The organism is Enterococcus sp. DIV1682a (assembly GCF_051711005.1).
Lineage (GTDB): Bacteria > Bacillota > Bacilli > Lactobacillales > Enterococcaceae > Enterococcus_B > Enterococcus_B hirae.
This window is the reverse complement of record NZ_JBIOLT010000001.1, coordinates 2,538,187-2,595,857: the sequence shown is the minus strand read 5'-3', so window position 1 is coordinate 2,595,857 and position 57,671 is coordinate 2,538,187. Positions and strand designations below refer to the sequence as shown.

General features: G+C 37.0%; 44 protein-coding genes (2 of these 44 only partly in view). 35 read left to right on the top strand and 9 right to left on the bottom strand.

The features are described from left to right. The 3 genes from IGJ23_RS11835 to IGJ23_RS11825 form a co-directional block, all read left to right on the top strand. Positions 1–338: the final stretch of an MIP/aquaporin family protein gene (locus IGJ23_RS11835; RefSeq protein WP_010720960.1), read on the top strand. Its footprint begins 379 nt before the window's first position; the window shows 338 of its 717 coding nt (coding positions 380–717); the start codon falls outside the window, past its left edge; its stop codon occupies positions 336–338. A 509-nt stretch (positions 339–847) separates the two neighbouring features. Beyond that, a complete protein-coding gene (locus IGJ23_RS11830; protein ID WP_438775008.1) occupies positions 848–2,746 on the top strand; it encodes an endonuclease MutS2 in 1,899 nt (632 codons plus the stop codon). A 203-nt stretch (positions 2,747–2,949) separates the two neighbouring features. Beyond that, entirely contained in the window at positions 2,950–3,498 is a 549-nt protein-coding gene (locus IGJ23_RS11825) for a CDP-alcohol phosphatidyltransferase family protein (protein WP_010720958.1), read from the top strand. Between the two features lie 141 nt (positions 3,499–3,639). On the opposite strand, the gene IGJ23_RS11820 is transcribed toward IGJ23_RS11825, so the two are convergent. Further along, the gene (locus IGJ23_RS11820) at positions 3,640–3,951 is read right to left on the bottom strand and encodes a DsrE family protein (RefSeq protein WP_010720957.1); all 312 of its coding nucleotides are present in this window, start codon (positions 3,949–3,951) and stop codon (positions 3,640–3,642) included. Between the two features lie 12 nt (positions 3,952–3,963). Further along, positions 3,964–4,224, bottom strand: coding sequence for a metal-sensitive transcriptional regulator (locus IGJ23_RS11815; protein ID WP_010737033.1), 261 nt, complete (start codon positions 4,222–4,224; stop codon positions 3,964–3,966). Between the two features lie 170 nt (positions 4,225–4,394). Here IGJ23_RS11815 and IGJ23_RS11810 point away from each other — a divergent pair, with 170 nt between their 5' ends. From IGJ23_RS11810 to IGJ23_RS11785, 6 genes are all read left to right on the top strand, one after another. Beyond that, positions 4,395–4,706, top strand: a complete 312-nt coding sequence (locus IGJ23_RS11810) for a rhodanese-like domain-containing protein (RefSeq protein ID WP_063627589.1) — start codon at positions 4,395–4,397, stop codon at positions 4,704–4,706. Then, positions 4,707–6,362, top strand: coding sequence for an FAD-dependent oxidoreductase (locus IGJ23_RS11805; protein ID WP_438775007.1), 1,656 nt, complete (start codon positions 4,707–4,709; stop codon positions 6,360–6,362). A gap of 75 nt (positions 6,363–6,437) precedes the next feature. Next, a complete protein-coding gene (locus IGJ23_RS11800; RefSeq protein WP_438775006.1) occupies positions 6,438–8,573 on the top strand; it encodes a HelD family protein in 2,136 nt (711 codons plus the stop codon). A gap of 293 nt (positions 8,574–8,866) precedes the next feature. Beyond that, complete coding sequence (locus IGJ23_RS11795) at positions 8,867–9,376, top strand: hypothetical protein (protein ID WP_053766223.1); 510 nt, start codon at positions 8,867–8,869, stop codon at positions 9,374–9,376. Further along, positions 9,376–10,680 (top strand): glycosyltransferase family 2 protein, encoded by a 1,305-nt coding sequence (locus IGJ23_RS11790; protein WP_063627586.1) that lies wholly within the window; start codon positions 9,376–9,378, stop codon positions 10,678–10,680. Before IGJ23_RS11795 ends, IGJ23_RS11790 begins: the two co-directional genes overlap by 1 nt. A 189-nt stretch (positions 10,681–10,869) precedes the next feature. Then, entirely contained in the window at positions 10,870–12,741 is a 1,872-nt protein-coding gene (locus IGJ23_RS11785; protein ID WP_438775005.1) for a glycosyltransferase, read from the top strand. A 64-nt stretch (positions 12,742–12,805) separates the two neighbouring features. On the opposite strand, the gene IGJ23_RS11780 is transcribed toward IGJ23_RS11785, so the two are convergent. After that, positions 12,806–13,684, bottom strand: coding sequence for a cation diffusion facilitator family transporter (locus tag IGJ23_RS11780; protein ID WP_438775004.1), 879 nt, complete (start codon positions 13,682–13,684; stop codon positions 12,806–12,808). 294 nt (positions 13,685–13,978) lie between these two features. Here IGJ23_RS11780 and IGJ23_RS11775 point away from each other — a divergent pair, with 294 nt between their 5' ends. Continuing rightward, complete coding sequence (locus IGJ23_RS11775) at positions 13,979–15,436, top strand: NAD-dependent succinate-semialdehyde dehydrogenase (protein ID WP_010737042.1); 1,458 nt, start codon at positions 13,979–13,981, stop codon at positions 15,434–15,436. Positions 15,437–15,511: 75 nt separating this feature from the next. Here IGJ23_RS11775 and IGJ23_RS11770 read toward each other — a convergent pair whose 3' ends face one another. Together IGJ23_RS11770 and IGJ23_RS11765 are read right to left on the bottom strand one after the other, a co-directional pair. Beyond that, the gene (locus IGJ23_RS11770; protein WP_002317103.1) at positions 15,512–16,468 is read right to left on the bottom strand and encodes a glycosyltransferase family 2 protein; all 957 of its coding nucleotides are present in this window, start codon (positions 16,466–16,468) and stop codon (positions 15,512–15,514) included. Positions 16,469–16,639: 171 nt separating this feature from the next. Further along, on the bottom strand, positions 16,640–16,993 hold the full coding sequence (locus IGJ23_RS11765; RefSeq protein WP_002317104.1) for a PepSY domain-containing protein: 354 nt from the start codon (positions 16,991–16,993) through the stop codon (positions 16,640–16,642). Between the two features lie 198 nt (positions 16,994–17,191). On the opposite strand from IGJ23_RS11765, the gene pepA reads away from it, so the two are divergent. From pepA to ytpR, 4 genes are all read left to right on the top strand, one after another. Then, positions 17,192–18,271 (top strand): glutamyl aminopeptidase, encoded by a 1,080-nt coding sequence (gene pepA, locus IGJ23_RS11760; protein WP_010720947.1) that lies wholly within the window; start codon positions 17,192–17,194, stop codon positions 18,269–18,271. A gap of 536 nt (positions 18,272–18,807) precedes the next feature. After that, positions 18,808–19,128 (top strand): thioredoxin family protein, encoded by a 321-nt coding sequence (locus tag IGJ23_RS11755; RefSeq protein ID WP_002317106.1) that lies wholly within the window; start codon positions 18,808–18,810, stop codon positions 19,126–19,128. A 29-nt stretch (positions 19,129–19,157) separates the two neighbouring features. Beyond that, positions 19,158–19,625, top strand: coding sequence for a universal stress protein (locus IGJ23_RS11750; RefSeq protein WP_438775003.1), 468 nt, complete (start codon positions 19,158–19,160; stop codon positions 19,623–19,625). 308 nt (positions 19,626–19,933) lie between these two features. Next, positions 19,934–20,539 carry a YtpR family tRNA-binding protein gene (ytpR, locus tag IGJ23_RS11745; protein ID WP_010737044.1) on the top strand — a complete coding sequence of 202 codons (606 nt, stop codon included), beginning with the start codon at positions 19,934–19,936 and terminating at the stop codon, positions 20,537–20,539. Between the two features lie 57 nt (positions 20,540–20,596). Here ytpR and IGJ23_RS11740 read toward each other — a convergent pair whose 3' ends face one another. Then, positions 20,597–21,883 carry a S1C family serine protease gene (locus IGJ23_RS11740; RefSeq protein WP_010737045.1) on the bottom strand — a complete coding sequence of 429 codons (1,287 nt, stop codon included), beginning with the start codon at positions 21,881–21,883 and terminating at the stop codon, positions 20,597–20,599. A gap of 452 nt (positions 21,884–22,335) precedes the next feature. Between IGJ23_RS11740 and rlmH the strand changes: the two genes are divergently transcribed. The 16 genes from rlmH to IGJ23_RS11660 all read left to right on the top strand — a co-directional run bounded on the left by rlmH (position 22,336) and on the right by IGJ23_RS11660 (position 44,964). Then, positions 22,336–22,815 (top strand): 23S rRNA (pseudouridine(1915)-N(3))-methyltransferase RlmH, encoded by a 480-nt coding sequence (gene rlmH, locus IGJ23_RS11735; RefSeq protein ID WP_002317110.1) that lies wholly within the window; start codon positions 22,336–22,338, stop codon positions 22,813–22,815. 98 nt (positions 22,816–22,913) lie between these two features. Then, positions 22,914–24,179 (top strand): PD-(D/E)XK nuclease family protein, encoded by a 1,266-nt coding sequence (locus IGJ23_RS11730; RefSeq protein WP_438775002.1) that lies wholly within the window; start codon positions 22,914–22,916, stop codon positions 24,177–24,179. A 1,067-nt stretch (positions 24,180–25,246) separates the two neighbouring features. After that, positions 25,247–26,263 carry a hypothetical protein gene (locus tag IGJ23_RS11725; protein ID WP_438775001.1) on the top strand — a complete coding sequence of 339 codons (1,017 nt, stop codon included), beginning with the start codon at positions 25,247–25,249 and terminating at the stop codon, positions 26,261–26,263. A 1-nt stretch (position 26,264) separates the two neighbouring features. Then, on the top strand, positions 26,265–28,217 hold the full coding sequence (locus IGJ23_RS11720; protein ID WP_438775000.1) for an McrB family protein: 1,953 nt from the start codon (positions 26,265–26,267) through the stop codon (positions 28,215–28,217). Beyond that, entirely contained in the window at positions 28,201–29,952 is a 1,752-nt protein-coding gene (locus tag IGJ23_RS11715) for a DUF2357 domain-containing protein (RefSeq protein WP_438774999.1), read from the top strand. Before IGJ23_RS11720 ends, IGJ23_RS11715 begins: the two co-directional genes overlap by 17 nt. Positions 29,953–30,765: 813 nt before the next feature. After that, positions 30,766–32,415: a hypothetical protein gene (locus IGJ23_RS11710; RefSeq protein WP_438774997.1), complete on the top strand. Its 1,650-nt coding sequence runs from the start codon at positions 30,766–30,768 to the stop codon at positions 32,413–32,415. Between the two features lie 565 nt (positions 32,416–32,980). After that, positions 32,981–33,676 (top strand): DUF4767 domain-containing protein, encoded by a 696-nt coding sequence (locus IGJ23_RS11705; RefSeq protein ID WP_438774996.1) that lies wholly within the window; start codon positions 32,981–32,983, stop codon positions 33,674–33,676. 307 nt (positions 33,677–33,983) lie between these two features. Further along, positions 33,984–35,624 (top strand): hypothetical protein, encoded by a 1,641-nt coding sequence (locus tag IGJ23_RS11700; RefSeq protein ID WP_438774995.1) that lies wholly within the window; start codon positions 33,984–33,986, stop codon positions 35,622–35,624. Between the two features lie 454 nt (positions 35,625–36,078). After that, positions 36,079–36,822, top strand: a complete 744-nt coding sequence (locus IGJ23_RS11695; protein ID WP_438774994.1) for a hypothetical protein — start codon at positions 36,079–36,081, stop codon at positions 36,820–36,822. A 361-nt stretch (positions 36,823–37,183) separates the two neighbouring features. Then, positions 37,184–37,501, top strand: coding sequence for a PTS sugar transporter subunit IIB (locus tag IGJ23_RS11690; protein ID WP_196763502.1), 318 nt, complete (start codon positions 37,184–37,186; stop codon positions 37,499–37,501). A 6-nt stretch (positions 37,502–37,507) separates the two neighbouring features. Further along, positions 37,508–38,791: a PTS sugar transporter subunit IIC gene (locus tag IGJ23_RS11685; RefSeq protein WP_218619969.1), complete on the top strand. Its 1,284-nt coding sequence runs from the start codon at positions 37,508–37,510 to the stop codon at positions 38,789–38,791. A gap of 14 nt (positions 38,792–38,805) precedes the next feature. Continuing rightward, entirely contained in the window at positions 38,806–39,153 is a 348-nt protein-coding gene (locus tag IGJ23_RS11680) for a PTS lactose/cellobiose transporter subunit IIA (protein WP_010720932.1), read from the top strand. A gap of 10 nt (positions 39,154–39,163) precedes the next feature. After that, positions 39,164–40,609 (top strand): glycoside hydrolase family 1 protein, encoded by a 1,446-nt coding sequence (locus IGJ23_RS11675; RefSeq protein WP_438774993.1) that lies wholly within the window; start codon positions 39,164–39,166, stop codon positions 40,607–40,609. 114 nt (positions 40,610–40,723) lie between these two features. Next, positions 40,724–42,622 (top strand): BglG family transcription antiterminator, encoded by a 1,899-nt coding sequence (locus tag IGJ23_RS11670; protein ID WP_438774992.1) that lies wholly within the window; start codon positions 40,724–40,726, stop codon positions 42,620–42,622. A 337-nt stretch (positions 42,623–42,959) separates the two neighbouring features. Further along, a complete protein-coding gene (locus tag IGJ23_RS11665; RefSeq protein WP_010720928.1) occupies positions 42,960–43,898 on the top strand; it encodes a 2-dehydropantoate 2-reductase in 939 nt (312 codons plus the stop codon). 13 nt (positions 43,899–43,911) lie between these two features. Beyond that, complete coding sequence (locus IGJ23_RS11660) at positions 43,912–44,964, top strand: PTS sugar transporter subunit IIC (RefSeq protein WP_010720927.1); 1,053 nt, start codon at positions 43,912–43,914, stop codon at positions 44,962–44,964. A gap of 165 nt (positions 44,965–45,129) precedes the next feature. Here IGJ23_RS11660 and IGJ23_RS11655 read toward each other — a convergent pair whose 3' ends face one another. After that, positions 45,130–46,713 (bottom strand): PucR family transcriptional regulator, encoded by a 1,584-nt coding sequence (locus IGJ23_RS11655; RefSeq protein ID WP_010720926.1) that lies wholly within the window; start codon positions 46,711–46,713, stop codon positions 45,130–45,132. A gap of 120 nt (positions 46,714–46,833) precedes the next feature. Between IGJ23_RS11655 and fdrA the strand changes: the two genes are divergently transcribed. The 4 genes from fdrA (at position 46,834) to IGJ23_RS11635 (ending at position 53,386) form a co-directional block, all read left to right on the top strand. Next, positions 46,834–49,845, top strand: a complete 3,012-nt coding sequence (fdrA, locus tag IGJ23_RS11650) for an acyl-CoA synthetase FdrA (RefSeq protein ID WP_438774991.1) — start codon at positions 46,834–46,836, stop codon at positions 49,843–49,845. Beyond that, positions 49,838–50,671 (top strand): DUF2877 domain-containing protein, encoded by an 834-nt coding sequence (locus tag IGJ23_RS11645; RefSeq protein ID WP_438774990.1) that lies wholly within the window; start codon positions 49,838–49,840, stop codon positions 50,669–50,671. The genes fdrA and IGJ23_RS11645 overlap by 8 nt, the downstream gene beginning before the upstream one ends. Before the next feature lie 10 nt (positions 50,672–50,681). Beyond that, positions 50,682–51,926, top strand: a complete 1,245-nt coding sequence (locus IGJ23_RS11640) for an MFS transporter (RefSeq protein WP_438774989.1) — start codon at positions 50,682–50,684, stop codon at positions 51,924–51,926. Positions 51,927–52,174: 248 nt separating this feature from the next. Continuing rightward, complete coding sequence (locus tag IGJ23_RS11635; protein ID WP_240273652.1) at positions 52,175–53,386, top strand: dicarboxylate/amino acid:cation symporter; 1,212 nt, start codon at positions 52,175–52,177, stop codon at positions 53,384–53,386. Positions 53,387–53,567: 181 nt separating this feature from the next. Here IGJ23_RS11635 and IGJ23_RS11630 read toward each other — a convergent pair whose 3' ends face one another. Both IGJ23_RS11630 and IGJ23_RS11625 read right to left on the bottom strand, forming a co-directional pair. Further along, positions 53,568–55,781, bottom strand: coding sequence for a GH92 family glycosyl hydrolase (locus IGJ23_RS11630; protein ID WP_438775078.1), 2,214 nt, complete (start codon positions 55,779–55,781; stop codon positions 53,568–53,570). Further along, on the bottom strand, positions 55,729–56,775 hold the full coding sequence (locus tag IGJ23_RS11625) for a GntR family transcriptional regulator (RefSeq protein WP_010720919.1): 1,047 nt from the start codon (positions 56,773–56,775) through the stop codon (positions 55,729–55,731). The genes IGJ23_RS11630 and IGJ23_RS11625 overlap by 53 nt, the downstream gene beginning before the upstream one ends. A gap of 154 nt (positions 56,776–56,929) precedes the next feature. Here IGJ23_RS11625 and IGJ23_RS11620 point away from each other — a divergent pair, with 154 nt between their 5' ends. Further along, positions 56,930–57,671 carry the 5' portion of a glycoside hydrolase family 125 protein gene (locus IGJ23_RS11620; RefSeq protein ID WP_438774988.1) on the top strand. The gene runs 560 nt beyond the window's last position, so the window shows 742 of its 1,302 coding nt (coding positions 1–742); it begins with the start codon at positions 56,930–56,932; its stop codon lies beyond the right edge, outside the window.

Sequence of the window (57,671 nt, the reverse complement as noted above, 5' to 3'; positions counted from 1 at the left end):
CAGGTCCTGCCATTCGAAATTATCCAGCGAACTTTATCACCGAGTTGATCGGTACCTTCGTTTTAGTACTAGGATTATTAGCGTTTGGACAAAACTCATTTGCCGATGGTACGAATGTCTTTGCTGTCGGAGGTTTGATCTTAGCAATCGGTCTTTCCCTAGGTGGACCAACTGGCTATGCGATCAACCCAGCTCGTGACCTAGGTCCACGTCTGACCCATGCGATTCTACCAATTGCAAACAAAGGAAACTCAGACTGGGGCTATTCATGGATACCAGTAGTAGCGCCAATGGTCGGAGCTGTCGTGGCTGTGGGCATGTACATGTTGATGGTATAAAAAGGCGGTAAAGTGTGTTATTCCTTAATAAATAATATAGAAAACGGTAAAATAGGTCTTCTATTTTACCGTTTTTTAGCACTTGACAAAGAGCAGCGTTTTAAAAATGGGTTATTGAAGATCGCAAAATCAACGGGCGCTTTGCTGACAACCAGAAAATTTTTTTAGATTTGTTCATGGGTCTTGATTGAACTAACCAGAATGAAAAAAGGGCTTTCGTTATTGATTGACAGTGACAGCTAAACTTGCTATAGTGAATTTGAAAATAAATAAAACCTAGATGAATGAGGTATTTTGATGAGTGTAGCAGGTATCTAACGTAGTAAGTTGAATAGCCAATAGAGCCGTAAGCTTATTTGGCATGCTTATAGATGATACCTGTCATTTCATAACCAACAATTCTATTAATGAGGGATGGGGCGCGTCTTATTTGAGATGTTCCTCATCTTTTTATTTTTCCTAGGTCTTATTTATTTTAGGACAGGTATCTCTTCAAAAAAGGAGAGAATATGAAACAAACAATCGATAAATTACAATTTAATCAAATCAAAGAAGAAGTGAAAAAACGAGCTATTGGACAATATAGCAAAAAGCGTATCGAAGAAATGACCCCGCAAACTAATCTACAGACAGTCAAAAATCGCCAAGAAGAAACAAAAGAAGCGCGACAAATCTTAGAAAGTCAGCAACACGTTCCCTTTATGGGATTGACACGGATTGATGCGTTGACTTCCCAAGTGAAAAAAGGCTTTTTACTGACACCAACTGAATTGATCGAGTATGCAGACTTTTTAAGAAGTAGTCGAATGATCCGTCGTTTTTTTGAAAAAAATCAATATCAAACACCCTTGTTGCATGTGTATAGTAAGAATATGCCTGATTTGTCGATGGTCGAAGAGTTGATCTATCAACAAATCAAGAACCAAAAAGTGAGTGATGAAGCCTCACGAAATTTACGGAAAGTACGAAAACAATTACAATTAACAGAAAAAGAAATCCAGGATCGTCTTTTAAAGTTTCTAAGACATCCGCATAACAAAGAAATGATCCAAGAAGCAATGATTGTTCAAAAAGGCGATCACTATACGATCCCAATCAAAGCTAGTTATAAAAACAAAGTGCCAGGCACGATTATTGAACAGTCAAATAAAGGAACGACCGTCTTTATCGAACCAACGGCTGTGGAAAAAGCGAGTATGAATTATCAATTGTTAAAAGCAGAAGAAATAGCAGAAGAATATCAAGTTTTAGCTTATTTGACTGGTGCTTTAGCAGAACAAGAACAAGCAATCGATTTGATTATCGAAACGATTACTAGATTAGATATCATTTTCGCCAGAGGGAAGTATAGTCGAGAAATCCATGGTGTGACACCACGGATCAATCAATCAGAATACATCAAGATCAAACAAGGAAGGCATCCACTGATCCAAGGGAAGGCTGTTCCGTTAGACTTTGAACTTGGTAATGACTATCGAGGATTAGTGATCACTGGAGCGAATGCAGGTGGTAAGACTGTCGTATTAAAGACAGTGGGGTTATTGACGTTGATGGCGATGTTTGGTTTACAGGTTCCGGCAGCCGAAGGAACAGAGCTAGCTGTTTTCGATGAGATTTTTGTGGATATTGGCGATCAGCAAACGATCGAGAATGCGTTAAGTACGTTTTCTGGTCATATGCAAAATATTGCCGAGATGTTACGCAAGGTGAGTAGAAATACCCTTGTATTACTTGATGAGATCGGCAGTGGCACAGAACCTAATGAAGGGGCGGCGCTAGCAGTTGCTATCATGGAAGCCATGTATGAACAAGGGGCACTGATCGTTGCAACTACTCATTATGGCGAAATCAAAAAATTTGCGAATGATCATGAAGATTTTATTCCAGCCGCAATGGCATTTGATAAAGAAGCATTGAAACCTAAATACCTTCTTCAAGTGGGGGAAACAGGAGAAAGCCAAGCGCTATGGATCGCTCAAAAAATGAACATGTCGCAAACCTTAATCGAACAAGTCCAATATTATATCCAGCATAAAGCTTATCGGACAACCAAAAAAGTGTTTCAGACAACGAAAGTAAACGTGCCTAGGACGAAGACACAAGTGCAGCAATTTTCGAAAGGGGATCGGGTATATTCTGCGGTCCACCAACAAGAAGCCTTAGTTTATGAAGATACAGCAGAAGAAACGGTTACGATTTTCTTGGATAAAGAGTTAATCAACGTCCCACGAAAACGTCTCACGTTAAAGATGTCAGCAGAAAAGTTATATCCAGTCGGTTATGAATTAGACCATTTGTTTACAGACTTTCAAACTAGAAAATGGCAAAGAGATCTAGCACGAGGATCGAAAAAAGCGCATAAAAAATTAGCCAAAGAAGCTAAAGAACGACGAGAAAAAAGAGACTAGGGGTTAAATGAAGACATTGTTTTAAAGAGGAATAGCCAATAGCTCTCGTCTTTTTTCGACAGTCGTTCCAGTAGTTTTTATGATCCAAGTATGTGAATAGCTAAATTGGAGTGTTACTCATAACTTTAGACAACGGGAAAAAATTGGCACTTGTACCGATTTAGGTTAAAATGGAACAAAGTTTATTTAGGGAGATGTCATGGATGAAACTGACTTCGAATTGGCGAAAAGAAATAGGAACGATCCCTAATCTTTTATCAATTTTTCGTGTGGTTCTTTTGCCGTTTTATTTTTACTTTGTTTTAGAGCAATCGTTTATGCTTGCCGGTATCTTGATTGCTCTATCAGGAATCACTGACTTTTTAGATGGATTTATTGCTCGTAAGTTCAACCAAATCACGGAATTGGGGAAATTATTAGATCCAGTGGCAGACAAGTTGACGCAACTGGTCTTGATCCTTTCCATGGCTTGGTATCGACCGATGATTTGGTGGATATTCGGTTTATTTCTGATCAAAGAAGGGTTCATGTTTTTTGCTGGTATCATTGGATTGAGAAAAAATGTGAAATTAGATGGGGCAAAATGGTATGGGAAATTAGCAACTGCGGTCATTTACGCAGGCATGGTGCTTTTACTGTTGTTTCCCGATCTTTCGGCGGTCTGGGTCAATTGGATCTTTGGATTGATCACTTATAGCTTGCTTCAATCCTTCATTTTGTATATCCGTGAATATCATAAACTATTGAATTAAGAGAGTAATGTCTCAAATACAAATAAAAGAACTCAAACCAAGGAAGTGGTTTGAGTTCTTTTACTTGATGAGGGGATGGATTTCCGCTCATTGTTTTAAATTCTGTAGGAGAACCTTGCTTAACTCTCGAAGCTAGTAGTCTTAAGGTTTGATATAAGCATAGCCTTTTTCTTGTAATTCAATGAGGTCTAAAATACCAGCTGGTACCACGATGACTTTTTCAGGCAAGGATTCTGTACTGATATGATTGCCACGTAGCGCATTCGCACAAGCGTGGAAGGTAACCCCTAAAGCAAGAAATTCTTCATTTGCTGGATCAAGGTAGCCGGTGATGCCTTCACCGTTGACACTAACCACAATCGTCGTTTCAGGAGCGATTTTCAATAGGTTCTTGACGTTATTCATCGTTTCATGCCACTTTCTCGTTTCATCGATATGAAAAACAACTTTCATTTGAGCCTCTCCTTATTTTTTGATGATCAAGTTGATCGCTTGTTCCATTTTTTTGGCTTGCTCTTCTGCGCTGTTTTCTGGATGCTCCAAACAGTCTTTTAAGTTTTCTGCCACGATCATTCCCATGACACGATCAATGCTAGAACGAACGGCACTTAATTGTGTGATAATTGCCATACAGTCTTTCTCTTCTTCAATCATCTTTTGGATGCCGCGAATTTGTCCTTCTGTTCGTTTTAGTCGATTGATGATGTTCTTGTCATTGATTTCCATTTGAAAACCTCCTTTATGCTTCTAGTGAGATGATACCCTATGTAGGTATATTTTGTAAATAATTATGACGATTTAAAAAAACTAGAATTTGAATAGTTGACAATTCTCTCTTTTTTGTGTTGAATATACCCCATAAGGTATTTACAAAAATAAAAAAGGTGGAAATCAAGATGTCACTATTTCAAACAGTAAAATCAATCTCAACAGCGGAATTAAAAGAAAAATTGAATGGTTCTATTCAGTTGCTCGATGTAAGAACACCAGCGGAATACCAAGGGGGGCATATCAGACAAGCGAAAAATATTCCACTTCAACGTATTCTAAGTTTCAAAGGAAAACAAGAAGCGCCTGTCTATGTCATCTGTCAATCGGGAATGCGGAGCAAACAAGCTACGAAAGAGTTGAAGAAAATGGGGTATGATGTTATCAATGTACGTGGTGGAATGAATCAATGGTTTGAACCAACAGTAGGAGGGAAATAAATGAAAATTGTTATTGTCGGCGGGGTAGCAGGGGGGATGTCTGCTGCTACTAGATTACGTCGTTTAAAAGAAGATGCTGAAATCGTCGTGTTTGAAAAAGGACCGTATGTCTCATTTGCCAATTGCGGGTTACCTTATTATCTCTCTGGTGAGATCAGTGAGAGAGAGAATCTTTTGGTACAAACACCAGAATCATTGGCTGCTCGTTTTCAATTAGATGTGCGTCCCAATCATGAAGTCACAGCCGTTTATCCAGATGAAAAGAAAGTTGAAGTTTTATCTGACGGGAAAAAATGGCAGGAGAGTTATGATGTATTGCTTCTTTCCCCAGGGGCAAAACCAGTCAGACCAGCTATTTCAGGATTAGCAGAAGCCAAAAATGTTTATACTGTTAGAAATGTACCGGATATTGATTTGGTAATGACTGCTCTTGAAGAACAACCCAAAAAAGCTGTCGTAGTAGGGGCAGGCTTTATCGGATTGGAAATGGCAGAGAATTTAAAAAAACGTGGACTGGCAGTTTCAATTGTAGAACTGGCACCACATGTCCTGCCTTCTTTAGATGAAGAAATGGCGGTGCATATCCAAAATGAACTCATTAAACAAGGCGTCCATGTCCAAACAAAACGTTCTGTCACTGCTTTTGAACATGGTGGCAAGCAGTTACGCTTGGATGATGGCACAACGATCGATTCTGATTTAACGATCCTCTCAGTAGGCGTTCAGCCAGACAGTACATTGGCAAAAATGGCTGGACTTGAAACAGGGCTGCGTGGGGGGATCGTAGTCAATGAATACTACCAAACAAGTGATCCTTCCATCTATGCGGTGGGAGATGCCATCGTTGTCAAACAACAAATTACAGGTGCCGATGCGTTGATTTCTCTTGCTTCTCCTGCTAACCGTCAAGGGCGACAAGCAGCAGATAATATAGCGGGAATCGTTCGTAACAATCGAGGAAGTCTTGGTACGTCAATTGTGCGGGTCTTTGACCTTGCTGCCGCTTCTACTGGATTAACAGAAAGAATGGCCCAACAAGCCAACTTACCTTTCTCAGTAGTCCATGTTTCTGGGAAAGACCATGCTAGTTACTATCCTAAAGCTACAGATATTTTGTTAAAACTGATCTTTCATCCTAAGACAGGTGAAATCTATGGCGCACAAGGAGTCGGTGCCAAAGGTGTTGATAAACGAATCGATAGTTTAGCCACAGCCATCAAAGGACAACTAACGATTTTTGATTTACCGGAATTAGAATTTACCTATGCGCCACCTTTTGGTTCTGCGAAAGATCCAGTGAATATGTTGGGATATGTGGCCATGAATGTCGCAGAAGGGCTAAGCGAGACGATCCAATGGCATGAATTGCCAGAAGCACTTGCACAAGGAAAAATTTTACTCGATGTTCGTAATGAAGGCGAGTTGCAAAACGGTGCTTTTAAAGATGCGCTGAATATTCCTTTAAATGATTTACGCTGTCGATTGGCGGAATTAGACCATGAGAAAGAATACATTGTCAGCTGTCATAGTGGACTACGTAGTTACTTAGCAGAACGTATCTTGAAACAAGCAGGCTTTAAGGTGCAAAATCTCGATGGCGCCTTTGCTTTGTATCACGCTGTTCGTCCAGAAGACTTGATTTATCCAGAAAAATAGAGCTTTGCCTTGCATTCTTAGTAAAATGGCGCTAGACTGGTTAGTTCTACTACTTCGAATCAAAGGAGAATGTGTATGGTCAACACACGAAATTTAGAAGAAGCCTATCTAGCGTCAGTTTATCGGCAATTACTAGAAAAGCAGGAAGAGTATCAGCAACTATTACAAGAAACCAGTGCGTACGGACGGGATTCTTTACAAACGATGTCCGAAGATATTCGGCTCAATTTTGATAGTTATTTAGACAATCTTGATACGTATTCACTGATTGAGATGAAAAATCGCGAAATCGATCAATTGAATCTCAAGATCCAATCAGCTAATGAGACTTTGAAAAAAATCGAACGGCTATTGATGAGTCCCTATTTTGGGAAGATCGAAATTGATTTTTTAGAGGAAGAAGCACAAGGGAAAAACAGTCACGAAGCTTTTTATATTGGGACGGCTAACTTTACTAATGATGAGGATGAAACCTTGGTTTATGATTGGCGTTCGCCGATTGCTTCTCTTTTCTATAACAATGATTTAGGTCAGTCTTCTTATTTAGTGAATCAAAACCAAATTGAGGTAATGATCCATGAACGACGTCAATTTATCATCAAAAAAGATCAATTGCTCCACTTTTTTGACACCTCGGTAGCAATCCAAGACGATGTCTTACTTGATGCTTTAGAACAAAGTGAGACGTCAGAGATGAAGGCAATCACGGCTACGATCCAATCCGAACAAAATACGATCATCCGAGACACTACAAGCCAAAATATCTTAGTCAATGGCGTGGCAGGCAGTGGGAAAACCTCAACGATCATGCAGCGAATTGCTTATTTGCTTTATCAATACCGAAACCAACTTTCTGCGGATGATTTGCTGATTTTGTCACCGAACCATCAATTTATTGATTATATCGGTAAGGTATTACCTTCGTTAGGTGAAAAAAATCCGTTGAATGTCACGATGCTTCAGTTGGTGGATCAACTTTTTTTAGGGAATGTTGAGTCAGAAAAAGCTTATTTTCATCGGATTACGCAGACGGATGTGGATGACCAGACAGCAGTTCTCAGAAGTCAGGCATTTATGAAGCAGATCGAGCAAGCGACTTCCTTGTTTACTGAACAGGCTGATTGCTTTTTAGCCATCAAAAAGAAGGAAAAAATCGTGATCTCAAAAGAAGTGATCAAAAAAATCTATGATAGCACGCCCGATTACCCGAATCTAAGAGAAAAACTTCAAGCGACTAAAGACCGATTGTTGCGCTACTGGGAAAAGCAATTGCTGAAACAAGCAGGTAGTGACGCCATTAAAGATCAATTATTATCCTTACCAGAAGAGATGCAACAAAAGTATTTCCAACAGTTGATCACCGATGAATCGCCAGAGAAATTAGTCAGTTATGGCAAACAATTGCTTCAAAGAAAATATCGAACAGTAACGAAACAAATCAAACAGATGGCGTGGGTCGATGAACAATTTTTATTTGAGGAGATTTATCAAAGTTACACTGGGAATAAGTATCAGCGAACAACTCCTTGTACATTAGATGAAGCCGTCGCACGTTTGCATGTACGCCATCTGCTGATCGAAAAAATCACCCAAGTCAAAAAGTTCGTGTTGATCGATGAGGTGCAAGACTATACGAGTGCGCAACTTTTGCTCTTGTTAAACGTCTTCCCCAACGCTCGCTTTACACTCGTAGGAGATGAAAATCAGGGGATTTTTAATTCCACGACTTCTTTTGAAGCAATTGAAAGCTATTTTTCAACGGCTGGACGATCTGTAACGAGATATGATTTATTGAATAGTTATCGTTCAAGCGGGGCAATCACGACTCTCTTTACCCAATATTCAGGGGAAAAAGAAAAGATCGCTATTGTTCCCGTTCGTCCTTATGGGGAAGAGCCGGAATTTGTGACTGCAGCGACTTTCGATCAGTGGCTCAGTCAGGTCAATGAACGACAACAGCACACGGGTGAACAATTAACAGTCATTACATTGGAAGAACAGCAAGCCGCAATGATACAACAAAAAGTAGAGCGGAACAATCAGCTGAACATCCAAGTACGCCCATTGAGTCTTTCTAAAGGACTCGAATTTGATCACGTACTGATTTATCTAACAGCTGAACCGAATACCCCACGTGAAAGAAGGCAAATGTACACGGCTATATCTCGAGCAATGAAAACTGTCGTTATTTCTTTGGTAACAGATCAATAGAGAAAAAACAAGTTATCTTTAGTGAGACTCGCTAAGATAACTTGTTTTATATTTTTATTATTTTAGTTATTTTAATTTATTAAGAAAACCTTAACGTCAAGATCAAATCTCATACATATTTCAAGAAACAAGCTACTATTAAATAAACAAATTTAAATAAATACAATAAAAGTAAAGTATAAGTAAGGTCTAGTTGGTCATTTTGATGAATTGTTCGTCTAGCTGTCATCATCAAAAAATGTAAAGGTTTTTATAAAAGGGGACTAAATTTATTTTTTAAAGGTGGGAGAAAAATGAATACTCGAATAAAACGTGAAGAAGTAGCAACTCTTTTGATTAAGGATAAGTTTTTTGCCAAAGGAAATCGACGGTTAAAAATCAAGCAATGGATTGTTGCGATTCTAGGATGGTGTGGCGTGATTTTTCCATTTGTTTGGGTAACTATTTCGTTTCGGGCTTCAATGAAAGGGAGAGGATTACAATGGCATTCGTTTCCGGAAGAACGAAAAACGTTTTCTTTTTTGTTGCTATTTTTAGCGGTTGCTTTTTTAGGCTTTGTTCTTTTATTCTTATTCATGACTCGTTGGAATAATCGTCGTTACCAAACGATGCTAAGAAGTGAAAAAATGTATGATGAAGAAAAATTAGAAAAGCGTCGAGATATTTTAGAAACGGAATTCAGCATGCGCTTTGGTCCTAAGGAAGAGCGTGAGGCAGTATGCTATTACGTAGTATCAGAAGAGCAAAATCTTGAAAAAGATTTGATCGAAAACCTCTACAAAAACGAGGGGGTCGAACTCTAATGGTCAGAGTCATTCATACAGGTAATGAACTACTGGATTTTGTAGCTACGATCATTTATTTTATCCTTGTTTCTTACCCAATCCTTGGCAGTTTTGCATGGTTTATTGGGGTATTATGCTATTCGTTTTTATTTAAATATAAGCACATTGATTGGGCGGAGATTCCGACAGAGGTCGAACCGTTTATCACGATCATGGTACCGGCCCACAATGAAGAAGTGGTGATTGAAGACACAATCGATTATTTAATGACAAAAATCAATTATGGGAATTATGAAGTGTTAGTGACAGATGATGGTTCAACGGACGAAACCCCGGCAATATTAGCTCGTTTACAAAAAAAATACCCCAAATTACGAGTGATCCGCATTGATAAAAATAAGGGGAAAGCTCACGCATTTGATATTGGGATGGCTTTTGCCAAAGGTCGGTTGATCTTAAGCAATGATGCGGATACGGTACCTGAACCAGATGCTTTGTCAAATTATGTGAATTACTTTATTCGCCCTGGTGGTAGAAATATCTCTGCTGTTACTGCCAATATGGACGTGAAAAATCGTACGTCTTTACTTGGAAAATCCCAGACTGTTGAATTTTCGAGCATCGTAGGGATCATCAAACGAACACAAGCAGGTGTACTTGGCGGTCTTTATGCGTACAGTGGGGCAAATACTATGTATCGAAAAGACGCATTGATCGATGTTGGCGGCTTTCGTCAAGATCGGGCGACAGAAGATATCAGTATTGCGTGGGATCATCAGCTGAATGGTTGGATCTCAGTGTTTGCCCCAACGATCATTTTTTTTATGGAAGTCCCAGTAAGTTTGCCGATGCTTTATCGTCAGAGAAAACGTTGGGCAAAAGGGGGGACGGAAGTCTGGTTGACGAATTTTAAAAAAGTCCTCTTCCATCCTTTTGAAAATATCGGCAGGACGTTCATGTTTATTGATCAAACTTTTAGTATTATTTGGTCGTTGTTCTTTTGTATTTCATTTTTCGTTTTTATTATTTTAATGGGTATTTATCTTTATCAAGGAAATTTTGAACAAATCTATCGGACATTGACGATTAGTTTTCTGTTTGTTTGCTTCGAAATGATCTCAGGCATCCTTCAACTGATTGCATCTTTGGTGGTAGACGATCAAGGAAGAAAATTGAAATATATGTTATTTGCCCCATTGTATATGTTGTTATTCTGGATGGTCAATGCGATCACTATCATGACGACCTTTATCCCAGCAATCAAAACGATTTTAGGATACGGAAGTGGCACATGGAAAAGTCCAGAACGAAAAAGTGAATGATGCAACTGAAAAGGACTAGCAAACAAGTGACTGTAGCAGAAGACGAAAGTCGTCTTTTACTACAGTTTTTTTGGTGCATAACTAAATGATTTAAAAAAAAACAGCTAAATGATTCAGAGAAACCGTTTACTAACTGTTTTTTATAATAACCATTATAATGTTTAATATAAACATAAAGGAGGAGATAATGTGGAATTGTACTATCTGACGGGGTTGTTTTTAATAATTATATTGTTGTATTTGTTGGCAAAAAAATATGATTTTGTCAAACAACTTTTTTCAAAGATCACGATTACTTTTTTAGTTGTTTATTTGATATGGCGCTTGTTTTATACCATACCAATAGATAGTTCTGTTTCTTTAATATTTGGGATCATTCTTTACATTGCAGAATTTATCGGGTTATTTGTCTACGGTTTTTTTATTTACCTATTTTCGAATAAATTGTCAAATGAACATCTCTATGAGGCCTATGACGAGAGTTTTCAACCAAGTGTTGCGGCGTTTATTTGTACGTATAACGAAAATAGTAAATTAGTGATCGCCACGGCTTTGGCTGTCAAAGCGTTACGATATCCCAATAAAAAAATATATATTTGCGATGACGGTCATCGTGAGGAATTAAAAGAGATGGCAGAACGTTTTTCCATCGGTTATTTATCACGAGAGGGCAATGAGCATGCGAAAGCTGGCAACATCAACTATGCACTCTCACAAACGACTAGTGACCTCGTACTACTATTGGATGCAGATTTTATTGTCAAAAAAAATATCATTTTTGAAGCCGTTAATTATTTCAAAAATCCTAAAATGGCACTCGTTCAATATCCTCAAACCTTCTATAATAAAGATCCATTTCAGCTTTTAAGAAATTCCTTTTATAATGAGCAAGAATTATTTATGCGCTTTTTGGAGCCAGCTCTTTCTCGAGAAAATGCCCTGATCCATATCGGGACAAATGCAATTATTAGAAGAAGTGCTTTAGAAGAAATCGGTGGGGTTCCAACGAATAGTATTACAGAAGACATGGCGACAGGGATGTTGTTACAAAATGCCGGTTACGAGACCCTCTTTATCAACAAGGCTTATGCATTGGGAATTACCCCTTATACAGCGAAAGAACTAGCTTCCCAACGCTCGCGTTGGGCACAAGGTACGAAGCAGATTTTTGACCACTTCAAGCCACGAAAGTTAAAAGGGTTGTCATTGATGCAAAAATTATGTTATTACAACTCTTATTTGTATTGGTTTACTTCTTTCCAAAAAATTATTTTTTTATTAGCTCCTACGCTGTTTATGGTTTTTGATATTTTTATTGTAAGAAGTAACAACCATCAATTGTTACTATTCTTTTTACCGCCGTTTGTTATGATCACCTTATCCTTTAGGTTATACGTGCCTAAAATAAGAAATCTGACGAGTTCTCACATTTATGATTGCTTTGTGGCACCGATCCACACAGGAGCATTATTAAAAGAATTTTTCAAACCACAAAAGAAATTCAACGTAACGAAAAAAGAAATTGTCGGGAGTAACGCATTTGATTGGCGTACGGTGTTACCGCATATCGTTCTTTTTTGCTGGATTCTTTTTGCTTGTATCATTGCTCTTTACCGATTGATTCGTGGGGAAGGCTATGAATTTGGTTATATTGTTACGTTAGTATGGTCAGTCTATAATCTTTATGGCTTGTTTTATGCCATCACGATCGGTAAAAACCGAGATATTGAAAGTGACAGTGAAGCATTAAGTATTACAGTCAATCGTCAGTTATCCTATGATTCGAAAATTTTTGAGATGTATCAAATGAGTTTTAATGGCTTTCGGATCAGAACGGGTGGGGAATCATTCATTCCGGGAGAAAACTATATGTTTGTTGATCAACAACAAGGGTTGCAGATTACTTCAGTGTGTCGAGAAACACAGGAAGCTTACACCACTTTCTCATTTGAAGATTTGACCCCACAATCAGCGGAAGAACTAGCGAGTTATTATAGTGACCAGCTGAATGCTGCCAAACAACTAGAATTTGATATGGAAGATGATTTAGTAGAAAGCTAAAAAAGAAGAATCACTCGCTTTTCAAAAAAGGCGAATGATTCTTTTTTCATTTTTTATCAGCTATTCAAGACTTCTCCACAGGCTCGACATGTACATCTGTTTCGTGGACTTGGAATTGTTCAAATAAAGTGTGTTCGATCAAATCAGAAATATCATGACTTTCTTTGACAGTCAAATTAGGGTCCATGGTAACAGTGATATCTACATAAGTATTTGAACCATAAGTACGCCCTTTGATACTCTTCACGCTTTGGACTGCCGGGATGTTATTGACTGCTTGTTTGTAGCGCTCTAATTTTTGTTGATCAAAGCCATCAGATAAAGAAAAGGAGCTTTCTCTAAAGATATCAATCGCTGTTTTTAAAATCAATAAACCCACGACGATTGCAGCGGCACTATCCAACCAACCCAAATTGAAGGAGGCCGCAAACACTGCCACGGCTGTACCGATACTTGTCCACGCGTCACTAAGATTGTCTTTCGCAGCAGCTAATAAACCAGGACTGTTGACTTTTGTGGCTAGTTTTTTATTAAAGAGATAAACCCCGTACATGATCAGCGCTGAGACAATCCCAACAATGGCTGCGGTCATATCGGGTGATTCCATTTTTTTGTCAGTAATCGAGAGAATCGAAGAGTACAAGACTTCCAGACCAACCAATAACATAATAAACGAAGTGATTAAACTCGCAATATTTTCGGCTTTCCAGTGACCATAGCGATGTTCAGTGTCTGCAGGTTTGCGTGAGATTCTCAAACCAATCAATACAGCAACTGAAGCTAGGATATCCGTAAAATTGTTTAAGCCATCGGCTCTTAACGCTTCAGAATTTGCGAGATTCCCGATAGTCAACTTCAGTATCGAGACTACGATATAAGCGACAATACTGATGATTGCACCTAATTCTGCTTGTTTCAATTCTTTATATCTGTCTTTGTTCACACATTTTCACTCCAACATAAAGTATTTTATTATCTTATAATATTTTCGAATAAAATCATTAAAAGTGTGGAAAATATAATGGTTTTGGATAGGCGAAATTTGGAACTATCCCGAACTTAACTGAATCGATAGGAGCAGCGAATCAAAAGGGATCAGCTATGATGGCACCTGCAGTAGATTCAGAAATCAGCTAAAAACAAAAAGCAGGAAAGTCATCTGATGCGTATGCTTTGAGCTTTAAATTTAACCGTGTTAGGGTAGATTTGTACCGAATAAGAAGGAGGAAAGAGACACATGGCAAAAAGAGATTTACCAAAAGTCGAAACTCGTCTTTATATCAATGGCAAATGGCAGACAGGAACAGAAGGTACCTTCGAGGTGATCAACCCTGCAACAGGTGAAACCTTAGCGAATGTTCAAAAAGGTGGAGAAAGTGAAACCCACGAAGCAATCAAAGCCGCTAAGAAAGCATTTGAAGAGTGGTCAAAAACTTCTCCTGCTCAACGGGCAAAATTAATGAACAAGATGGCAGATCTAGTGGAAGAAGACAGTGAACGTTTAGCTACGATCATGACGATGGAACAAGGAAAGCCACTCAAACAAGCTGCTTCAGAAATCAACACGAATGTTGAAAATTTGCGGTGGAATGCTGCCGAAGGGCAAAGAATCTTAGGCGAGATCATTCCTTCTCCGGCAACCAATGAATGGCAAGTACGTAAAGAACCAGTTGGAGTAGTAGGTGCAATCACTCCTTGGAACTTTCCATCCAATATGATTATCCGTAAGATATCTCCAGCAATCGCGGCTGGCTGCACGGTTATCTTAAAACCAGCAAAAGCGACACCGCTTTCTGCATTGGCGTTAATGGAGCTTTTTGATCAAGCTGGCTTTCCTCCAGGAGTCGTCAATATCGTGACTGGAGACTCCTCAACGATCGGTAAAATTCTAACCGAATCAGAAGACGTGCAAAAAATCACTTTCACTGGTTCGACAGAAGTAGGACAAATCTTAAATAAACAAGCAGCATCAACGTTGAAAAAAGTTTCCATGGAACTAGGCGGACATGCGCCGTTGATTATTTTTCCAGATGCAGATTTAGAATTAGCAACGGATCAATTGATCAAAACAAAATTCATCAATAACGGACAAGTATGTACGTCGCCTAATCGAATTTTTCTTCATGAAGCAATCAAAGAAGAAGCTACGAAATTGATCGTCGAAAAAATCAAACAAGTATCCGTTGGTAATGGCTTAGATGATCCAACGACAGGACCTTTGATCAATCAAGAAGGTGTAGAAAAGGTAGAAGAACAAATCAAAGATGCCGTAGATAAAGGAGCCAAGATTTTAGCAGGTGGGCAACGACTGACAGAAGGCGAGTATGCGCATGGCTATTTCTTTGAACCCACTGTTTTGGATGGTGTCACGAAGGAAATGGACATCTTTTATCAAGAAACCTTTGGACCAGTCATTCCGTTGATTGCTTTTAAGGAAGAAGAGGAAGTGATCAAAGACGCCAATGATACCATCTTTGGGTTAGCTTCTTACTTCTTCGCAACGAATATCCATACGATCGCGAATGTTAGCCAAAAACTCCAATATGGGATGGTCGGTGTCAATGATACAGCTATTTCAAATTCAGCTACGCCATTTGGAGGGGTCAAGCATTCAGGCTTTGGTCGGGAAAATGGAACTTACGGTGTGGAAGAATATGTAGTAGCGAAGTTTGTGACGATTCGGACAGCTAAATAACTAGCGTATCAAAAAGCAAAAAAATAACCAAAGAAGCTAGATTCTTCCCAGCTAGTTTCTTTGGTTATTTCTACGTTATTTCTGTTGTTCTTGCTTTCGACATTCATGATAGACATGATAGAGATTTAGTTCATATTCTTTTTTGGCATTCGTTACAACAGTATCTAAAATCAACCCAGTAACTAATGAAAGTAAGGCAAGGATCATCAATCCGGTACTTAAAATAGCAGAAGGTACCCGTGTGATAAAGTGAGTCAGCATATACTCTCGGATCACTGGGACGCCGGCAAATAAGCCGAATACAAAAAAGAAAAAGGTCCAGATGCCAAAAAACATCAATGGTTTGTAGTCTTTCCACATTTTAACGATCATCATGATCACTTTGAATCCATCAGAAAATGTATTCAGTTTCGATTCACTGCCTTCTGGACGATCTCGGTAATCGATCGGCAATTCGACCAATTTGAATTTTTTGTCTAAGGCATGGATCGTCAGCTCAGTTTCGATTTGGAATCCGGAACTCATAATCGGGAAACTTTTGACAAAAATACGATTAAATCCTCGATAGCCTGTCATGACGTCTCGTATTTTTGTTTTATATAATCGTGTGATTGTGTTTTTCACTAAATTGTTCCCAAAATCATGAAACGGACGTTTGTTTTCGTCAAAGTAAGTCCCATTTGAAAGTCGGTCACCAATTACCATATCCGCTTCACCTGAGCGAAGTTTATCCAGTAATCCATGCACCGCTTCGGCAGGATAGGTATCATCACCATCAACCATGAGATAGTAATCTGCATCAATATCAAAAAACATTTGCCGAATGACATTTCCTTTCCCTTGTCTTGGTTCTTTTTTGACGATTGCCCCACACGCCACGGCAAGTTCATAGGTGGTATCAGTCGAATTGTTGTCATATACGTAAATCTCTGCTTCCGGTAATTCTCGTCTAAAGTCTGCAATGACTGTTGAAATCGTCGCTTCTTCATTATAACAAGGAATCAGAACAGCAATTTTCTCTTGTTGTTCCATTTTTCACTCTCCTTAAATCATAGAAAACAAAATCTCTATTAAGAATACTGTATCAAATTCTTAAATGCTAGTACCTAGAGAGAATTTTCACTTCTTTTTGTTTCTATTGTAAAAAGCCCCGTATAAAACCACTATTTTTATGTTAATGGTGATGGCTGAGGCTTCGCTTTATTAAATCAATTCATTCTTTTTTCTTGAAATCTCTAACACGGTGCCGGTATACGCATCCGCTAAAAATTCGTAGCAAATGATTTCGCCGTCTTCCAGGCGGGAAATCCCTCCACGATAAGCTTTGGAATGGATCGCAAATTTTCTAGTCGGTTCTTTTTCAAATGAGATCCAAGACCCCTCGATGGAGCCTTCTTTTAAGAATGATTCTTTGACTTGTTCTAAGACTTGATCGGCTGATAACGTTTTCTTACGTTGATACAAAACCATTGAAGTGATGCCACTGATTAAACCAAGTCCGATACCTATAGCAAGACCGTTTTTAAAATTATTTGACTCACATTCTTCAGAATACATACGTCTTACCTCCTTCTTTGTCCAAAAAGATTATCTTCATTTATTCTACCATACTCTGTGTTTTTCTTAGAAATAAATAACCGCTATCAATTAAAATAAGCTATAATAAATGTGAGTGATTGACTAAGAGCAATACAAATTAGTCAGTCAACTATAAATTTGAGAGGAGCATAGTCTGAATCTTAGGCGAACTTTATTATGGATGAAAAAACATTTCAACGAATCAAAGAGTTAACAGAACTTCAAGGAACAAGTGGTTTTGAACAAGACATTCGTGCGTATATGGAAGCGCACATGGAACCCTTAGTGGACGAATTACAACTAGATGGTTTAGGTGGAATCTTTGGCTTACGCCAACATGAAGAGGCAGATGCCCCACGTGTGATGGTTGCGGCTCATATGGATGAAGTAGGATTTATGCTAACCCAAATCCAGGACAACGGTTTATTCAAAGTTGTACCTTTAGGTGGCTGGAATCCGTATGTGGTTTCTGCTCAACGCTACACATTGAAGACTTCTTCTGGCAAAAATTACCCATGTATTTCTTCTTCTGTTCCACCACATTTATTACGTGGAACAAGCGGCCAAAAATCAGTGGAAGTGACAGATATCTTATTTGATGCTGGTTTTGAATCGCGTGAAGAAGCAATGAGCTTTGGCGTATTGCCAGGCGATACGATCGTACCATTCGCTGAAACCATCAAAACGGCTAATGGCAAAAATATCATCAGTAAATCATGGGATAACCGCTATGGTTGTACAATGGTGTTAGAAGCGTTAGAAGCGCTGCAAAATGAAAAACTAGGTCATACATTGATCGCAGGAGCAAACGTGCAAGAAGAAGTTGGCTTACGTGGATCAAAAGCTTCTGTCAACAAATTCAAACCTGATCTATTCTTTGCAGTCGATTGCTCAGCAGCAGACGATACGGTAACGAAAAAAGGGACATTCGGACATCTAGGTGAAGGAACCTTGATGCGTATCCAAGACCCAGGATTGATCATGTTACCACGCTTGCGTGAATACTTATTAGACGTGGCTGAAACAAACAACATTCCTTACCAATACTTTGTCTCAAAAGGCGGCACAGATGCAGGTGCGGCACATACACAAAACGAAGGAATCCCAAGTACGGTGATCGGAGTCGTAGGACGCTACATTCATACACATCAAACAATGTTTAGCATTCGTGACTTTGAAGCAGCAAGAGAGATGTTGATCCAAACATTAAAAGGATTAGACAAATCGACTGTCAATACGATCGTTTACGGAAAATAAGAATACATCCTTTAAACGAAGTGAAACGAGAACCATGGATCGTGGAACAGAGATAAGCGAAGGATAGTATAAATAGTTAAGAAGAGGCTGTGAAAGAAGCGTTTAGCTCCGAGCGAATAAGAGAGGATTTTTTAAAATAGCTCCTCATATTTTAGAAAATCATCGCTTATTGTTGAGGAGTTGCTTCTTGAACGCCGTGAATCAGAGGTCGTGAAAACATCGGGTAGCTCTGATGACAATAAGAAAGAATTTTTTGAAACAGCTTCTCATGTGTTGAAAAATTCAGGCTTATTTCAAGGAGCTGATGTTTGAACACCGTTTATACGTTTTTAGAGATACTAGAAGAGACTGAGACAAGTTTTGTTCCGGTCTCTTCTTGTTTTGTCGTCAGTCAGTAAATACGGGGGAAATCGGTGAATCGTTTTTTTGGTTGATGCATCTGAATTTTTTGAATACAAAAGTGAGGACTGGTTAGGAGTTGGTGACTTTTAAAGAAAGGTGTATAATTTAAATATAAGAAGAAAAGAGGGACAGCAATGATTATTCCAGAAAACTTAGAAGAATTAGCAGGTTACGTTGAAAAAGGGAACAGTGTCTTTTTCTTTACCGCAGATTGGTGTGGCGATTGTCGCTTTATCAAGCCTCAAATGCCAGAAATAGAAAATGATTTTGCCGCATGGCGTTTTATTGAAGTCGATCGTGACAAATACATAGATGTAGCCGCTGAGTGGAACATTTTTGGAATCCCAAGTTTTGTAGTGATCAAAGACGGTAAAGAATTAGGTCGTCTAGTGAATAAAGATCGGAAAACAAAACAAGAAATCGAGGATTTTTTAAATCGTGTGACGAACGGCTAACATCTGGATATTTGTTAGGAGGGATCAGGATGGAACAAGAATATAAAAATATTTTGGTCGGGATCGATGGAAGTGAGCAAGCACTTTCTGCCTTTAAAAAAGCAGTTGAGGTTGCTCGAAGAAACGATGGAACCGTCTATGTAGCAAATGTGATCGACCAACAATTTTATAATTTCATGGGCTATGTCCCAATAGATCAAACGCTAGTTGACCAACAAACAGAAGCAGCGAAACAAATGATCGAAGACTGCAAAGCATATGGAAAAACAGTTGACTATCAAAAAATCGAAGGAATCGTCGCTTATGGTTCTGTTAGAGAATCAATGGCAGTCAACTTACCAAAAAAATATGCGATCGATTTGATCATGGTCGGTCAATCAGGATTAAATGCGGTTGAACGATTTATGACAGGTAGTGTTTCCAGCTATGTCATCCGCCGAGCACCATGTGATGTCTTGATTGTCTTTGATGAAGTGGAGAACAACACCGACAATTAAATACGTTAACTAAGAGATAGTGATAGGCCTAGCTCTGAGAAATAAGCCGGAGAATCCAAAAATAGTTCCTCCTATTTTTGGGATTCTCCGGCAAATTTTCTGATAGAGCGACTTTTTGCATGCTGTTTACTCGTTTTTAGAATGAAGGGCAAGATATCTTTCACAGGCTCGTTGCTATTGAAAATTCTTGCAATTCCATAAATAAGAAAATAGTTGTTCGCACTTTTTTTGAAGAATGAAAAAAAGCATGCACAAAAACTTTTTTTTTGTTAAGATAAATGTCAGCAAAGGATAATGGAGGAAAAAACATGATTTTTGCTTATAATAAAGCGCACGTGGGAGATACCTTGATGGTCATCGTCTCAAATGACAACGGAACCGAAAATACGGTCATCCGTAAATGGAATGTTGCTCAGATCAAAGATGAAACAGGACAAATCGTTGGCTGGAATTTTTTCCATATCTCCGACCATCTTACGATCGAAGGTAACGGACAAGTCAAACTAACAGAAGAACAAATTGCACAGTTGAACCGCTTGATCAAAGAAGCTGGTTTTGAAGAAACTCTAACAGAAGAAAATGAACCAAAAATCGTTGTTGGCTACGTCAAAACTTGCGTACCACATCCTGATTCTGATCACTTATCGATCACTGAAACACAAGTAGGAAAAGAGGAAGTCTTACAAATCGTTTGTGGCGCTCCGAACATCGAAGCAGGACAAAAAGTCGTTGTTGCCAAACCAGGAGCTATGATGCCTGATGGAATGATGATTTGGCCAGGAACATTACGTGGGGTTGAAAGTCACGGAATGATTTGTTCGGCGAAAGAATTACAATTACCAGATGCACCCAAAGAAAAAGGGATCCTTGTTTTACCAGAAGATGCAGTGATTGGCGAAGCATTTCCAAAATAAGCAAAAAACAGCACAGTTGCCGAGCAACCGTGCTGTTTTTGTATAGGAAATTAGTTATTAGTTACCAGAGTTCTCTGATTGGCTTTGTTTTAATGCAGATTGATCAATTGTTAATTGAATCGTTGTTGTTTTCTTTTCTTTTCCGCGATAGTAAGTGACCTTCACTGAATCGCCGACTTTTTTCTGATACAAGACAGATTGTAATTCTACACCAGAAGAAACATCAGTATCATCGATTTTTGTAATGACATCATATTGTTTCAAGCCAGCTTTTTCTGCAGGTGTCGCCGGTTGAACGCTGGTAACAATCACACCATTTGTCACAGACTCAGGAATTTTCAAGATTTGTTCTTGTTGTTGGGTTGAAACGGCTGAAAGGTCAACCATTGTGATCCCTAGAGCAGGACGGGTTACTTTTCCATCTTTTTCAAGTTGGTTGATAATATTTACTACATCGTTACTTGGGATCGCAAAGCCCATTCCTTCCACGCTTACACCTGATGAAGAAGCAGAAGTACTTGCAATTTTACTTGAATTGATCCCGATCACTTGACCTTCAATATTAACTAATGGACCACCAGAATTACCAGGATTAATCGCAGCATCTGTTTGGATCGCATTGATATTGACCGTTTGATTTGACTCGTTCGTGCTGGTTACTTGGCGATTCAATGAAGAGATAATCCCCGAAGTCACAGAGTTGGCATATTCAGAACCTAGAGGAGAACCAATTGCGATCGCCGGTTCACCCACTTTCAATGAATTAGAGTCACCAAATGAAGCAACTTTGTTCACTTTATCTGCACTGATTTTCAAAACGGCTAAGTCAGAATAAGCATCCGTCCCGACTAATTCAGCTTTGACTTTTGTTCCATCTTTTAATAAAACTTCTAATCCTTGTTGTCCTTCCACTACGTGATTATTCGTTACGATATAAGCGGAATTACCACTTTTTTTGTAGATGACACCACTACCTTCACTAGAAGCCTCTAGATTGCTATCATCAGAACTTTCTTGTTGTTGTTGGCCAAATAGTTGACCGAAGCCGTTGGTCCCTTGATTTTGGCTTTGAAGATTGATAACAGATACCACCGCATCTTGGACTTTATCGACCGCATTCGTAATATCTGAATCGACATTGACTTTGACATTCTCAACGACAGTTTCGCCCGCTGAATTTTGATGACCACCCGAATTTGACGCTGCGTTTCCAGAACCCATGACAGCATAAAAAATACCAGCCGTTACCAAGCCCCCAATAATTCCACCGACTAAGCCTAGACCCAGCTTACGCCAGATTCCATTATTCTTTTTCATTTTTGGTGTCACATCTTTTCTCTCCATGTGATCTGCCTCCATTTATCATTTTCTTCTATCTCTAAGTATAGACTTATTTGTTAAGATTAGTCTACTTGGAGACTATGAACTTTTTATGAAAAACTTTAGGAAAAATCATTGCGTTCAGATGAAAAAACAAGAAAAAAGTTTTCCACAAATCCTGTGTAGAAATCAGCGGAAAACTCGCAGAAAAACAATACCCTTTTTTATCCACAAGATGTGGACAACGTGGATAAATTAGTGCAAAACATACGTTTGCTTAAGAAATACTTATAAAATAAGCCAAAATCATCGTCTTTTCTGTGGATAAACCTGTGGATGATGTGTATAACTATGTGGGAATCTTTAAATAAATAAAAAATAACTCGCTTTTTCTTTTAGTAAACATTTCGTTATAATAGAAAAGAAGGAAATACGAACAACGAACAATGAAGAAGACAAATGAAGGAGTAAAGCAATTGAATATCAAAATCATTTCAGTCGGTAAACTAAAAGAGAAATACTTGATCCAAGGAATCAATGAATACGTCAAAAGGCTGCAAGCATACGCTAAAATCGAACGAATCGAAGTCCCCGATGAAAAAGCACCTGAGAACTTGAGTGAAGCTCAAATGCGCCAAGTCAAAGAAAAAGAAGGCGAACGGATCTTGAGCAAAATCAAAGAACAAGAATACGTCTACGCACTAGCAATCGAAGGGAAAAATCCAACCAGTGAAGCTTTCGCCAAAGAAATCGACCAACTAGGAATCCAAGGGAAAAGCCAGATCACTTTTGTCATCGGTGGCTCACTCGGCTTAAGTGAAGCCGTCATGAAACGCAGCAACGCCCAAATCTCATTTGGTAAAATGACCTACCCCCACCAACTCATGCGCTTGATCCTCGTCGAACAAATCTACCGCGCTTTTCGAATCAATGCGGGTGCGCCTTATCATAAGTGAGGAGATTTCTAAAAGAAAAATATACTGTTAAAAAGATAATGCAGACATAGAAGCAAATACGTAAAATTTTAGTTAGAATAATTGTAAGGAGAAAAAATATGATAGATGAGAAAAAGTGTTTAAAAAATTTATTGGAGGACATGGATAATATTGAAGAAAGTCTATCTAAATGGACCGGAAAAACAAACATATTTCAGATTCTTAACCTATCTAAAAATGAAATAAGACATAGTAATTTTTTAGCTTTTTTATTTGCTCCAAATGAATCCCACAATTTATCTGATGATTTTTTTAAAATGTTTTTGAAAAGGTATATAGATTCTAATGACGATAACAAAGTCGCTATTAATTATTTTGATGCATTACTTAATAGCTATGAAGATTTAATTGCTTATAGGGAAAATAATAATATTGATATTTTATTGGTATCGGAAAAAAATAGAATAGTGGTGTGTATCGAAAATAAAATTCTGTCTTCAGAGTCTAGAGGACAACTTAATAAATACCAAAGATACGTAGAACGCAATTATTCTAATTATAAAAAAATTTTTGTTTTTTTAACGCCAGATGGAATTGAACCAACAAATCCAAGTTGGGGCATAATTACTTACAATGACATCGTTGAAATACTGGAGCAATTAATGCAGAAGAATAGTATGGAAAAGAAAGTACATTATTTGATAAAAGACTATGTTGATATTTTAAGGAGAAATGTCGGAATGGATAATGAAATCAAAGAAATCGTTAGAAAAATTTATCAACAACATAAAGAAGCATTGGATCTAATATTTGAAAATATACCAGATAATTTAAGTTTAATGAGTGAATTATACATTGAAGCTTTGGAACAGCTTGCTAAAGAAAATGAAATAATTTTTGATCCTAAGTATAGCGGAAAATCTATAGTGAGATTCCAAACACCAGAATTCACTGATTTATTTCCAGATTTACCTTCGAATTGGCCAGGGGGATGGAATAACCACCAAATATATGCTTTCGAAATATTAAATAAAGGAGGAAATAGTATCGGAAAGATAAAGCTCGTATTTACTGGTAAGATTCCAGAAGAAAATAAAAAAATTGTTGAAGAACTAATGTTAACGACAGGGGTAAAAAAGAAGAAAGAAAATTGGGAATGGTGGAATGTTGCCGAATGGAAAATTAACAATGTGAATGCTAGATTTATTGAAGAACTTTATACAAAGATAGAAAATGAAGGAAGGGATCAGGTTGTAAAAGAAATCAGGAAATCACTTGAAAAAAGTTTAAAGGATATAAAAGGAAAAGCCAGTGAATTCGAAAAGATAAAAAATAATTTGTATATAGAGGAGGTTGAGCCAAAAGTGTTTAGTATCAAGAAATAAGAAGTAATTTCCGAAGATGCTACTTTTGACTCACCGTTTATTCGTTTTTAATGATATTAGAAGAGACTAAGAAAAATTTTGTCTCAGTCTTGGTCTCATTATCTTTGTAAAATTGCAAGCTTAGAGTTATTTACGTTACTTTCAAATATATTCAGGTCAGTGAAATTAACGCAAATTTCATCAAGTAAGTTACTTATAATTACTGTAATTCCTTCTATTTGTGTAAGCGTATTTATTTGATTCAGAGCATTGTTTTCCAAGATCAATCCAAAAAAAGAATCAATCTTGATTTATTCGGTTTAGATTGATTTTTGCTGAATTTATTTCAATTTTAATTCACCAACAGTGCTTGTTGAAGACCCAATTAATAGTAAGTTCTGTGTAACTCCTTAGAAATATCATTCACTTATGATATGAAGCGCCTTATTATAAGTGAGGAGATTCTAAAAAGGAATAAGCTATTATATGAATGATGTAAGGTATATAAGTAATAGATATGGTAAAATAAATTGATTTTCATATTCAAAATTTTTCTGATAAAAAGACTAATATCCTTCAAAATGAAGGCATTATTATATGTGAGAAGCTTATTTAAATACGATTGTTATTACAAAAAAAGATTTGTACTAAAACATGAGTATTAATAGATGAACTAGAAGCATCCCTTGACAATGCATATGTTAATAAACTAAAAGAAAATATTCAAACTTAATCTCCCAAAATTGAGTATTATATTAGTTTATAAATAAAATAAATTAAATTTTATTTATATATTATAGTCAGGAAAAGACTGGAATATGTATTAGTGATGTCAAAATGTGCTCAGAGATTTAATGATAAAAACACTATAATATTTTTGATAATTCTAAATTCAATTAATACAGTTAGCATTGTAAATATAAAAGAGAGTTTAAAAATAGAATTACAAACTAGTTGTTCTTTGATAAAATGAAGAACGTTATTGGTAAAATATTTAATTATTTAAGAAAAAAGAATGTGAGTGTTGATTTTATTTATAACGTCCATGTGTTGATCATTATTCTAGAAGCTATGAAAAAGGTGAGACAATGAATACGAAATATGAAGTTTTTGTAAAAAAAATATTAGCTGGGTTGTCAAATTTAGAGTTATCAAAGTTAGTAAATAATAAAAGAATAAAAATATCAGGTTTTACAAAGGTAACAGAGAAAAATAGAGATTTTATACTTAATTCATTAATGAATAAAAAAAACATTGACACCATATATGAACTAATGATTAATAAATCTGTTTATACAATGTCTTTAGATTTAGAAATAAAAGATGATAAAAATTTATGGAATTTATTCAATAATATGAGTGATACTTTTAAGGGGAGTTATTCGGAATATACATCTCTTTTTTTAATTAAAGTTTATCAAGAGTTTGGATTGGAGGTTGCATTAAATTTTTTTATTGAGAACGAAAATCAAATAGAAAAGAATGAAAAAGAAAAGATGATTTCAAATTCCTTTATTGACAAAAAGGAATTCGAAAATATGAAAAAAATGTTGTCAATCATGAAAGATAATGAAACGAAAAGCAATAGTAAAATAAAAAAATTAGAAAAAGAGAAAATTAATTGGAATGATGTAGAGAAAAATTTAAATAGTAAAATTAAAGAACTGGAAGAAAAATATTTTTATGAGCTGAAAAAGAATAAACAGTTGGAAGATGATAAAAAAATATTAGAGAAGCGAATAGAGGAAAATAAGTTAGAAGTCATTAAGTTACATGAAACTGTTAAAGAATTAGAAATTATAATAAGTAATCTAAATAAACATAATAAAGAAAAAAGCATGGAAGAGATCGTGAATAATAAGGTATTACTAATAGGTAATCCTAAAAATAGTAAACTAATTAATAATAAACGTTTTGTTGTGTATGAGAATGAAGATTTAACTGAATTGATAATGGAAATAAATTCTAATAATTACGAAGAAGTATGGGTACTAGAATATTTACTTTCTAGACCATTTATTAAAGAGATAAAAAGAGCAAATTTAGAAGTATCAAAAAAAATGTTTTCTTCATTTATAGAGATAATTAAGGAGATTGAGAAATAAAATGAGCACTATTAATAATAGATTAAATGTAGATTTAATAGGTATTTTAGCGCCAGAAGCTATTCCAGATGGGGAGTACGACTTACGTCCAGTACATGTTAATAGAAATGGAGATTTAGTATTCACTATTCAATATTTGTCTGATTTTCCTGCAAACGTTACTGAAGATATTGTAGCTGTGCAAGGATATCAAAGTGATTTAAAATCTTGGGGGTTCGAAGATAATTATTCTGAGAGTAATATATACAGAGAAACAAAATTAATTGATTTTTTAGATGGTCAGATTATACTATTTAAACCTGAAAAAAGAAAAACTTCTTCAGGTTATTATACAGTAGCTAAAAATATAAGATTACAAAAACAAAATAAAAATTTTGATCCAAATAGTAAATTAGTTCCCATACCAGTATTTAAAAGAAATGATTCATTTGGATTAAATATGGATATACATGAATTTGAGAGACGGCTTAAAGAAAATAAATTAGTTGGAACAACCCCCTCAATGTCTAAAGAAGATAAAGATTATCCAGATTTTGTAATTTGGCAAGAAAATGAAGAAAAAAGATATTTATATTCTGGAATTGTTGGACAAGCTAATAACTATAATGGAGTCAAATATGAAGTGGATTTAAACAAACATTATAAATATTTATTGAACGATGCGTGGGAGTCTTCAGAATATATTACAGATGATATTGTTTTTATTCCTAGAGAAATGTTAGAAAAAGATAACATTTCTCTATTAGAAGAAGTAAAAATAGAGTCGAATGCAATATCTATTAAAGCTACAGGTAATGAAGTAGAGGATAACTTAAATAAGAATATGTATACTGTAAATAATACTGTTGAAGATAATGAACTGAAATTTATAAATCGTTTTAAAGAAGTAGCCAGAACTGATTTTAAATTATTTTATGATGAGAAAGATTTATATAATTTTCATACTGCTATGAAAATAGGAAGTTTAGTAATATTATCTGGTCTTAGTGGAACCGGAAAATCAAAACTAGTGAAGGCGTATGCTAAGGCTTTACAGTTGAGTAAAGAACAATTGAATTTCATTTCGGTTAGGCCATTTTGGCAAGATGATTCTGATTTGTTAGGCTACGCAGATACAATTAATTCAATATATAGAGCTGGTGATTCTGGCTTAATTGATACTTTAATAGAAGCTGAAAATAATAAGGATAAACTTTATCTAGTTTGCTTTGATGAAATGAATTTAGCAAAAGTGGAGCATTATTTTTCGCAATTCCTATCAGTTCTTGAAATGGATGATTTAGAAAATAGAAAAATACATTTATATAATGAAGATCTTTCATCTAGATTTTATAATTCAGAAAAGTATCCAGCAACTATAAGTGTAGGAACGAATGTAATGTTTGTTGGTACAGTAAATTTAGATGAATCTACACATCAGTTTTCAGATAAAGTACTGGATAGAGCAAATCTTATTTCTCTTAGGATATTACCATTTACTGAATTGGCTAATAAGGAACATAACAAAAAAGAGAATATACCAACATCGCCTATCTCTTATAAAGAGTATATGAATTTTAAAAATGAAAATGAATCTAAGAAACTTAATAATATTGAATTAGAATTTTTATGGGAACTTCATCAAAAAATCCATGAGGTTAATAAGAACATTGGTATTGGTTGGAGAATAATAAACCAATTAAATCGGTATTTGTGTAATATTCCTGAGCAAAATATTTTAAGAAGAGCTGATGCAATTGATATGCAGATAGTTCAACGTATTTTAACCAAGTTAAGAGGATCTGAAGATCAACTTGCAAGTTTAATAGGCGTGATAGATAGAGAGCAGAATATAATAGATAGCAAATTATTAGAATTATTTACTAAATATAAAGAAATTTCTAATTTTGAATTATCTAAAAATGTAATTTATCAAAAAGCTAAGGAGCTTAAAGTGCATGGATACACTATTTAGCGTTTCTTTAGTAGAAAATAGCCAAATTAAACATAAGCTATTATTTTCTGAATGTTACGATATAAATCATATTAATAATAGTAAAAGTATACCCGTAATTAAAGAATATACACAATTAGAGTTAATATTTCTTAGTTCCCAAAATTTCACTTTAGAAATCGAGGGAATCGAAGAAACACTATCAGAAAAATATATTGAAGATGAGTATGGAAGTATTCACTATTTGCCAAATAGTGATCCAATACCACTTTATAATATTAACAAACAAATTGGGGAACCTCTTATTCCAGGTTATTATGAAATAAAAGTTAGCAAGGGTAGCAAATCATATTATTCATGGTTTAAAATTATCCCTAAATCTTTAACTATAGCAGAATGGGAATTGATGAAACAACAAGTAGAAAATACAATTATTGGTTTAGCAAAAGAATTGAGGAAAAGGAAAATAAATATTTATGATCAAGAGGATTTACTTCATGATGATCAAGATATTTTAATTAAATTAAATTTGCTCTTGAGCGAATTATCAACATTTAGTAGTGTATTGGAACAGATTACAATTCGTCCTAGAAATAAAATAGCAAAGAAATATTTATGGAAAGAAAATGGGGCGAAAGCTCAAATAGATATGGTAACTATAAAAAATTTAGGAAGATTTCCTGAAAAAAAAGGTTATACTTATTCTCCGAAACATTTTTTGAATTACGATATTCCAGAAAATAGATGGTTGAAGTTTGCTTTGAACTTTTTTGATGGTTTCGTAAAAGAAGCACAAATTTATTTGGGCAAATATAGGGTAGCATTACAAAAAATGTTTGATAATGATAAATATATGAACATAAGTGATGTTAAAAGAAAAATATCTTTAGAAGAAATTGACAATAAATTAACAGGTTTAAAGAAATTTCATACCATTATTTATAGAACTTTGAATTTGAATTGGATGCAGGAAGTTTCTACCTTAAAACATGTACCAATATCTGATAACATAATGCATGATTTAAGGTATCGTTCTATTTACGGAATATATCTAAAACTAATGAATAGAAAAGAAATATTAGAACTTAATAATGAATACCAATACTATTGGAAAAGAACTGATTTATTATATGAAATATGGGGATTTATCAAAATAATAGAGATGTTACAAAAAATAGGTTTTAAAGCAAAAGATGGATGGATATTTTCAAAAAATGCTTTGTCAAACTCAATAGTTCCATTTTTAGAAGAGAAGACTTGCGTTACCTTTGAGAAGGATAAAACAGTTGTGAATTTATTTTATAATTTTCCAATTCCTAGAAGTTTAAAGAATCCTACATTAAAAAATCCACTATTTACTAAATCTTCGAGTAATAAACCTGATATACGTCTTGATGTTATTAAAAAAGGAATCTACTTAGGAAGTTTGATTTTCGATACAAAATATAGATCGTTTGAAAATATTTGGAAGAAGAAGTTTTCTAACAAAACGAAAAAGCAACTCAGAAATTATAAGAATACCATAGATTCTCCTATTTTACTTAGAGGATCTAATTATCCAGAAAATGCTATAGCAAGATTTCGCACGGTAACAGAAGTTTGGGTGTTATTTCCAAAATCTTCTGACTCAGTAAAAGAAAACATAATATATGATGAAGAGAAGATTTTATTTAAAGAATTAAGCCCAAGTGTAGACTCTGATAAATTTGCTAAAGACTTAGTATTTGCTATTAATGAATTAGAAAGTATTATTTAAGGCTCAATAACTGATATAGTTATTAAGTATCATTTATTATGATAAGCAATGTTTTACCATAAATAATAAATTTTTGGAAACCACCCCACCCACCAAACCAGGTTAACTCATGTACGAGTTAACCTGGTTTTTTACTCATATTCCAACATCTTAATAAATGTTTTTTACGTTTTTTTGAAAGAAAGTACGTTACTTAATGAAATTTGCACGATAAAGTCTATCAATGGGTATCTAGAGATAGGGGACTATTTTTTGTTGGTTTCGGCTTATTTCAAGGGGCTACTGCTTAAACAGCGCTTTAGAGTTAGGGATAAGCTTGAGGTTTCAAATAAATCTTTAAATAAAAATAACGATATTTTGAATCATCAACTTGATGAAGCCTTTTCATGTCTATGTTATAGGTTATTAAATGACAAAACTAGTTGTTTTTTGATAAAATCACATACGTTATAAATTGAAATCTGTCAGTCCTTTAGAAGGGAGAAGGGATAATGAAACCATCTATTCGTCAATGGATAGCTTAAGGTTTAATAATGGATTTTGAGGGAACTAACTCATATGTTGAAAATAATCACACCTTTTCATTATTCAAAAGATGAAAAAAATAATGAATGAGTGAGAGAATAGAAAAAATATTTTCTTGCTGATTAGGTATAGTGTATTTCATGTTAGTTAAGAAAAATAAGTATGTCATAAACATAACTAGCAAGCTCTTTTAATATGAAATGATAAAAATGAGAGTGATTCACCCAATGAATAATCACTGAGTCATTTCAAATAGAGTGACGTATGAAAGGAGAAATAAAAATTATTATGAGATTCAATCGAAAAATCATTTTGTTTGTTCTGCTAATAGCTATTGCAAGCACTTATTCCTTTATCTTTTTTAATAATACAGAAAAGATCGCAACGACAGGAGATATCGCTTTTCATTTTTCCAGGATCAAAGGATTGGCTTCTGTATTTTCGGGTCCGATCAATTTTACTACATTCAATAGTTATGGTGGTGGGGTCAACTTTTTTTATCCTTATCTAACCCTATTTCCAGCTGTGATCTTTTACTGGATTACCCATAATTTGATCTTAAGTTATATGTTATATGTTTGGGTACTGAATGTGTGTGCCATTCTCATCACCTTCTATTACGGACGGAAATTTTTTAAACGTGTAGATGCGGCATTTTTATTTAGTTGTTTCTATACTTTTTACGGGTATCGAATGATCGATATTTACCAACGTTCAGCGATTTCAGAATCAATTGCTCTGACGATTATGCCAGTGGTCCTCTACTACACGTATAGCCTTCTTTTTGAAAAGAAGAATTGTGTGATTCCTTTAGCTGTTAGTATGAGTTTGCTTATTTATACGCATGCTCTTTTTACGTTTATGAGCGTAATAGTTATTGGGCTTTTGTTTATCGGTTCACTTTTGGCTAAACGAAAAAAGAAAGAAAATGTTTTGGACTTGTTTGTTGGAATGGCAAAAGCTGTCGGCTGGACGATTCTTTTAACAGCGTATGTTTGGTACCCAATGCTGCAGCAAGTCCTGCATCAAAGCATCAATCGTCCTTTCCGCACAAACCTTCAGGAGCGGGGAGTGAACATTTTTGAAAGTTTGTTTGGTGCGATGACTAATGATTTGACGACATTTACAATGGGAACGATTGGTGTCGTGTCATTAGTCCTTCCGCTTTTCTTTTTGAAAAGATTTGAACGAAGAGAAAGAGTCATTTATTTTTGTGCAGTAGCTACGTGGTTTTTATCGACGAATGTTTTTCCATGGTTTCTTTTTCAAAATACACCTATCCAATTGATTCAATTTCCTTGGAGAATCTTAGGGTTTCAAGTGCTTTTCGGATCATTGATCTTGGTGATGGTCTTTTTGAAATGCAGACCAGATCAGAAAAAAAGTATATGGTGGATTGGCGGAATCGTCCTCCTGCTTTTGACACTAACAGTAGTAACGAAAATAAATTATACGCAAAAAATCCAATCCTATAACGGTCGTCTGATTATGACAAAAAAAGAGATTAAGCATTACACGACTTCAGGGACAGGGGGACTTTATGATTATGCACCGTCTGATGCACTGAAATACAAAAAACAGTTGAAAAAACATGAAGTAAAAGTTGGGGATGAATGGAAAAATAGTTCTCATAAAGCGTATGATTCAAAAATCATTTATACAGTGGAAGATGCGCAAGGGCAAAAAATCACGTTACCTGTGTTTGATTATTGGGGAACCGTTGCGAAAGTAAATGGTCAAACGACTAGCATAGAAAATGATGACGGGTTAGTAGCGGTTAAAGGAAAAGAAGGAACGACTACGATTGAGGTTTCCTCTACCTATCCGCCAACGATGATTCTTGCATTACTAACAAGCGTTGGAACTTTTTTATTTATCTTTATTCGATATTTGCTGAGAAGAAAAAATTTAGTAAAAAGTAAAATGGTCCTCCGATGAAGGGATCTAAAGTGAATGGCAGTGCAGAACAAACGTGAAAATGAATAAAGAAAATTTATAGAGTTGCCTTTTATTTTATGGGTGAATAAATTGTCTATTAGAGACACCATTTTCAGCCATTTTTGAAATAGCAACCAATGATCGTATTCCTCAACGATACCGCTAGAAACAAGGTGGACGTTGAGGATTTTTTTGTTAATTGTATCAGTCTATTTGTTTTAGCTGTTTCTCTTGTGCCTAATGGTTTAAGTTTTGCATATTCACAGCAATTACGGAGAATATCTGAACAAAGAGTTAGATGTATTTGATACTAGTCATAATTGATAAATGAGAGGGTGCGTTTTTCCGTGTCTCCTTATAGTTGATCAGTATTTTCTGTGGCGAACTACTCCTTAGAAATCTACATAAAACTTTTTTTGAGTATCTGATTCTGATTTCGTAACGGTTAAACCAATTTTCTAGTTTGCAGATGAGGGATTGGTTAGAAATAATTTTTCAAATTTTCGGCATAATCTCAAGTTTGGTTTGTTAGAATGAGTGAAACAATCAAGGAGGAGTTTTATTAATGAAAAAGGGGATATTGTTGGCTGTGGGGTTGTTGTTTGTACTAGCTGGTTGCGGAACGGATCAGGCAAAAGATGTTTCAAGTAAATCGACAGACACTATTGTTACAAAAACAAGTAAGACAGGTTCAACAACGACGAAAGAATCTGATAAGACTGAATCATCCAGCTCGTCAGAAACAAAGGTAAAAACAGAGTCCACGGCGACGAGTACATCAGAGTCAACTCACACTACAACGGCTGAGTCTGCGACACCAAGTAGTCAGCCAGTTGAAAAAAATAGCTGGGATGCGAGTAAGGCGACTGAATTAGCTACGTTTATGTCAACTTGGGGTCAGGAAATGGGACAACAGTATAGAAGCTACAATGATCATGTGAATGCTAATTATTATGGATTGCAAGTACCACAATACATTTTTGATGGGCAATGGTCTATGGTGATTGATCAAACACCGGTTACCGTAGAATGGTCAGAAAATGGCAGAGGACAAGCGGGATTTGAATTAGTGGCGATCTACTCTGATATCGATCATCCAAAACCGTCTGGAGCTCATTTGTATTTCTTTGGTTTCCAACAAAATCAACCTAAGGTAATGGTGACTCAGCAAAATCAAGGAAACCCAAACAATTATTTGTATTTCAAAGAAACTGAGAATAATGAATTGAAGAACGGTTTCGAGCGGATTGTGAATAGCTAGAGGAGACGTCCTTCCAAACTTAGAAAGAAAATTCCTTGGAAAAGAGGTTGTGAAAGCATCGGTTAGCTCCGATAATAATAAGAAAAAAATTTTAGAAACAGCTTCTCGTGTTTTTGAAAAATTTAGGCTTATTGCAAGGAGTTGATGCTTGAACACCATTTATCTGTTTCCAGAGCAAAGAGTGAGATGGATGTCTCAGTCTTTTTTTTGTTTCTGAAAGGATAATTTGCTAAATAAAACAGAAAAATTTATGAAAAATTCCAATAATTACGTTATACTTATTATGATTTTTTGAAAGGAGTCACTAATGAAAATAAAGAAAAAATTGCTCTTATTTGTTATATTAATACTTATTGCGGGTCTTTATTCTGTGAATTATTTTAGGCATGCACAAACGATTTCTACGACAGGAGATATCGCATTTCATCTTTCCAGAATTAAAGGATTATCCTCTATATTCTCAGGACCAATCAATTTTACGACTTTTAATAGTTATGGCAGCGGTGTGAACTATTTTTACCCCTACTTTACCCTTTTTCCATCGGTAATTTTTTATTGGATTACCAATAATTTGATCGTAAGTTATATTTTATACGTATGGGTGTTGAATGTTTGTACCATCCTATTGATGTTTTATTATGGTCAAAAATTTTTAAAGCGAGTAGATGCTGCCTTTTTATTTAGCTGTCTGTATACATTTTATAGCTATCGAACGATTGATATTTACCATCGTTCAGCGATTGCAGAAGCGATTGCACTGACGATTATGCCTGTAGTATTGTATTATGCTTACAAAATGATCTATGAGAAAGCAACGGCTGCGTTCCCGTTAGCAATCAGTATGAGTTTGCTTGTTTATACGCATGTTCTCTCTACTTTCATGTGTGCGTTTTTCATTGGAATGATGATCATAGGCAAACTGATTGTGAATAAACTAAATAAGGAAGAAACCATTCGCTTGGTGTTGGAGATGTCAAAAGCTGTGGGAATGACGATTCTTTTAACAGCCTATTTTTGGTATCCTATGTTCAAGCAAACCATGTATCAATCCATCAATCAGCCAGGAAAAACAGATCTGCAAAATCAAGCGATCAATGTATCTGATAGTTTGATTGGAGCCATGAATAATGATTTGGCCTCCTTTACAATCGGGATTATCGGGATTGTTTCTTTGATTCTTCCGCTTGTGTATTTTAAAAAGCTAACGAGCAAGGAAAAAGTGATTTACCTGATTGCAGTAGCTACCTGGTTATTATCAACTAAGCTGGTCCCATGGGCACTATTGCAAAATACACCCGTTCGATTGCTTCAATTTCCTTGGCGGATATTAGGGTTTCAGGTACTTTTTGGCTCATTAATTTTATCCATTGTTTTTAATAGGATGATATTTGGTCAGAAAAAAAGAATACTTAGTATTGCAGCGATTGTTTGTTTTATGTTTGTTGTTTCGGCAGCCACTAAAGCCAATTATAATCACAAAGTGCCAACACTAGGTGACCATTTAGAGGTGAACAAAGACACTCTAGGTAGTTACATCACTGTAGGTGTTGGAGGGGTCCTTGACTATGCACCATTAGAAGCCATGAAATATAAGGAGCATTTGCAAAAGCATGAAATAAGAGTAGACAATGAATGGCAAACAGCAGCATATAAAGCTTCTGATTCCAAAATAGTCTATACAGTCAAAGGTGCTAAAGATAAAAAAATCACGTTACCCGTGTTTGATTATTGGGGAACTACAGCAAAAGTGAATGGGCAAAATACCAAGATTGAAAACAATGAAGGATTAGCAACATTTGAAGGAAAAGCAGGAACAACGGTAATTGAAGTTTCTTCTAAGTATCCCTTTACAATGATTCTTGCTTTTATTGTCAGTCTAGGAAGCTATCTTTTTGTTTTTATTCGTTTCTTGATCGGCAAATGTTTCGTTTCGAAAAAAATTGCGTAACATAAATATTCGTACTAGGACAAAAAACTGAAAGATTCGTTAACATCTAGTGAGATCACTAGGTGTTTTTTTATTCTTATTTAGTTCATGGTGAATTTCATCAATGATTATTGGGTAAGGCAATCTTTCAGATTCGACAGAGATTCTACGCTTATAAGCATTCTTTTTCACCCAGTCAATGGTTAATACAGAATTTGAATAGATCATTATCTAGCAGTCTTGCTTTTAATGCATTGATTAACACTTAACAAGCAAAACTCCAGATTCAACATTCATTTGTTCGTTTATTAATTTTTTTTCATAACTAAGTTATTGCTAGTCAATTTATTGTAAAGTAACGTATGAAATAAATGGACTGATAACGTAGCTTCTGAAATTGCCGTTTGAGCAAGTGTAGCAATGAGAGATTTCAGCGTTAGATTGTTGCTAACAGAAGATGAATGGGGTGGGGAACATGAAGAAACATTATTTGGCTTGTTTGTTGTGTCTGTTCTTTTTATTGGCTTTGCCAGTACAGGGCTTTGCAGTAGCGGGTGGACATGGAGGTGGCTCAACGAGAAGCGGTGGATCTGGTGGAAGTTTTGGTGGTAGTTCAGTAGGACATCATTTTTATGACGATCGGCCAATTATCGGACGATCACGAGGGTATTATCGAACGAGTTCATACGGTGACGTCGAGGACTATGTATTAATGGGGGCGTCTGTTGGTGGTTTTGCGGCGTTTGCTTTATTTAAAAGGAAGAAAGAACAGCGCAATGTGACCAGAGAGCTATTTTCTCGTATGCCGGGGAAAAAGAAAGCGAAGAAAAGATTGCTTTCAGAGATCGAAACCAGCTTCTTTGCGATACAAAACGCTTGGGAACATGAAAAAATGGAAAAAGCCTCGCGCTATTATACGAAAAAATTATTTTTGGAGCATCAACAAGTCTTACAAAAGAATCAAGCAGAAGGTATTAAAAATCATACTAAGAAAATCGTACTGCAACAGTTGGGGAACTATCGTCAAATAGAGGAAGACAGTTTCTCGATCCGAATTGATTTTAGTTGCTATGATTATACGATTGATCGAAAAAATAACCTGCTCTTATCAGGGTACAAGCATCAGCGACAATATTTTTCTCAGATCTGGTATTTCAATTATTCAGACAAAGAACAAAAATGGCAGGTAGATTATATCCAACCGATTTCATTGGGTTAAGGTAACGGTAGGAATGATTAGTGGATGCTGAATTTATTGATAACAAAGCATAAATCAAAAAATGGCATAGAGGGGGGAGCCGTGATCAGAATGAATCTGGTCGGCTCTCTTTTTTTGTGGGAATGTTTTTCTTTTTTAGTGAAGTACGGGGATATTCACAGGAATGTTAGCCAGCTGATGATATGAGCCTAACTATCAGGATTCGTTTTTCAACAGAACTGGTGGAGTAACTAAGAGGAGTATACCCTATAATAGCTAAAAGAGAACCTCACGTTAATTAATTTCCGCTACCTAGGAAAAAAGTAAGTTTGAAAGCGCATACCTTGGTAGCTAAACTAAACGTGTAAGAAAAAAAGGGGAGATGGTAAAGATGGCAAAAAATATTTTGTTGATTTGTGGTTCTGGTGCTTCTAGTGGATTTATGGCGGCTGCTATTCGAAAAGCAGCGAAAAAAAGAGGGGAAGAAGTAACTGTGAAAGCGGCTAGTGAGTCGCAATTGGATGAACGGATCAATGAGATCAATTATCTGTTGATTGGTCCGCATTTATCTTATATGTTGGCAGACCTCAAAGCACAAATTGAAGGAAAGAACGTGAAAGTAGCAGTCATTCCACAAGCAACCTATGGCACTTTAAATGGAGATAAGGCACTAGATCTGATTTTAAGTATGGAGGGCTAACGAATGATGAATAAAATTATGGACTTCATGACGAACAAATTTGCGCCAAAAGTAAATAAAATTGTCAAGAATCCTTGGGTCTCGGCGATCCAAGATTCGATCATGGCGGCTTTGCCGTTAGTTTTTGTTGGTTCTTTAGTTACAGTGGTTTCTCTGCTAAAAAATCTTTTTGCAGGTTTACCTGATTTTTCAATGATTAGTAATTTTTCTTTTGGGATGTTTGGTTTGATTGTTTCTTTTTTGATTCCTTATTATCTCATGGAAAAAAAGGGAAACAGCGGACAAAAACTGATTTCAGGTGCTACCGGATTAGTGTTATTCATGATGTTACTATTTCCCACAGTATCTGCTGAAGGAAATGCTACGTTTATTCTTTCTCGGTTTGGCGCTACAGGCATGTTTCTTGCGATTATTTCTGGTCTTTTTGTTGCCTGTGTGATGAATTTTGCTGCTAAAAGATCATTTTTCGATGAAGATACACCGATCCCTGATTTCGTGGTGGGGTGGTTTAATAGTTTATTGCCGATTACGTTTATCTTGATCGTTGGTTGGTTTATCACGGTACAAATGAATGTTGATTTCTTTGAAGTGGTCGTTTGGGCATTCAGTCCATTGGCAAAAATCGTGCAATCTTACCCAGGTTTTGTCTTATCCGTTTTTATCCCAGTCTTTTTATATACGTTCGGTATTTCAGGTTGGGTGATGATGCCGGCTATCTATCCTGTATATATGGCTGGATTAGCTGCTAATGCTGAGGCTGTTGCAAATGGTGGACAAGCAATGAACATTGCTACTCAAGAAACTTGTTATGCTTTTTCATCAATGGGTGGTGTGGGGACTACCTTGGCCTTGTCTGTGATGATGTTGCTGCTAAGTAAATCAGCACAATTAAAAGCGATTGGTAAAGCGGTCTTTATCCCTTCGATCTTTAATATTAATGAACCATTGGTTTTTGGGGCACCGATTGCTTTTAATCCTTACTTGATGATTCCTATGTGGATCAACGCACTGATCGTACCAACGATTTCTTATGTTGTGATGAATATGGGCTTCGTGAATATTCCTAGTCAATCATTCTTGTTGTGGTACATGCCATATCCATTTACATCTTATTTAGCCACTCAAGATTTCCGTGCGGTCATCGTCTGTCTGTTGATCTTTGTTATTACATGGTTTATCTTCTTACCATTTTTTAAAGCATATGATAGTTCATTATTAAAACAAGAAAAAATTGCTGAAGAACAAGAAGCGGCGCAAGCAAAAGCAATGCAAGCTTCAACGGCTCAATAATTGGAGGTAGTAGTATGTCACAACAGTTTGTGGAAGAAACAGATAGCCTAAACGAATTATCGATGAATATTTTGATTCATGCAGGTAATGCTCGTGAATTACTGGTAAAAGGTCTGAATGCACTGGAGGAAATGGCGTTCGATGAAGCAGAAGAATTGATTCAATCGGCACATAAAGAAGTGGTGATTGCTCACGGCTTGCAAACAGATACGTTACAAATGGAAGCTTCAGGAGAGCAGATCCGCTATTCTACGTTGTTCTGTCATGCGCAAGATACGTTGATGACAGCACAAAGTGAGATATTGATTGGTGAACATATGGTGCGGTTGTTTCGGAACTTTTCAAAAAAATTAACTAAATAGGAGGTATTTCATGTTTAAAGAATACAAAATGCCAAAAGATTTTCTTTGGGGAGGGGCGATTGCTGCCAACCAAGCAGAAGGGGCGTATCAAGTTGATGGTAAGGGCATCAGCCTCGCTGATTTACATGTTTTCCATGCGGATAAAACAAATGCAGAAATTGCGGAAGAGCAACATAAAGGAATGTCTTTGGCTCAGTTGAAGGCGAATATGACAGATGAACAAGGCTATTATCCTAAACGCCATGGGATCGATTTTTATCATACCTATCCTGAAGATTTAGCGCTATTAACAGAGATGGGCTTTAAAACATTTCGGACGTCGATTGATTGGTCGAGGATTTTTCCTACGGGCGATGAAACGGAACCGAATGAAGCGGGTTTGGCTTATTATGATGCATTGATTGATAAAATCCATGAGTTAGGGATGGAGCCGATTATTACGATGCTTCATTATGAAACACCAGTAGACATTACTTTAAACTACGGTGGTTGGCATAATCGGAAAGTGATCGATCTATTTGTAAAATATGGAAAAACAATTTTAGATCGTTACAAAGATAAAGTGAAGTACTGGATCGTCATCAATCAGATCAACTTGATCCAATTTGAACCATTCAATTCAACTGCTATACCTTATGATACGGTGGATCATTACGAAGAAGCTAGTTATCAAGCGATCCATAATCAGTTCGTTGCCAGTGCTAAAATCTATGAATATGGGAAAAAGCTCAACCCTGAAATGCAAATCGGAACGATGGTTGCAGATTGCACCGCCTATCCATTTTCTTGCGATCCAGATGATATTATTTTGGCTTTACGTCGTAATCGGATGGAGTATTTCTATACAGATGTGCAATTTCGAGGGGAATATCCTCAGTATGCGTTGAATTATTTTGCTGAAAATAATATCCATCTCGAGATCACTGAAGAAGACAAAGCCATTTTACAAGCGAATACGATGGATTATCTGGCTATTTCTTATTATTATTCGCAAATGGTCGACTCCAAGAAAAACGATTTGAACCCTGCATCGGTGACACCTAACCCGAACTTGAAAGCTAATCCATGGGGGTGGGCAGTGGATCCTAAAGGGTTGTATCATTCACTTTCGCAATATTGGGATCGTTATGGTAAAGCGATTATTATTGCAGAAAATGGCTTTGGAATGTATGACCAGTTGGAAAACGGCAAGATTCATGATGATTATCGGATCGATTATCTGGCTAGTCACATTGAAGAAATGAAACGTGCGATGTATGATGGAGTCAATGTGATTGCTTATTGTGCCTGGGGGCCGATTGACATTATCAGCTGTTCATCTGCTCAAATGGAAAAACGTTATGGATTTATCTATGTGGATCTGGATAATGAAGGAAAAGGTAGTGGTGATCGGATCAAAAAAGATAGTTTTTACTGGTACAAAAATGTGATTGAATCGAATGGAGAAAATTTGTAAAGTCGCCAGTTTAAAGAATAGGTGTGATGCGAGACATGGATCTTCGTATCCACCTTTTTTTGAGATAGTGTGGCAAATCAATGGATAGCAACACATGTGTGGGGGAGATAGAAAGTGGCAACGAAAAGGCAAAGAGAGATTATCGCGTATCTTGCAAAACGACAGCAGCATTGGGTCACTGCGACGGAACTAGCAACATTTTGTAACTGTACGACTCGAACCATTCGTAATCAAATCACAAAGATCAATGAGACAGAGCAACAAATTATTTCTAGTAATCAAGGGTATCGGATCAAACAACCTACCCAGGATAAGCAAGTGATCCAAACAACGAATGACCGGCAATCACAGTTGTTTTTGACGTTGTTAAAAAGCAATCATGGCATTGATCTCTATGATCTGGCAGACACGATGTTTCTCTCTGAGTCAACGTTAAAAAATGACATCCAGCTTTTACGTAACGAGATTCAAACCAAACAATTGAAATTAACGATCAAAGCCAATCAAATTTATTTAGAAGGATCAGAAAGTGATAAAAGGCGTTACATGATTTCGCTATTGTATGAGGAAGGCGATTACCAGGAAAAACTAAAGTATCATGTCCAAGATATGATTGGCACGCTTTCGCTTATTGATCTAGAGCAAACCATCCATGATGTCTTAGCTTCACACAAAATCAAAATCAATCGCTATTCGATGAACAATATTGTGCTTCATTTTGCGATTAGTATTGAACGGATCCGCCAAGGAAATGATTTGAAAAGCGTGAAGGACTTTCCATTAAGAAATGATGCAACGGAATTTCAATTGTGTGTGGAGATTACTGAACTTCTTTCGAACACTTATCACATTCATTTTTCTGATGCTGAAGTCAAGCAGTTATCCTTACTTTTTATTGGATTACAAAATGAATATCTTACGAATCGCAAAGAGCTAGCCTTGTCCAAAATTGTTGAAGCTCGAGTGATCGAAACACTAAATGAAGTTTTAGAGAAAGTCAAAGAAACCTATTTGATTGATTTACAAGATGAAGCTTTTTTCAATAAATTAGCTATCCATCTGCAAAATCTTTATGATCGCTCTCAATATGAACGGTTCACCCGGAATAGCAGCCTTTTAGATATTAAAACAGCCTATCCGTTAACGTATGACATTGCGGTTTACTTGTCGATGTTGGTACAGGAAAAATTAGCGATTTGGTTTAATGAGGATGAGATTTCTTTTATCGCTTTACACATCGGGGCTTACTTAGAAAGCAAAAAAGAAAAAAGACCAAAGTTGCGAGTGCTAGTTGATCACAACAATTACCATGATTTTGAAGAAACAAACGTTCAAAATATTCGTAGTATGCTAGGGGAAGATGTGGAGATCGTGGCGGTTGATCATCACGAGGTAAGCATACAGGAAAATGATGTGTATGTCTCTTCTGATCGTGACAGAGTGACTGAAATCAATGGCGCAGTATATGTCCATCCTATTTTGACACGCAAAGATTTTGCAAAGATCCAAAAACGGGTGACTGCCAAGCGAAAAAGTAATTGGCGAAAACAGATGTTTCATTTGATTGATCGGTTTATTATTGAAGATCTCTATTTTAATCAATTTGATCCGACCGATCAGACACCTAAAATGATTCGGGAAAAATTGTTTGATCGATTGTTAGTGACAGGGTATGTGGAGGAAGAATTTTCCCAGAGGATGGAAAAACGAGAAGCGATGTCATCGACCAGTTTCCCATCAGGTATCGCAGTACCCCACTCGCTGGAACAACAGGCGAAAAAAAGCGCCCTTTCGATTATGACCTTGCAAGAAACCCTCAAATGGGACGAATATCCTGTTCAAATCGTAGCTTTAGTTGCCATTTCACAAGATGAAGCCAAAGAATTTAATGATTTTTTTGAAATGTTTATCGAAATCGTTTCTGATCCGATCAATGTGCGATTGTTAGCGGGTGCAGAAAATTTTACAGAATTCATCTTAAAAATGAAAATGTTGGTCGAAACGGAAGAATGATCCGTGAATGTTGAGGGCGTTGGTTTTATTCTTGTATGAGAGGAACGCTCACTTTTGTCTTAGGGATCACTGCTAATCGATCATTGCCAAAGTAGCCAAAAGCTTTCTAGTGATTTTTGGTTACTTTGTTTTTTTGTGCTTGCAGTGATGGAAGGAAGTAATTTGAAATCTATTTCTACTAACTTCCAATTGAACGGAGAAGTTTAGGATTGCCCGTTTTTCTCTTAGGCAAGCTGATTTCACGTAAAGTGGTGGAAAAAGAAGGGCAACCTATAGAATAAAATTGTGTAATAAATCTTAGATAGGTATAATGTAAGGCAAAAGGGAGGAATAAAACATGAAAATTGCAATTGCAGGAGCTGGAGCGATGGGAAGTCGTTTCGGTCTGATGTTACATCAAGGTGGAAACGAAGTACTATTGATCGACGGTTGGGCAGATCATGTCCAACAAATCAAAGAGCATGGGTTAAAAGCAGATTTTAATGGCGAAGAAGTAGTTGAGAAGTTACCAGTCGTTCTTCAATCAGAAGTAGGCGAAGAAGATCAGGTAGATTTGATCATCTTATTTACTAAAGCGATGCAATTAGAAAAAATGCTAACAGATATCCGTCCATTGATCAAAGAAGAAACGGAAGTATTATGCTTATTGAATGGTATCGGACATGAAGATATCATTGAAAAATTTGTTCCAATGGCAAACATTTATATTGGTAACACCATGTGGACGGCGGGCTTAGAAGGACCTGGAAAAGTCAAACTGTTTGGAAGTGGTTCAATTGAGCTGCAAAATCTTGGAGAAGGCAAAGAAGAACAAGCGAAAGCACTAGCTGAAAAATTATCAGAATCAGGCTTACATGCGAAATTCTCTGATAACATCCATTATTCCATTTACCGTAAAGCTTGTGTGAATGGCACGATGAATGGGTTATGCACGATTTTGGATGTGAACATGGCAGGGTTAGGTCAAACTTCGACTGCGCATAAGATGGTGGAAACGATTGTTCGTGAATTTGCGGCAGTGGCAGAAGCTGAAAATATCCACTTAGATATCCCAGAAGTGATCGCTCATTGTGAATCTTGTTTCGATCCAGAAACGATCGGATTACATTATCCATCCATGTATCAAGATTTGATCAAGAATCACCGCTTGACGGAAATCGACTACATCAACGGTGCGGTTTCAAGAAAAGGGAAGAAATATGGTATTGCAACACCTTATTGTGACTTCTTAACAGAATTGATCCATGCGAAAGAAGATAGCTTGCAGGTAAAATAAAGGGGGATAATTGATGGAACAGACACAAAGCATGTCACCAAAGATTTTTCTGAACAAAGTACTAGCTGGTACAGCAACGGGGATTATCATCGGATTGATTCCTAACGCAGTATTAGGGGCGATTTTAAGATACTTTAGTGGTTCTTCTTTTGCGATGGCTGTTGCTCAAATGGCGGTCATCTTCCAATTAGCGACACCGTTGATTATCGGTGGATTGATTGCTTTGCAATTTGGTTTTGCACCGATGAAGATGATGGTGGTGGCTGGTGCTGCATTTGTCGGGTCAGGGGTGGTGAAGTTTACTCCTGAGCTTGGTGAAACAGGTGTGTATGTTGGTGCTGGTACAGGCGATATCATCAATACGATGATCACTGCTTCTATCGCAGTTGGGCTGATTTATCTGATTGGTGAACGATTTGGTTCGGTAGCGATTGTGTTGACTCCGATCGTTGTTGGTGTCGGCGCAGGAGTGATCGGGTTTTATCTCTATCCTTATGTGGCAGATATTACCTCAGCCATCGGGACGGTCATCAATAATTTCACGACACTACAACCATTACTGATGTCGATCTTGATTGGCTGTTCTTTTGCCTTCTTGATCATTTCACCGATTTCCACTGTAGCAATCGGAGTGGCGATCCAACTAGATGGTGTTTCAGCAGGAGCGGCAGCAATGGGTGTCGCAGCAACGACTTTCGTTTTGATCGTGAACTCGTGGAAAGTCAATAAATCAGGAGTGACGATCGCCATTACGTTAGGAGCGATGAAGATGATGATGCCTAATCTGTTTCGCAGACCGGTTATTCTCGTTCCTTGTCTGATCAGTGCAGTGATTACAGCTATTCCAGTTGCTTTGTTGTCTATTTCAGGAACCCCTGCCTCGGCTGGTTTTGGGATCGTTGGTTTAGTTGGTCCTTTAGCTTCTTTAGATGCAGGTCTAAATCCGGCTCTTGTTGTTTTGAGCTGGTTAGTCGTCCCAGTTGCGGCAGCATTGTTCACTCAGTTTTTATGTGAGAAAGTATTGAAACTATATGATCGAGCAGATGTGTTTGAATTCTTAGGATAGTGAAACGGCTGATTTTTTGGCTGAGTCTGCTCCTTTGATAGTGAGACAAATCATCTCAATAAAAAAAGCTTGAATTTTTAATTCCTTTTTTCGAAGGAGATTAAAAGTTCAGGCTTTTTTAGTAAGTGATATTTTTCTAAGACCAACCAGATTTTCATTGATCAATTATTCTTTCTTTTCCAGTGCGCGCTGTCTCATTTTGATTACATAAGCTCCGATTTCATAGTTGGCCATCTGAAAAGCGTTGTTAAAATCAATGGCGAGCAATTGCTCTACTTTATGCAAACGATAGCGAATAGTTTTAGAATGGAGAAACATTTTTTCAGCAGTTTGTTTATAGTTACGATTATTTTGTAAAAAACAGTAAAAGGTTTCAAAGAGATCAAAGTTTGTTTGAGCGAGTGCCACTAAGTTTTGAGGAAGACTTTCTTCGATGGATTGAAGTTGTTCTTCTTGAATAAAATGTTTGAAGATACCGATATCTGCTAATGTCACAATCGGACCATTGTAAAAATCTCGATTGAAATTCAGAATATCAAGACATTCAAATAACAGTTCTTTGATTCCTTGTTTGGGTTTCAAGCTACTGATCGCAAAAGTTAAGTAGGGATTTTCTAAGAGAAAGTCTTGGACGACCCGTTGCAAATAAGCTTTTGTGATCGGTCCATCCGCCTGATCGAAATTATATAAGACAGCCGAATAGTGATGCTGATCAAAGAAGATTGCTTCTTTCTTTAAGGTTCGCAGTAGTGAAATGATCCGGGTTTTCATTAATTGTGTTTGGGTATCTTTTGTCGGAAATACAATAGTTTGATAAGAATCTTTTGACAACATATGGACTTCATGAAGTAAACTATTTAATTCATCAGGATTTTTAGGCGTATTTTGTAAAATGGCATCTGCTAAATTGTTCAACCGGGTGTAACGTTCTTTTTTTAAGAGACTTTCGGTATTGAATTTTTCTTGGAGGGCATCAATTGCATTTTCGATAATCACTAAATCAGTTTCTTTGACGACATCATCTGGAAGATAGACTAAAAGTAAACAGTTTGCTGAATAATTATTGAAAATCGCTACTTCAAGCGCATAGTGTTTTTGAGGGTTGGTATGGGCATATAGTGTTAACAAGGAATAATCATTTTTGGTGAAATCAGTGTTGCGCAAAGTTTCTCGTGCTAAAACAATTGCATCTCGAGGAATCTTCCCATCGCTGATTTCAATTCCTTTGTCGATCAATTTTAATGAAAAGGGTAATTTTATAATTCGATAAAATTCCTCCATAATCGTTTCAATAGAGGAAGACTGGCGTTCTAATTGGTTGAAACGTTGACGAACTTCATAATACGTTCGGAGTATATGGGACTGGGTATTTAACAAAGGTTCATAAATCGTCAAAAGGATTTTTTCATAACTGACCTCTTGCTTAATCTTGATCAAAGGAATACGGTACTTGAAACATAGATGGATAAATCGGTCAGGAATCGTTTTGATAAAACGGTCTGTCTTTAAAATCAACCCACTGATTTCGATTTGGCACATTTTAACAAAAAAATCTTCTAACTCTGCTTCCGTTAAATCATTTAAAGCGTAAAAAGAAGTGAGAATCAATTGATTTTTTTTACTCCAATTCTCAATATCGATCGCTTCTAAGATCATCGCTGTTGTTACTTCATTGTCTAAACCAATGTCTTTCGTTAGGATCTCGCCTTTTTTTAATTCACCTAGTGTCAAAAGCTCTTTTAGTTTCATCGTTTCCTCCTTTTTCCCCTTTATGGATAAAAATTATAGCATTTTTTTAGAAATACGTCCGATGAAAACACTTTCTTAATATCCTACAATAATAGTGTCAAAAGAAAGAGGAGGAGAAGGATGTTAAACACAGTCATTTTAAAAAATAATTACCAAGATTCAATCAATCTGATGCTTTTAACAAACAAAATCAACTCACTTGAACAAGTGGTCATGAGTCAAATCATGATGGGAACAGATGCGAATAAAGATATTTTAAATAATACCGATTTGTTAACAGATGAAGCAAAAACTGCCTCTCCAAATGATCTGATGATCGTGGTTTCAAGTGAAGACCCAGAAATAATGGATCAAGTACTACCGCTAGTCGACACGTTTTTAGCTGATTTGTCTGCAAAAAGTACTACGAAAGATAACCAAACAGTGACTTCTTGGCAAGAAGCATTGGATCTTTTACCAGAGGCAAATGTTGCTTTGTTCAGTATTCCAGGAGAATATGGGGCAGCAGAAATGGAACGTGCGTTGAAAAATAATTTACACGTTTTTTCTTTTACAGATAATATTGCGATTGAAGATGAAGTACGTTTGAAAAAACTAGCGCATCAAAAAGGGTTATTAATGATGGGACCAGATTGTGGTACGGGGATTCTTTCTGGCATTCCCATTGCTTTTACCAATGTGGTCGCACCTGGAAATATTGGAGTCGTAGGCGCATCTGGCACCGGCATCCAAGAAGTGACGACGATCATTGATCGACTAGGTGGCGGCGTGGTCCATGCCATCGGTACGGGGGGGCGAGATCTCAGTGACAAAGTCGGAGCAACTACCGTTAAAGATGCCATTATTGCTTTGGAACATCATGAACCTACCGATGTGATCTGTGTCATTTCCAAGCCACCTGCAAAAGCTGTGCGCGATGAAGTCGTACAATTATTACAGAGCATCACAAAACCGGTTGTTGCGATTTTCCTAGGTGAAAAGCCAACAAACCATGAAGGAAAAGTTTATTTAGCCCATACCTTAGAAGAAACTGCTCAAATCGCTGTTGATTTAGCAAATGAGCAAGCAATCAAGAAAAACTACTTTCAATCAATAGAAAAACCCGATGTGCCAGTTTTACCACAAGAAAAAGTGGTCAAAGGATTATATTCTGGGGGGACTTTAGCTGCAGAGGCAGGAATGCTGATCTCTGAAGCGTTGGATCTTGGTGGCTTAGTGAAAACGGAAGGCTATGTTTTAAAATCGCAAGGGTATGAAGTGATTGACTTAGGCGATGATCGCTATACTCAAGGAAAACCTCATCCAATGATCGATCCCGAAGTGCGGATTCAAAAGATTCAGGAATATGCTTCGGAACAAGATACGGGCGTTATCTTACTTGATGTCGTTTTGGGCTACGGAGCGCATGAAGACATGGTTGGTGCGCTACTACCAGCGATCCAAGAAGCACAAATGCAGGCTGAAAAAGCAGGGCGATTGCTTTATTTTGTGGCGACAGTTTGTGGCACGGCTAATGATCCGCAAGATCGTCAATCAGCTGTAGATCGGTTGCAAGAGGCAGGAGTATTTGTGACTGAAAGCAATGCGAAAGCTGTTCAGTTAGCTCTCCTATTAAAGGGTGTCACGTTATCTGAAGTAGATAAAGAACTACTTCCTTATACTGGGAGAACGGTAGAAGTTCCTCAACCGAGTGAACGTGTCATGGAATTACTGACGACAAAACCAAGAATCATAAACGTTGGTCTGCCAAGTTTTACTGAATCGATCCTTGCTTATGGTGGACAAACCGTTCAATTTAATTGGCGACCAAGAGCAAGTGGTAATCAAAAAATGATCAAACTTTTGGATAGCTTAGAAGAATACAACGAAAAAATAGAAGAAGAAAATCAACAAGTAACAGAAAAAATCAAAAATGCGCAACCATTCTTGATTGATGTAGTACCAGCAAAATCAGTGATTCCAGAGTTAAATGAGCCAGCAAAGAAAACGTTACTCCACGCTGGACCGCCCATTACTTGGGAAGGCATGACCGGTCCGATGAAAGGAGCTTGTCTTGGAGCAGCCCTCTTTGAACGTTGGGCAGAAGACGAAGAAGAGGCCAAAAAATTATTTGAAGCGAATGAAGTCCGCTTCATTCCTTGCCATCATGTACAAGCTGTTGGACCGATGGGAGGAATCACTTCTGGTAATATGCCGGTTTTTGTTGTAGAAAATCGATTAGCAGGAAATCGAGCATTTTGTATTTTGAATGAAGGAATCGGCAAGGTACTTCGTTTCGGTGCCTATTCGCAAGAAGTAGTGGATCGCCTTGATTGGATCAAAGAGGTATTAGGACCAACAATTGCTGAAGCGCTGGCGCTGACCGACAATGGGTTGAATCTAAATGTGTTGATTGCACGTTCTATCACGATGGGGGATGAATTTCATCAACGCAATATTGCTGCCTCGTTGAACTTTTTGAAAGAGCTGGCACCATTGATTATCCAAACGACTATTGCAGAAAAACAAAAATACGAAGTCATCAAGTTCTTGGCGGACACGGATCAATTTTTCTTGAATATCATGATGGCAACAGGGAAAGCCATGGTTGATGGTGCACGGCAAGGCAGTAAAGGGACAATTGTAACCACCATGACACGTAATGGGGTTGACTTTGGTATCCGAATCGCGGAAACAGGAGATACATGGCATAAAGCACCGGTAAATACCCCTAAAGGACTGTACTTTACAGGTTTCAGTGAAGCAGACGGGAATCCTGATATTGGTGACAGTGCCATCACGGAAACGGTCGGGGTTGGCGGAATGGCGATGGTTGCAGCTCCTGGCGTGACACGATTTGTCGGTGCTGGAGGGTTTGCGGATGCACTTGCCACTTCTAATGAAATGGCTAAGATCTGCGCCACCCATAATGCTACTTTTTCTATTCCAACTTGGGATTTTCAAGGGACTTGTTTAGGAATTGATATCCGAAAAGTGGTAGAAACTGGAATCACTCCTGTCATCAATACTGGAATCGCTCATAAAAATCCAGGAGTCGGTCAAATTGGTGCAGGAACAGTTAGAGCCCCACTTGCTTGTTTTGAAAAAGCGTTAGAAGCCTATGCTGAGAAACTAGGGATTATCATTGACTAGAGAAAATTGTAAAATCAGTGATTATTTGATTCCGTTGCATCAGTTTGGGAAAATCGGGAAAATCCACAGTGTCTTTAATCGGTCATTTAATATTGAGATTGGCGGACAGTTGATCAATCTAGCGGATTACTATGATTATCTTTCTAGCTTTGGTATTAATTTACCTCACTCCCTATTTCAGGAGTTGTTACCATTTATCCAACAAGGAAATCAAGTAAGGATCAGTGAAGAGGAATTGCTGATTTATAGTCGAGCAGGCGTCAAAAAAATTCATTTGAGCCCCTATACGATCGTTTCCTTGGATCTTACCCAATTAACGTTGACGAAAGCGCAACAGGTAACCTTGAAAACAAGGTTAGAAGAACAACACTTAACAAATAAAATCGGTCTTCCGCTTGATAATCGAACTCGTCATTTTTTTGAGAAAATGAGTCAAAAAAATCATTACTGGCGTTCGGAAGAATGGCAGGAGTTGATTCACTATTTAATTGGAAGAGGACAAGGATTAACGCCAAGTGGTGATGACATTTTAATCGCCTACCTGCTCATGTTGACAATTTGTTCAGATGCTCGAGGAGACGCTTTGATGCGTTCCCTTGAGCTGACTGAATTAGCTACAACTGATGTCAGTAAGGCCTATATCATTAGTTCTATGAAAGGTTATAGCAATTCTTTCTTTTATCAACTAATTTTCGCACTTTCCCAAACGGACTATGGAAAACTAGATCAATTGATCGCAAAATTGATGGCTATTGGTCACACATCGGGCAAAGATTTATGTTTTGGGCTGTTATTAGCTTTACAAGGAATAGAAAACGAAAAGTGAGGGAAGAGACATGGAGAATAGCAAACAACAGCAAGCAGTCAGGGTAGGAAATAGCTACTGGATCAAAGTAGTCGCTATTTTTTTCATCGGTTGGATTCTCATGTATGCAACACGAACCATTTTCAATCCGATCATGGGAGTGGTTGGTGAGCAGTTTGGTCTGAGTAATACTCAACTAGGTTTAGCAAATAGTATTTTTTTCTTAACTTATGCGATCGCACAGATTCCTTTTGGGATAATCGGGGACAAAATCGGTCGAAAAATGATTATTACGGTTGGTTTTCTTTTGTTAGCTGTAGCTACTTATTTTAGTGGTTTAGCGACTACTTTCGTATTGTTTTTAACTATTCGAGCGATCGCAGGAATTGGACAAGGGGCTTACTATGGACCACAATTTGCGTTATCTACTGAAGCAATCCCCAAAAGTAAACGAACGATTGGAAATGCCATTATTAACAGCGGCATGGCTTTTGGTACTTCTGGGGGTTATCTGCTATCCAGTAAATTAGTATTAGAAAATGGTGAATCTTGGAGTAAACCGTTCTTTATTATGGCATTACCCACGTTGATTGTGGGGCTTTTGTTCTATACAGTCTTAAAAGAAAAAGTGATTCGTCCAGGAGAAGAACCAGAAGAAGAAACAGGTCCTAAAGAGAAAATTTCATTAAAACAAATTTTTAGCAATCGTAATTTAGTGGCTGCGTTCATTCTCTGTTTTACCAGTATTTATGCCAATTTTGTGATTCTTACTTGGTTACCACAGTTTTTGATCGCTGAGCGTGGTTTTACTGGAGCAAGTGTTGGTTTTATTTCTTCTTTGGTACCTTGGGCATCGATTCCTGGAGCGCTCCTTTTTGCACGGATCAATGATAAAACCGGTGCTACAAAAAAATTAGTTTTTCTTTTAGTTCCTTTGGCAATTTTTTCAGTCTTCGCGATTGCTTTTGTCACCAATCGAACGTTGTTGATCTCGGTCTTGATCTTGTATGGATTGACTGGCAAATTAGCCTTAGATCCTATTATGGTAACTTTCGTAACGAAGCATGCACCTAAATCGGCATTAGGAACGTCCCTTAGTGCATACAACTTCATCGGGATGTCTGGCTCGATTCTAGCACCTTATGTAACGGGGTATCTAGCAGATACTTCAGGATCAATGCAAGTTGGCTTTTACTTATCCTGTGTATTGTTAGCCATTGGTTTGTTTCTCTTTGCATTTTTAGCAAAAGAAGAAACGTTACCTAGTGAATCATAAAAAGGGAGAAGTTGAGCTAAGTCTGTCGTGGTTGAAAAATACTTATTTGTGTTTTCAACGCAGATGGGACAGTAGCTCTAAAATAGCTCTAAAGTAGCTCTTAGGATAAGTCACATCAAGAATCGGTTGTTCTTAGATAAATAGGAGAATTTGTAGTTCATTACACGATATAGATAGTAGGTAAATGAGAAATGAGCTACTAGGAGAGTTCTATAATGCCAGTGATTCGACAAATGAGGTAGAAGACGATGAAAAAATTATCCATGATCACGCAAATTAGTCTAGCTTTATTCATTGGGATCATTGTGGGAATTATTTTCCCTGAAAGTAACGTTGTATTGCAGCCAATTGGGGAAATCTTTTTAAGACTGATGCAAATGGCAATCCCCTTATTGATTTTAGGACAGATCATTCAAGCACTCGGAGGTATTCAGCTCAAAGAATTAACAAGCATTGGAGCAAGGACCATGGCTGCATTTGCAGTTTCTTCCTTTTTAGCAGCTGCTTGGGGGATAGTAATTGCTGTTTTCTTTCATCCGGGACAAGGTATCAGCTTAAGAGAATCACACGAAACAATTCAAGTCCAAGAGATTTCGCTTCAAGAAACGCTCATCAATTTTGTACCTAAAAATATTTTTGAGTCACTCGCACAAGGAACGATTATCCAGCTCATTGTTTTTGCGCTATTTTTTGGCTTAGCGTTAAATCATTATTTACAAAAGCACCCTGAATCACAGCTTTTCCAACTGGTGATTGATTTTAACGAAGTAATTATTACAGTAATCAATTATGTGATGCGCTTGGCTCCAATCGGGATTTTTGCACTGGTCACGTCAAGTATTAGTCAACTAGGGATCCAAGTGATTGTACCGTTGTTGAAGTATTTACTGGTTTATAGTGTCGGCACGATCTTGTTTTTAGGTTTTTGGCTGTTGATCATTACTCTTTTTTGCCATTTAAACCCGTTACGAGTCATTCGTAACATGAAAAACATGTCGCTAGTGGCTTTAGCAACCACTTCTTCAGCGATCACTTTGCCTGTGGAACTAGAAGAAGCACAATACAAACTTGGATTAAGCAAACGAATCACTCATCTGGTATTACCTTTAGGGATGTCATTAAATAGTAATGGTTCAGCACTACACATGACTGTGACAGTAATGACGATTGCTCAAATGTACCAAGTAGATTTTGATTTAACGAAGATGATTTATTTAGCAGTTGTCGCTACCTTTGTTTCGTTGGCAAATGCTGTGGTACCGGGTGCTGGACTTGTATCATTAGCAATCATCGTTCCACAAATGGGTTTACCCATTGAAAGCATTGCAATTTTTGGAGGAGTTGAATGGCTGGTTGGTATGTTGCGTACGATCTTAAATGTTCATTCAGATGTCTATTCAGCAATCTTGGTTGCTAAATCTGTCAATGAAATCAGTCATGAGATTTTTAATGAAGGGTAAGAACGATCACAAAAAACATCCTTTGAGAGATGCTTATTCTCAAAGGATGTTTTTTTATTGTCAGTAGGAGGTAGGACATACTTGCCTAACATCCAACAAAGGATTGAAACCTCACTTTTTCTGCTTATTCCCACCAATGAAAACTAGACTACTGATTCTTCGTTTTCAGAAAAAATTAGAGTTATACATTCGCCTCCGATAAGGAGTAAGGTAGATCTGATTTTGAACGTGTCTTATTAGGAGGAACAATCCCCAACTGATAAGCAATCGTGCCACCAGTCAACAAGTCTTCATGTGTAAAGAAGAGTTTGCGATAGCTAGTTTCGTTTCTTGTGATCTCATGGATAAATTGTTGTTGTGGGTGATTAGGGCTTGTTTCGATTGTTAAATGTTCACCATTAGACAACGTAAGCACAGCTTTGTCGACTAAAGGCATCCCGATGACATATTCACCTGTTCCTGGCGTGACAGGATAAAAGCCTAAACTATTAAAGATATACCAACCTGCCATGCTCCCATTGTCTTCATCTCCTGGATAACCGGTCGGGGTATCATCGAATGTTTGTGTCAGCAATTGTTTGATCAATGGTTGTGCCATTTCGGGTTTCCCAATATAACTGAATAAATAAGGATAGTGGAAGCTTGGTTGATTGGAGATGGCAACTTGTCCAAACTCGATCGCTGCCATTTCACTCATTTCATGGATCTCAAAACCATAACCGCCAACTTCAAAAGTCGGTGCTTGGTTACATAATTCAATCAGTTTTTCTTCAAATTGATCTGGTCCACCGTGAGCATTGATCAAACCAGCAAAATCATGGTAAACAGCAAAACTACTTTGCCAAGCGCTACCTTCTGCATAATCCTGACCCCAACGTGTGGAAGAAAACGGAGTACGGAATCTTCCTTCGGGATCTTTGGAACGCATGAAGCCGGTTTCCGGATCAAAGACATTTTGATAATTGAAAGATTGCTTTTGATAGTGTTGTGCGGTTGCCGCTTCATTCAAACCGGTGGCTACTTGGCTGATACAAAAGTCACTATAAGCGTAATCAAGGGTGTGGTTGATTGATTCGTGGTAAGTATTTGGTACATAACCATATTTTAGATAATCAGTCGTTCCTTGACGTCCGTAATTTTGTTTTTCACTTTGGATCGTAGCACCTTTTTTCATTGCTTCGAGAAATTCAGCCATTAAATCTTTACGGATTCCCTTAACCGAGGCATCAGCGATCACTGCATCAATCAATGTTCCTGGCATGAGTCCACGCTCATCTGGCGAAAGCCATTTTGGTAAAAAGCCAGTTTCACGATAGCTGTTCAAAAAGCCTTCAAGCATCTCTTCATATTTTTCGACAGCAATCAAAGAGTAAAGTGGATACACTGTTTTATAAGTATCCCAAAAACCATTATTGGTATAAAGTACGCCTGGTTTTACACTTCGACTAGTGGTATCATAATGGATTTTTTGTCCGGTCGAGTCGATTTCATAGAACGTTTGTGGGAATAAAAATACACGGTAGAGATTGTGGTAAAACGTCCGTAACTGTTGCGGATCATGATGCTCGACTTTGATTCGGTCAAAATAGTTTTGCCATTGTTGTGAACTATTCAGCAAATAGTCATCAGGCGTTTGATGTAACTCTTGTTCTAGATTAAATGAAGCTTGTTCAGAACTGATGAAGGAAGTACCGAAACGAATGACTTGTTTTTTTACGTCGCCAAAATAAATCGGAACCGACCCAGCGTCATCGGCTGCTAACTGTGACAATTCCTTTGATTGGATTGGCTGTTCAAAATGTAAGACAAAATAGAACGTAAAATCAGGATCTTCGGCGCCTGCAAAATGAGTGACTTGTCCTTCAATCGTATAGGGATCTTTTAGAACTAATTGATGTTTACCAGGAAATGACAAAAGTAAACCGCTATCATTTTTGTGGTAATCAATGGTTAGGACACCACCGTACATGCTAGGGATCAACGTGGAGCGAATACCATCACGTAATTGGTTGATCGTTAAATGAGTTGGACAGAATGTGCTTTCTTCTGGACGATACGAACTTTGTGCATGGAACAGGGTATTCTCAGGTAATAACCCATTGATCGGAGTGAAGACAAAATAGCTGAAGTCACCCATCCATGGACTTGGCTGATGAGTCAAACGGTAGCCTTGGAAGGTGTGATCGTCAGGATGGAACCACCAGCTACCTTTTTGATCAGTTGTCTGTGGGGCAAAGTAATTCATCCCAAAAGGAACACCAGTATAAGGCTGGCAGTTCCCATTTGAGAAGTTCGCTTGATTGGCTGTACCGTGACGAGTATCAATATGTTGAATGTTCATGTTAAATCTCCTTTGTTGAGTGTCGTTTAATAAATGAGACTGGTTGGCTCGTATCTTCGGGAATGTTATTTGTTTTGAGCCAAGTGATCAAAGCATTTCCTGCAAGTTCTCCTAGTTGGTGGAAATCTTGAGCAATCGTTGTTAATGGTGGATCAACTAAAGCGGCTGCTTGGATATCATCGAATCCAACGATCGAAAAATCATCTGGGATACGATAGCCTTGTTGTTTTAAATGATTCATCGTCTGAATAGCTACCAGATCGTTTTCGCAGACAAACGCAGTGACCTGATGTTCATTGATGTAGGTCAGTAACGTTTCAATCGTAGTGCCTTTTGCATCTAAAGTTGTATGAAACGGCAAATTGGCTTTGTCCAAAGCTTCCAGGTAACCCAAGTATCGTTGTCGGACAGATTGTGGATGCGCCTGTTCACCAAAAAGATAGGCAATCTTTTTATGCCCTTTTGAAATCAAATGAGCCGTAGCCAAAGAACCACCTTGGAAATTATCTGAAAGGACAGTTGGAAAAGGAAGTTCATAGATTTTTTTATCTAAAACAACAACTGGGAATTGTTTCAATGATAATTCAAAGAGCAGATCCAGATGTTGATCGGTCGCAAACGCATAATAAATCATTCCGTCAAATTCTTGCATGATTTCCTTCGCCGTTTTGTTTGCCAGAAAATCAACAGTCGTCATCATGACCTCTAACTGATTTTCTTGCATCACTGGATTTAGTCCTTTTGTAAAATCTCCGACAGAAAGGTCAGATAAAAAGGGAAGTAGGAACAGGATGCGACTATTTTTAATCACATCGTTTCTATTAAGATCACTAGTCGTTGCTTTGACAAAACTGCCTTTTCCTCTGACACGATAAATCAGACCTAATTGTTCTAATTCAGTTAATGCACGTTTAGAAGTGATTCGACTCACTTGATACTTGGTGGACAATTCCTTTTCGGTAGGTACCTGGCTGTCAACAGGTAACGATCCATCAGCAATTGCTTGTTGTAAGTCATGAAAGATTTGTTGGTATAGTGGTTGATTCATAAAAGCACCTTCTTATAAGATATATCATATAAAGATCATAGCATAAAACCACTAAAAGTAAATAAGAAAAATCTCATTTTGAAAGCGTAGACAATTGTAAAACGACGAGGTATAATCCTCTTATGATATATCAATAAAGAAAAGAGGAAAATAAATGGCATATAAAGATATACCAAAGTCAGTTCAACAGTTTATAGATGAAATTACTGCAAAATGTGGGGAAGAGCATGCAGATTGGGCAACGAATTTCTCTGCTGCCTTTGCTAATACATTGTTAACGACAGTCAAAAGACATGAAGACGGGACGACTTTCTTATTAACTGGTGATATTCCAGCGATGTGGTTGCGTGACTCCACCGCTCAAGTCCGTCCATATTTAGTCATTGCAAAAGAAGATGAAGACTTAGCTTCGATGATTAGTGGGCTTGTCAAAAAACAATTTGAATATATCAACATCGATCCATACGCAAACGCATTCAATGAAGAAGCAAATGGAGCGGGGCATCAAAGTGACCATACTGAAATGAATGATTGGATCTGGGAGCGTAAATATGAAATCGATTCCTTATGTTATCCTATCCAATTAGCTTACTTATTATATAAGAACACTGGTCGAACGGACCAATTGAATGATTCGTTTGTTGAAGGAATCAAAAAAGCCTTACATGTCTTCAAAACCGAACAAGATCACAATCAATCTCCTTATACTTTCGAAAGAGATACGACGAGGAAAGAAGATACCTTAGTCAACGACGGGCGTGGAAGTACAGTTGCACCAACTGGAATGACTTGGTCTGGTTTTCGTCCAAGCGATGATGCGTGTCAATATGGCTACCTCGTTCCTTCAAATATGTTTGCTGTAGTAGTGCTGGGTTATATTGAAGAAATCTTTACGA

Excerpts from the sequence above, each read along its gene's own strand:
- IGJ23_RS11830 (WP_438775008.1), top strand. The coding sequence starts at position 848 with ATGAAACAAACAATCGATAAATTACAATTTAATCAAATCAAAGAAGAA.
- IGJ23_RS11825 (WP_010720958.1), top strand. The coding sequence starts at position 2,950 with ATGAAACTGACTTCGAATTGGCGAAAAGAAATAGGAACGATCCCTAAT.
- IGJ23_RS11820 (WP_010720957.1), bottom strand. The coding sequence starts at position 3,951 with ATGAAAGTTGTTTTTCATATCGATGAAACGAGAAAGTGGCATGAAACG.
- IGJ23_RS11815 (WP_010737033.1), bottom strand. The coding sequence starts at position 4,224 with ATGGAAATCAATGACAAGAACATCATCAATCGACTAAAACGAACAGAA.
- IGJ23_RS11810 (WP_063627589.1), top strand. The coding sequence starts at position 4,395 with ATGTCACTATTTCAAACAGTAAAATCAATCTCAACAGCGGAATTAAAA.
- IGJ23_RS11805 (WP_438775007.1), top strand. The coding sequence starts at position 4,707 with ATGAAAATTGTTATTGTCGGCGGGGTAGCAGGGGGGATGTCTGCTGCT.
- IGJ23_RS11800 (WP_438775006.1), top strand. The coding sequence starts at position 6,438 with ATGGTCAACACACGAAATTTAGAAGAAGCCTATCTAGCGTCAGTTTAT.
- IGJ23_RS11795 (WP_053766223.1), top strand. The coding sequence starts at position 8,867 with ATGAATACTCGAATAAAACGTGAAGAAGTAGCAACTCTTTTGATTAAG.
- IGJ23_RS11790 (WP_063627586.1), top strand. The coding sequence starts at position 9,376 with ATGGTCAGAGTCATTCATACAGGTAATGAACTACTGGATTTTGTAGCT.
- IGJ23_RS11775 (WP_010737042.1), top strand. The coding sequence starts at position 13,979 with ATGGCAAAAAGAGATTTACCAAAAGTCGAAACTCGTCTTTATATCAAT.
- IGJ23_RS11770 (WP_002317103.1), bottom strand. The coding sequence starts at position 16,468 with ATGGAACAACAAGAGAAAATTGCTGTTCTGATTCCTTGTTATAATGAA.
- IGJ23_RS11765 (WP_002317104.1), bottom strand. The coding sequence starts at position 16,993 with ATGTATTCTGAAGAATGTGAGTCAAATAATTTTAAAAACGGTCTTGCT.
- pepA (WP_010720947.1), top strand. The coding sequence starts at position 17,192 with ATGGATGAAAAAACATTTCAACGAATCAAAGAGTTAACAGAACTTCAA.
- IGJ23_RS11755 (WP_002317106.1), top strand. The coding sequence starts at position 18,808 with ATGATTATTCCAGAAAACTTAGAAGAATTAGCAGGTTACGTTGAAAAA.
- IGJ23_RS11750 (WP_438775003.1), top strand. The coding sequence starts at position 19,158 with ATGGAACAAGAATATAAAAATATTTTGGTCGGGATCGATGGAAGTGAG.
- ytpR (WP_010737044.1), top strand. The coding sequence starts at position 19,934 with ATGATTTTTGCTTATAATAAAGCGCACGTGGGAGATACCTTGATGGTC.
- IGJ23_RS11740 (WP_010737045.1), bottom strand. The coding sequence starts at position 21,883 with ATGGAGAGAAAAGATGTGACACCAAAAATGAAAAAGAATAATGGAATC.
- IGJ23_RS11730 (WP_438775002.1), top strand. The coding sequence starts at position 22,914 with ATGATAGATGAGAAAAAGTGTTTAAAAAATTTATTGGAGGACATGGAT.
- IGJ23_RS11725 (WP_438775001.1), top strand. The coding sequence starts at position 25,247 with ATGAATACGAAATATGAAGTTTTTGTAAAAAAAATATTAGCTGGGTTG.
- IGJ23_RS11720 (WP_438775000.1), top strand. The coding sequence starts at position 26,265 with ATGAGCACTATTAATAATAGATTAAATGTAGATTTAATAGGTATTTTA.
- IGJ23_RS11715 (WP_438774999.1), top strand. The coding sequence starts at position 28,201 with ATGGATACACTATTTAGCGTTTCTTTAGTAGAAAATAGCCAAATTAAA.
- IGJ23_RS11710 (WP_438774997.1), top strand. The coding sequence starts at position 30,766 with ATGAGATTCAATCGAAAAATCATTTTGTTTGTTCTGCTAATAGCTATT.
- IGJ23_RS11705 (WP_438774996.1), top strand. The coding sequence starts at position 32,981 with ATGAAAAAGGGGATATTGTTGGCTGTGGGGTTGTTGTTTGTACTAGCT.
- IGJ23_RS11700 (WP_438774995.1), top strand. The coding sequence starts at position 33,984 with ATGAAAATAAAGAAAAAATTGCTCTTATTTGTTATATTAATACTTATT.
- IGJ23_RS11695 (WP_438774994.1), top strand. The coding sequence starts at position 36,079 with ATGAAGAAACATTATTTGGCTTGTTTGTTGTGTCTGTTCTTTTTATTG.
- IGJ23_RS11690 (WP_196763502.1), top strand. The coding sequence starts at position 37,184 with ATGGTAAAGATGGCAAAAAATATTTTGTTGATTTGTGGTTCTGGTGCT.
- IGJ23_RS11685 (WP_218619969.1), top strand. The coding sequence starts at position 37,508 with ATGAATAAAATTATGGACTTCATGACGAACAAATTTGCGCCAAAAGTA.
- IGJ23_RS11680 (WP_010720932.1), top strand. The coding sequence starts at position 38,806 with ATGTCACAACAGTTTGTGGAAGAAACAGATAGCCTAAACGAATTATCG.
- IGJ23_RS11675 (WP_438774993.1), top strand. The coding sequence starts at position 39,164 with ATGTTTAAAGAATACAAAATGCCAAAAGATTTTCTTTGGGGAGGGGCG.
- IGJ23_RS11665 (WP_010720928.1), top strand. The coding sequence starts at position 42,960 with ATGAAAATTGCAATTGCAGGAGCTGGAGCGATGGGAAGTCGTTTCGGT.
- IGJ23_RS11660 (WP_010720927.1), top strand. The coding sequence starts at position 43,912 with ATGGAACAGACACAAAGCATGTCACCAAAGATTTTTCTGAACAAAGTA.
- IGJ23_RS11655 (WP_010720926.1), bottom strand. The coding sequence starts at position 46,713 with ATGAAACTAAAAGAGCTTTTGACACTAGGTGAATTAAAAAAAGGCGAG.
- fdrA (WP_438774991.1), top strand. The coding sequence starts at position 46,834 with ATGTTAAACACAGTCATTTTAAAAAATAATTACCAAGATTCAATCAAT.
- IGJ23_RS11640 (WP_438774989.1), top strand. The coding sequence starts at position 50,682 with ATGGAGAATAGCAAACAACAGCAAGCAGTCAGGGTAGGAAATAGCTAC.
- IGJ23_RS11635 (WP_240273652.1), top strand. The coding sequence starts at position 52,175 with ATGAAAAAATTATCCATGATCACGCAAATTAGTCTAGCTTTATTCATT.
- IGJ23_RS11625 (WP_010720919.1), bottom strand. The coding sequence starts at position 56,775 with ATGAATCAACCACTATACCAACAAATCTTTCATGACTTACAACAAGCA.